Source organism: Escherichia sp. E4736 (assembly GCF_005781225.1).
Classification (GTDB): domain Bacteria; phylum Pseudomonadota; class Gammaproteobacteria; order Enterobacterales; family Enterobacteriaceae; genus Escherichia.
In genome coordinates this window covers 1-57,671 of sequence record NZ_VATT01000007.1, presented here as the reverse complement: position 1 = coordinate 57,671, position 57,671 = coordinate 1, and the positions used below count along the sequence as shown (strand labels likewise).

Genomic DNA, 57,671 nt, shown 5'->3' with positions numbered 1-57,671 from the left:
GACCCCAGGTGGTACCGGTGCATTACGTGTAGCTGCCGATTTCCTGGCAAAAAATACCAGCGTTAAGCGTGTGTGGGTGAGCAACCCAAGCTGGCCAAACCATAAGAGCGTATTTAACTCTGCGGGTCTGGAAGTTCGTGAATACGCTTATTACGATGCGGAAAATCACACTCTGGACTTCGACGCTTTAGTTAACAGTCTGAACGAAGCTCAGGCTGGTGACGTTGTCCTGTTCCACGGCTGCTGCCATAACCCTACCGGCATCGATCCTACACTGGAGCAATGGCAAACACTGGCGCAGCTTTCTGTTGAGAAAGGCTGGCTGCCGCTATTTGACTTCGCTTACCAGGGTTTCGCCCGTGGTCTGGAAGAGGATGCTGAAGGTCTGCGCGCTTTCGCGGCTCTGCATAAAGAGCTGATCGTCGCCAGTTCCTACTCTAAGAACTTTGGCCTGTACAACGAGCGTGTTGGCGCTTGTACTCTGGTTGCCGCAGACAGTGAAACTGTCGATCGTGCATTCAGCCAGATGAAAGCAGTAATTCGCGCAAACTATTCTAACCCACCGGCTCACGGGGCTTCGGTTGTTGCTACGATCCTGAGCAACGAGGCTTTGCGTGCGATCTGGGAACAAGAGCTGACCGATATGCGCCAGCGCATTCAGCGTATGCGTCAGTTATTTGTTAATACACTGCAGGAGAAAGGCGCAAACCGCGACTTTAGCTTTATCATCAAACAGAATGGTATGTTCTCTTTCAGTGGCCTGACAAAAGAACAGGTACTGCGTCTGCGTGAAGAGTTTGGCGTGTATGCTGTTGCTTCTGGTCGCGTAAACGTGGCCGGAATGACGCCAGATAATATGGCGCCGCTGTGCGAAGCGATTGTGGCTGTGCTGTAAGCGTTAAAACCAATGAAGCCCGCTGAAAGCGGGCTGAGACTGATGACAAACGCAACATTGCCTGATGCGCTACGCTTATCAGGCCTACGCGTCCCCTGCAATATTTTGAATTTGCACGATTTTGTAAGCTGGATAAGGTGCTCGCGCCGCATCCGGCATAAACAAAGCGCACTTTGTCAGAAATCCAGGCCCGCATTAAAAGCGGGCTTTTTTATGCGCTTTTACCAGACGGGCATTTCGTCTTGCAGGAAGGGGTTATGCAGGCGCTCATAACCAAGAGTGGATAATGGTCCGTGACCCGGAATAAATGTCACGTCATCCCCCAATGGCAGCAATTTATCTTTGATTGAAGAAATCAGTTGATTGTGATCGCCTCGTGGGAAGTCACTGCGCCCTACTCCGCCTTTGAAAAGGACGTCGCCAGAAATCAACAGTTTTGCCTGATGATCAAAGAAAACCACATGGCCTGGCGTATGCCCTGGGCAATGTAACACCTGTAAAGTCACATTCCCTATGCTGATAGTGTCGCCTTCATTCAGCCAGCGTTCTGGCGTTAATGGCTGACACTCTTCCAGGCCAAACATGCGACTCTGCGCAGGCAAGCCTTGCAGCCAGAACTCATCTTCTTTTTCCGGGCCAAGCACTGGCACGCCGTAGTGTTGTGCCAGTTCCGCCGCTGCGCCAACGTGGTCCAGATGACCATGCGTCAGCAGGATCTGCATTAGCGTCAGGCCGCTGGCGTCAACTTCCTGTTTGATTTTTTCCGCATCGCCACCCGGATCGACCAGTGCGGCCAGGCGAGTTTGCTCACACCAGATCAATGAACAGTTCTGGGAAAATGCGGTGACCGGAATAATACGATAATTCATACTGCCCCTGTTTCGTTAAGCGATTGTTACCAGTGCCGCGCTGGCCCGGTATCAATATGCACAAAGTTACTGCGTGGGTAATATCCTACACCACCTGCGCGCATAGATAACGCTGCTTTGCGTATATTGCTTAACGCAATACCTTCAATATGGAAGTCCATCGCCTGCCCTTTAGTGTGATAGCTTTTCTTTGCTACTCCACGGCTGTGGGCGCGTAATTCATTATTGGTGTCAATCGAACGGTAGCCAGAAATGAGCTGTACTGGCTTGCGAGTGCCTAACAACCCTTGCAGGCGATATAACTGGTCGAATAATCCTGGGTCGATGGACCTTATTTTGTTCGCGCGGAAATCGCGGAAAAAATGGTTTAGTTTTGCCAATTCTTCCTGAATATAGCCTCTGCCATCGAAAAACTCCGCCTTAATTGACTCTCCGGTATGGAGATTGTTAAGTGTCAAAATGCGCGGACGTGGGGTAGAGAGTGTCGCAAATGAAGGCGTCGGCAGGATGGCGGCACCAAGTGCAACACCACCAAGCGCCAGTAGTTTGCGGCGATTAGCGTCGAATTTGTCCATGATAATCAAGTCTACAGGTCAATGTTATCGTTTATATGCACTTCTGGCGCACAAGAGGCACCTTAACCGCCCATAAAGCTGACGTCAAGATGACTCACCCCCAGCAGCGACGGGGGCTACAGAGAATAGCCCCCGAAAATGCTAATTATTACGACAACAGATTTTCCCGAACTACTTCATTTACCTGATTAATTGTTCCGCTTTTGAGACAATTTGCGAGCTGGATCGTGCCGGCAGATCATAATTGTAAATATCTGTACGATATTGGGTCCGACCATCTGCACCAACAAAAGCGGTCAGATAGTAAAGATTAACCGGTATCGATTGACGAATATTAACGTAACGGGTATCACCCCGCTTTAGAGCATCGGAGATACGCTTGTCATTCCAGCCAGCATCCTGCAGCAGCATATTTGCCAGATCCGACGCCTTATTCACCCGCACACAGCCAGAACTCAACGCGCGCGTTTCACGTTTGAAAAGATTGTGATTCGGCGTGTCATGCAAATAGATAGCGTCTGAACTCGGCATATTAAATTTATACCGTCCTAGCGAATTTCGCGGGCCAGGAGCTTGCTGGAAGCGGAACGGCAAATTCGATGCGGTTATCGTCGACCAGTCAATCTGCCACGGGTCAAGCGCATCTTTGCTGTTCCAGCCGCGCATAACCGTATAGCCATGGCTTTCAAGATAACCGGGATCGTTACGCACCTTTGGCAGAATATCTTTGCGTGCCAGCGTCGGTGGTACGTTCCACGGCGGGTTTACCACCACATTGTTTAAGGCACTGCTCATCATCGGCGTTTTGCGATCGGGACGACCGACAATGACCCTTGAATCCAGCACTTGATTGCCGTTCTGATAATAGACCAGCGAATAGGCCGGAATGTTAACCATGATGCCAGTAGAAAGCTCGGATGGCAGCAAGCGCAATCGCTGGATATTGAGCGCCAGCACGCCCGCTCGCTGTGCAGGCGTGACGTTTAACCAGTCTCGCGTTGCCGGGCCAATAGAGCCCTCTGCCCCTAAGCCTTGCCATGCCTGAAAACGTTTCACGGCTTCCACCAGCTCATTATCATAGGCAGCTCGGACGGCTGGCGCAGGTTTACTGCGAGCTGTAGTTTGCTTACCCATCGGCTTAGTTTCGGCTGTTTCGATTGCAGCGGCAGACGGACTAACTACCGCGCCTGTCGATGTTTCATCGCCCGGCAGTGCTATTTTCGGCCCACCTTCGAGCATACCTGTACGCTGCAAAATCTCGCGCAGCGCCGGGACGTCGTTACTCCATTGACCAGGGCGTAGCGTTGCTTTACCGGTCAGTTGCGGCCACGGTTTGGAATCACTCAATAAGTTCAGCAAAGATTCATGCATTGCTGAATATTGCGGATGCTGTGGTGCCAACCCTGTGACAAACGTGGTCAGTTGACCGTTATCCAGCGCCACCTGCCAATGGTTAATGACCGAGAGCGGCGGTGTTGAGAGCGCATAAGGTTTACTGCTGTACAGCCAGCGGGTACCTTTGACCGGAATGTTTGCGACGAAATGGAGATACCCCATCATTGCATCCGATAGCACCACATCACGTGCCATACCGTTAACGCCAGGGTCAGTCAGTAACTCCACCCATTTGTTAAACTGCGGTTGAAAACCGGCAATCGCCACTTCCGCCAACTGCTGCTGGAAAGCTTTAACTGCATCACGATTTTCCCACATCGGCTGCATATCGCGTGCTGCATACAAGAGTTGAAGCTGGTTAAGATAAACCGGCTTATAACCTGCAGGTAATTGTGATTCAATTTGCGTGCGGGCCTTTTCTGCCGCACCTTCAGGTAGCGGTTGGATCCCCGCCATTATTGCCGTGGCTTGTGCCTGCGGCAGTACATCTCCCTGTTCACTTACAGCCACCGGGCTGTCACCAGGGATAATCTCAGGCTCATCAGCCTGCACACTGAACAGTGGAGCGAATGTTACGGCCAGGCACAAACTGATTGCCGAAAGCCGACGACCACACATCATGTTAAGCAACATCCCTTGCCCCCTGTTTTTATCATACTCTGAATAGCCAGGCTGTTTTATCTTAACTGCCTTTACAACGCCAATACTCATGAAAGTATGACGAGCAAGCCTGTTACTTATCAAGCTTACCTTCAGTATATAAACGTCGGTACGTTTTTACACAACCTAATGTAAAGAAGTTTAAAGAAAAGCGCGCCATAATGCGGCATTTTTTTAGTGCAGAAACGGAGTTTTTCGAAAAAAAAGGCGGCATCGCTGCCGCCTTGAACTTAACTTGCCTGAGAAGGCGCTTCATCCGTACCTGGAAGCGTTTCAGGGAGTTGCGGCGCAAATCCTCGCAGGCCGACGACGTGAACGTGTTCGGTATTCTGGAAGACTTTACGCACCAGTTTATAGGTGGTGCCTTTCTCCGGGCTGATATTTTCAGGTGCCGCGATGATGAGCTGCATTTGCAAACGCTCACACAATTCAAACAGCGTGGCGATGGAACGGGCATCCAGTCGCGCAGCTTCATCGAGGAATAGCAGACGGCAAGGAGAGATATCTTTACCGCGCAGGCGGCGAGATTCATCTTCCCAGCTCTGTACCACCATCACCAGAATCGACATACCCGTACCGATAGCCTCACCGGTCGACAGTGCGCCAGACTCCGCGCGCAACCAGCCATCGGAACCACGGTTAACCTCAACTTCCATCTCCAGGTAGTTACGGTAATCCAGAAGTTCTTCACCAATGGTTTGCGGCGTGCGCTGACCCATATCAATTTGTGGATTAAGTCGCTGATACAGTTTTGCCAGAGCCTCCGAGAAGGTTAGACGGTTGCTCTTGAATAGATCCTGATGTTGCTCATGCTGTTCTGAAAGCACGTCAAGCAGCATGGCGTGGGTTTCACGCACGTTCACGTTCAGACGCACACTGTTCACCTGACCGAACGATACGCTCTGCAAGCCCTGGTTGAGCATGCGGATACGGTTCTGTTCGCGCTGAATGGTTTTGCGAATGATGTTCGCCACACTGCGGGAGCTGATCGCCAGTTTCTGTTCGCGAGAAGTTAACTCTTCGGTCAGACGGCTAAGTTCGATTTCCATCTGCTCGATAGCTTCCACCGGATCATCGGTACGAATAATATCCTGGCGAATACGTTCGCGCAGATGCTGATAAACCGCCACGAAGAACTGGATTTTGCGCTCAGGTCGTTTTGGATCTTCCGACATGCGCAGCACGTCGCGCAGATGTTCGTTATCCGCCACCGCCAGACGCAGCGCACCTAACGCCTTATCCGACATGGAACGCAAATCATCAGCGGAGAGATAGGCTAGCTCACGACGGTGTAAGCGGCGCTCAACGCCATTATCTTTCACCATGCGCATTACCGCACACCAGCCCGCTTTCGCGGTCACTACCTGCTCGCGCATCTCAAAGTAATCCCGCTCCAGCTTGCGTAGTTTGCGGGTCAGGTTGTCCATCTCCGCTTCGCAGAAGGTCAGCGCTTTTTCCAGTTGATTGCGGCGTGAACGGTTATTGCTCAGTTGCGCATGCAATTCGTCACGGCGAATACGCGCCCGCTCTTCTGCCCCGCTATCGGCACGCACGCCGATATCCTGCAGTTCTCGTTGTAGATCGTTAAGCAGCTCTTTTTTGGTGTCGTAAGAACTTTTCAGCGAAGCCAGTACCTGGTTGTACTGACTCAACTGCGCAGCGTGGCCGCGCAACGCTTCACGAGCACGAGTACGTTCCGCTTCCGCCTGCTCCAGACGTTCGCGCAGTTTTTCGTTGAGATCGCTGTTCCCACTCAGCATTTCTGCCGAGTCAGAGTAGCTAAAGTGCGCACGACGCTGTACCACTTCAGTCAGGGCAAATGCCTGTTGACGGGCATCGCGCTGCATCTGCTGAGAATACGCGTAATCTTCTTTTAACTGTTCGAACTGTTCCGGGTCGCTCTGCAACACAGAAACGATCGGCTCCAGTTTCGCCAGTTGATTGCCAAACTGCTGAACAAAACGCGCGGCTTCCTGAGCTTCATCAAGACGTTCGCGGATTTCATCGACACGATCCGCCAGTGAGTCATCCGCTAACAGGTTGAGACGCGGCAGGATACGGTTCAGTGCCGCAACGCCCTCTTTCGCCTGCTCAAACTGAATTCGCTGCTGCTGGTTATCATTTTCATGATTACTCAACGCCCGCTCCAGTTCGACACGACGGCTGTTCAGTTGGCGAATTTCGGCTTCTGGATCGGACTCAAACGCCACTGCCAGATGGCTGCCAATAAAGCGGCTGAATGCCTGATGCAGTCGCTGGGTTTTCTGAACATCAAAGGAGAGCGTAGCAAAGCGTTCAGAGAGCAATTCGCGCTCGGCGTGCAAGCTTTCGATCCGGCTTTCACGCGCCGCGCGACCAAACAGCGGCACTTCCGGGAAGCGCGAGTAACGCCACTGACGCTCGGCGGTTTTCACCACCACCGCTTTTTCCAGCTCATCGACGTTGAACACGCTATCATCGAACGACTGCGGATCCCCTTCGATCAGGTAAAGATCTTCCGGACAATCGGTTAACCCTTCCAGCAGCTCGGTAACCTGTGACAGATCCGGCACCACAATGGCGTGGCGAGACGGGCCATACAGCGCCGAGAAGTACGGCGCATCTTCCAGGCTAACGTCGTCATAAATTTCTGACAGCAGCACGCCGCCAAAACGCTCGGCCAGCGCATTCAGACGCTGGTCTTCGGAGCCGCCTGGCTGGCTTAAACGTTCGATCTCTTCATCGACAGCGTTTTTGCGCGCGCCCACTTCATCACGTTCAACAATCGCTTCGCGCTCACGCTCCAGCAGTTGTTGCAGATATTCGGTGACATCCTGGCTGCAGGTGAACTCTTCACCGCACTGCTCGCTCAACTGGTTGAGGCTGTTTTGCGCTGCCAGCCAAACCGGCGCACGCTGCATCAGGCTCTGAATGCGAGACTGCAGCTGTTCCTGCTCCTGACGCAGCGCCATACGCTCTTCACGGGCGTTGGAAACGCTGTCAGAAAGAGAGGCAATGCGCGCTTCCAGTTCCTGATGCAGGGCTTCCAGTTCGTCGATATCAAAATTCTTGCCCTGACGTTTGCAGAAATCTGCCAGCAGACGCTCAGCTTCTTGCTGCTCGCGCAGACGCTGTTCCAGTTCGCTTAAGCGCATCCGCAGTGGCTGAACCTGCTCTGCCAGGTGACGCTGATCAACCCCTTCGCGCAGCAGTTCGCGGGCGACATCCCACGCCTCGTTACGCGCCAGCGGGCCGTTGATTGCAACCACCAGCTGATAAGCCTGCTCAAACTGGCTGTGCGCAGTTTGCGCCATGCTCATTTTCTGCTCAAGAGAGAGCATTTTTTCGGTCGCTTCCAGCTCTTTCGCCTGGAAGGTTTCCAGCCATTCGGCGGCGCTGTCGGCGGTTAAGTCCGGCAGATGGCACAGTTCTTTGGCGCGATTAAGCGCAGCAATCGCCTGGTTGTACTGGATCGCACGCGTTTGCTGGACGTCCAGCGCCTGCTGGTAGTCAGCAAGCTGACTTTTCAGCTCGTCCACTTCCAGTTCGGCGGCTTCCGCGCGCGCTTCGTTATCTTCCTGGCGCTCGATGGCTTCTGCCACCACTTCATTTTGCTCTTCGAGACGGATCTGCAGTTCATCGAGGTCCGCTTCGTAGCGTTCGATTTTCTCCTGCTGACGCAAAGCGGTTTGCACCAGGTTCAGGTGATCGCTGGCCGCCTGATAATCCGCTTCCAGATCGCCCTCGGCACCGTTGTGCTCTGCCAGTTCACGCGCCATATCGACATGTTTGTACTGCTCCGCCGCCAGCTGCTGACGCGAAGTATGTAGCTCGCGACGAAACTCCAGGGCCTTATCGAGATGGACACGGCGCTCGTTGGCGTGACGCATGTAGTCCGCCGCCACGTAGTTGGTGGCTTCGCTGATCAGATGTTTAAACAGGTCGCGGTCCGACTGGGTGACGCGAATCGCTTCCAGCGTCATACGGTTTTCACGCAGCGCCGCTTCCATGTCCTGGAACGCTTTACGCACGCCGCTGTTTTCCGGCAGCAGGTAGTCGCGCAGAGAACGTGTAATAGCACTGGAGATCCCGCCGTACAGCGAAGCTTCGATCAGACGATAGAATTTACTACGATCAGACGCTGAGCGCAGACGACGCGCGATGATGCCCAGATCGAACATCAGCGAGTGGTAATCGGTAATGGAGTTGAACTGTTTAAACTGCACGCCTTCCATCGCCTCGAGCTTGTCTTTCAGCTCGTTAAGCGGCAGCACGCGCGCCTGACGTTCGTTCAGGGATTCGGTCACCAGCTGTGTCGGCTGCACCGACATCGGCAGTCCCTGAATGGCAAACGGCTTGATATCCACTTTACGATCGCGTCCGGCAACCTGTTGCAGACGCACACCGACCACCACGCGCTGGTGGCGCGAGTTAATGGTGTCGAGCATCGAATAACAGACACCCGCTTTCAGCTTACCGTGCAGACCTTTATCGCGCGAACCGCTGGTAGCCCCGGCTTCCGTGGTGTTACGGAAATGCAGCAGGGTCAAGTCGGGAATGAGCGCCGTAACAAACGCCGCCATCGTGGTGGATTTACCCGCACCGTTACCGCCGGAAAGCGTCGTGACCAACTCATCCAGGTCAAAGGTGCGAGCAAAAAAGCCGTTCCAGTTAATCAGCGTCAGTGAGCGAAATTTACCGCGTTCAATCATTATTCTTCCTCTCCGCTATCTGGCTGATTCTCTTCAGTTTCGTCATTGAGTTGCAGGTGATTTTCCAGCGACATTGCTTCACCATCGCGAATCAGACGACGTTGTGCTTCACGCGGATCGTCGCCCGCACGCACATCGGCACCAAAGCGGAACACCGATTCGGTAATGCGGAACTTGCTGCTGTCGTGGCCCATAAACCACACCATGCCTAAGCGACGCAGACGGTTGAGCGAAGAGCGTACTTTTTCCTGCAACTTCTGGCGGTCAACGTCTGAACCGGTAGAACGATTGTTCACCAGTTTCAGCAATTTTGCTTCATCGGCCAGGGTGAGCAGTTCGTCATACAGTTCCTGCTGGGTAAAGATCCCCTCGTTCGCCAGCCGTTCCGGGCTGAGATAGAGATAACAGAGGATTTTCCCGACCATCATGTCCAGTTCCGACAACACGGAACGTGGGATGATGGTGGTGGAACGTGGACGTAAATAGAAGAAACCTTCCGGCGCGCGGATTAGCTCCACGTTATAACGCGCGTAAAATTCTTCCAGATATTCCTGAAAATCCATCAGGAAAGCATGATTATCCAGTTCGTCGAGGCCAATATGGCGGCCTGAACGTAAGGCGCTATCCAGCGCCGGAAATAACGGATTCGCCAGCGCCTGCGCCAGCTTAACCGGCATCACTTGTTCAATATTTGTCGATGACATGCGCCTGTACCTTGGCTCCGTAATCATTAATCGGCTGCCATTTCGCTGGCAGTCCGGTGAAGTCTGCTTGCGCTACGCCGAGGCGTACCGCCTGATCAATAACAATACGCGCGACGTCAAAGTGACGCGCACGCGGATACTGCGCCAGATATTCGCGTACCACCAGACCAAGATCCAGCGGTACTTGCCTGGTTTTATAGACGGCGAGCTGCTCTTCGATAATCGCTGCGAGTTGTTCGCGGATCTCGTTAAACTCTTCGTACTCTAAATCTGGCGGAAGTTCCCCGGTCACTTCTTCATCGCGCAGTGCCATCTCTTCGTCACGCATATCCAGCAGACGATCGGCATTGGCGTAAGTCAGCGCCCACGGCTCATCAAAATAGGTTTGTACCGACTGGCGTAAACGCTGGGCAAAGACGCGGTTTTTATCCATATCGATAGCGGTACGAATAAATTTGTGTACGTGGCGATCGTAGCCAATCCACAAGTCGATGGATTGCTGGCCCCAACTGATAATACGGTCGAGTTTGCTCTGCAGATCGAACACCAGACGATCGACAAAATGCAGATCGTCATGGGTCATAGTGGCATCCTGAATGCGCAACAGATTGGCCTGGAGTTTGTCGCCTGCCGCTTCCAGCGTATCCTGCAATTCACGCAGCGTTCCGGAAGTTTCCGAAAGCAACAATTCACAGCTGGAGATCGCCGCCCGCCAGTCTTTATTCAGCAACTGAGCGATATCGTCCTTCACCTGCTGCTGCTGTTCGTCCATCAGACGTTGCGTCAGGTCGATGCTGTCGAAAATTTCCGCTACCGAATATTTCAGCGGCGCATAGACGTTGCGGTGCCAGTGAAATTCATCACCGCCCTCTTCGGCGGCATCGGCTGCACGTTTTAACTCACCCGCCACAATCGACAACTGCATAGAAAGGCGCAACGTAGAAAACTCGCGCTGACGGATGTAGTAGTCAGTAATGCCGATGCCGAGCGGCGTCAGGCGATAAATAGCATTCCCTTCCGCCTGCTCGCTGGTAAAGCGGTTCAGCAGACGTTGACGCACCATATCGTTGATCGCGTTGTTGGCGCGCACGCCGATGGTTTCGCTGGTTTGCTCAAACGCATCACTCACATGGCGGAACGCATCCACCAGCTCGCCTTCACTCATCTCACCATCAAGACGCTCACCATTCAGCGTGGCAACAGCCAGCAGAAAAGAGAGTCGGTCTACCGGCAGCGAGATGGAGAAGTCATTTTTTCTGGCCCAGGCAACCAGTTCGGGGACTGTCTGGGATAATTCACTCATACTTTATCCTTGCTCTGCGGTTTGTGCGCGGTGACATGAATATAACGCCCCAGGTTAATATACGGTTCCTGACGGCAATAACGCGTTTCTAATTCAAGTAATGCTTCATAGCTGTCGCGCTGTTGGTGCTTTTCACGCAGATAATCATGAAACACGCGAACGCCTGTCTTACCCATAATTTGCCAACCAGCTTCTTCCAGCCACAGATAAACTTGCGCCGGGTCGCGTGGATAATCTGGCGAAAGCGTCCGTTTTTTCTTTTTCGGCATTCCCGCCTGCACGTAATCAAAATTCCCGGCGACCATGTTATGCATCAGCAAGCCGTGCGCATTGTAGAACATTAACGACAACACACCGCCTGGACGCAACACGGACCACAGGGTCTGTAATACGCTGCGGGGATCGGCCACCCACTCCAGCACCGCATGGAACAATATCAGATCAACGGGCGTTTCCAAATGTGAAGCAACATCCTGAGCGGCGCAATGTATAAATTGCATTTTGTCGCTCACACCTTTTGCTTCTGCCGCCTGTTTTGCGCGGTCGATCATCTGCGCAGAGAGATCGCATAAAATGACCTGATGCCCGCGCTCGGCCATTTTGATTGCGGTCTGCCCTTCACCGCCACCGGCATCCAGCACACGCAGTTTTTGCGCGCCCATTTCCGCCAGCACGCGATCGAGATCTTGCCACAGAATAGCCTGTCGAAGCTGCCCTTTGGTGGTGCCGTAAATGTTACGGGAAAACTTTTCCGCAATATCATCAAAATTGCGATCCTGCATTGCTTTCTCCACCGGTTGGCTAAGACGTTTTCTGATAAAGACGCTATTTTGTCACAGCCACGGCGAGAATGAACCCGTCTGGTGTAATATCGCTGGCGATCCCTTGCTATATGGTCAAAAAAGGAACCAGAAAGGATGCTTTTTACACTGAAAAAAGTGATTGGCAATATGTTGCTGCCACTTCCGCTGATGTTGTTGATTATTGGCGCTGGCCTGGCGCTGCTGTGGTTTAGCCGTTTTCAAAAAACCGGGAAGATTTTTATTAGCATTGGGTGGCTGGCGCTCTTGTTATTGAGTTTGCAACCGGTAGCCGACCGCCTGCTGCGTCCCATCGAAAGCACCTATCCGACATGGAATAATTCGCAAAAAGTGGACTATATCGTGGTGCTCGGAGGTGGTTATACCTGGAACCCGCAGTGGGCACCGAGCTCTAATTTAATCAATAACAGTTTGCCGCGCCTGAATGAAGGTATTCGTCTCTGGCGCAACAACCCTGGCGCAAAGTTAATCTTTACCGGTGGGGTAGCGCAAACCAATACGGTCAGCGCAGCCGAAGTAGGTGCCAGAGTGGCGCAATCGCTGGGTGTCCCACGCGAGCAAATTATCACACTGGATTTACCAAAAGATACCGAAGAAGAAGCTGCCGCAGTGAAAAAGGCGATTGGCAACGCCCCTTTCCTGCTGGTGACATCTGCGTACCATTTGCCACGCGCGATGATCTTTTTTCAGCAGGAAGGGCTGAATCCATTGCCTGCACCGGCCAATCAGCTAGCAATCGACTCGCCGCTTAATCCGTGGGAACGAGCAATCCCCTCGCCGCTCTGGTTGGTGCATAGCGACCGCGTTGGCTATGAAACGCTTGGCCGCATCTGGCAGTGGCTGAAAGGTTCGTCAGGCGAGCCACGGCAGGAGTGATTTAGTCGCCAGATCAAAGTTGCTACGGTTAAACCGCCCGGTATTGACCAGTTGCGCAACTTCATCCCATAACACATACAACCAACGCCGCCAGATGAAAGACTCCGCCACTGGCGCGCGTTGCAGGTAACTCCAGAGTAAATCTTCCGCCAGGGTGTTATCCATCAACCGGAATAATTCATACTCACGCGGTGCCCAGAGCATTAACCCCGGTCCGACCATCGCCAGGAGCTGATCGCTACGGGAATCTTTCAGCATGCTACGCAAACAGAAATTGCCGTGAATCAGCACACAATTATCGTTAAAACCTTCAAACAGCACCGGCAGACATTCACGAGTGCGAAAAAGAATCCGCTTATCCTGCATGGTTAAACCTGTGTTATTGAACTGATTGAGCGTCGCCCACAGCATTTCAACGTGCTGACGATACCAGGAAGGCCAGAAATTTTCCTGAGTATTGTCAACCGCGCCAACACATCCGCGGCTGTCCTGACGGTGCCAGGCCAACAATGCTTCAACAATTTGATCTTTCAGATGTTCCCAGCGCTCTGGCGTTCTTGCGGGGGCTTCCACAGAAACACCGCGCATCCGCTCCAGCAACAAGACATCGGGACCGGGATGTTCTTCATGCGTCATCACGCCATAGATAGTCGGCATGCGAACAGTCCCGCTCCGAGCCAGCATGGTGGTTTTCCATGCCAGCTGTCTGGCCTGCCCCGGGGTAGAAAAACTTCGCGCCATGAGCGGCATCGGGTTTCCCTGGCTGTCATACAACGCCCACAGAGTTGTGTCTGCTTTTTCATTCACACACTCTATACGACTCAATCTTTCGCCCAGTAAATGGCTTAGTTCGGCACGCAGCTGTTCCATTCAGATTACCCTCATAAAAGCTACTGCTTTCATAATGAGCGCCAATGTAAAAGATGTCACCTGAATGAGATCAATTGTTGAAGGGAAAAAATGAAGAGAATCGTAACGCTACGACACTCCTCCCAAAATTGAGATGGAGTGTCGTGGGGAAAAATTAAGCCATTTCAGCGCGAACACGCTCAAGATCTTCGGGAGTATCTACACCGGTGCCAGGAACCTCCTGGGCGACAGCAACATGGATTTTTTCTCCATACCACAGCACACGAAGCTGTTCTAACATTTCGATATGTTCTAACGGGCTTGGCTGCCAGTTAACATAGCGGCGGATAAAACCTGCACGATAGCCATAAATGCCGAGATGGCGCAGGAAGTTATCTCCTACGGTTTCCAGACCTTTCGCAAAACGGTCACGATCCCACGGAATGGTGGCGCGCGAGAAGTAGAGCGCATAACCTTCGGCGTCGAGAACAACTTTAACCGCATTCGGGTTAAAGGCTTCTTCCGCACTGTGGATAGGCACAGCCAAGGTCGCCATTCCAACCTGACGCTGGGCAAGGTTATCGGCAACCTGACGAATGATTGTCGCGGGGATCATCGGTTCATCACCCTGCACATTCACAATCACCGTGTCGTCGCTGAACGCGCATTTTTCGACAACTTCCGCCAGGCGTTCTGTACCTGACTGGTGATCTGCACGCGTCATGCATACTTCACCGCCAGCAGCTTCAACAGCGCGGGCGACATCCTCATGATCGGTTGCGACGATGATGCGCTCGGCACCTGATTCGCGCGCGCGTTCGAGTACATGAACAATCATAGGTTTGCCGTTAATATCGACCAGCGGCTTACCTGGCAGACGCGTGGAAGCGTAGCGCGCGGGAATAATGACCACAAAACTCATGATTTACTCTCATCAGCAGTCAGCACGCGGGCTTCCGTTTCCAGCAACACTGGAATGCCATCGCGCAGCGGAAAAGCCAGGTTGTCCAGTTTGCAAATAAGTTCTTGTTTTTCCTGGTTATACCAAAGTTTGCCGTTGCAAACCGGGCAGGCAATGATTTCAAGCAGACGATGATCCATAGTTCCTCCAGATGGATCGGGTTATGAATGCATAAATCTTATCATAATCATTTATGCGTCGGGGTCTATTTCCCAGCCAGTGCGGTAATCGGTAAAGAAACCGTGCGGGCAGCGCCCTATTGTTACTCGCGTTGCCTGCTGCCAGTGAGCAAAATCCGTAATCGCCTGACGCAGCCCTTTTTGAAGGGTCACTGTTGGTTTTACCCCATCCTGTAGCCAGAGAGAGAGCACTTCAAAGATGCCAGTCTGGCGATGCATCTTAGAATCCATTCGCCCAACTAATTGCCCACGATGCAATAACGGTAGAACGAAATAACCATACTGGCGTTTGGGCGCTGGCGTGTAGCACTCCAGCCGGTAGCTAAAATCAAAAAGTTGCTCTGCCCGTTTACGATCCCAGACAACAGGATCAAAAGGCGAAAGTACCGCGCTGTGCGTTGCAGTGAGCTTTCCGGCGAGCGCACGTTCGAGTAGCGGCAGCAAATCAGCATGCAGCCAAAGATTACCCAATTTTTCAACATGCACAGCAATGATTTGCTGCTGTTCAGCCCTCGCTTCGCGCCACGCCGCCAGCGCCGGACGTTTCAGCCGGTAGTAATCCGCCAGCCACTGTTCGCGAAATATTCCCAGGCTGCGCGCACTGTTATCCAGCATGATGATTTCTGCTTCTGTTTGCGAAACGAGATCGCGCTCATCATCCCAGTCAGGCATGACACGGTGGGTTAAATCATAAACTCGCTGGAAGTTGCGCCGTTCAATCACCATCACCTTTCCGGCGGTAAAGAGCCCTTCCAGATGCCGTTTATGCGGCTTCCACTCCCACCAGCCGCTCGCCCCTTTACGAGGATGCTCAAAATCGGCTGAACGTACCGGCCCCTTATCATGAATATGCTGAATTAACTGTGCAATTTCCGCCGCATGTTCCTGCATCCAGGCATCTTTGTATTTCCAGCCCATTTTTTCAGGTGCCAGCATGCGGTGGCGAATAAGACGAAAATCGCTACGCGGCATAAAGCAGGCTTCATGCGCCCAGTATTCCATTAATTCGCCACACGCCAGAGACTCATCCAGCCACTGCGCAGGATAATTTCCCAGACGACTGAAAAGCACCAGATATGGACTACGGGCAACAATATTGATGGTATCGATTTGCAACAAGGACATGCGAGAAATGGTAGCCAGAATATCTTCCGGCGACGCGCGACGACGGGGCTTGTTTAACAGCCCTTGCGCGGTGAGATGAAGATTTCGTGCATCGGTGAGGGAGAGATAAGGCAGCGTCATTCATTGCTCCGTCAATTAAACGCTGCCGCGGCTGAATTAGTTGCCAGAAGCCAGCGAGGAAAGTTGTGCGAGCAGTTTCTCTGGTTCATCGCCCGTAAGCTGTGCGTCAACGGGCAAATACCACCAGTTTTCTTCTGCAAAAGCCCGACATTTCACCGCATCTTTTTCAGTCATGACCAGTGTTTGCCCGGCGCTTAATAGTGCGCTGACATCCGCATGATTCAAAGATTGATGATCTGCCAGCGGCACACATTTTTCCGGTTGTATACCGCACATCTTTAGTGTGGCAAAAAATCGCGGCGGGTGACCAATACCTGCCATCGCCACCACATGTTTAAGTTGTGTAACGTCACAACGCGCGCCGGTAAGTAAATTCACTGCCTGACCCGGTATTAAGTTCATCGGGATTTCACCGTGACGCGGTACGCCGCCATTGACGATTACCGCATCAACCGATTTTAAGCGCCCCGCGCGCTCGCGCATTGGCCCCGCCGGCAACCACCAGCCATTGCCAAAGCGACGCACGCCATCGATGACGGCGATTTCCACATCACGCGCCAGACGATAGTGCTGTAAACCGTCATCAGTCACGATAATCTGCACATCGGGATATTGCGCCAGAATGGCTTTTACCGCATCTGAACGGACAGGAGAAACTGCAACAGGTGCACCCGTACGCTGATAAATCAGCACCGGTTCATCGCCCGCCTGTGCGGTGGTGGTATCTGCCGACAATAACAGCGGATACGACTCAGCTTTACCGCCATAGCCCCGTGACACTACGCCAACACGAATACCGCGCTTTTGTAGTTGTTCCACCAGCCAGACAACCACCGGAGTTTTTCCGTTGCCGCCTGCGGTGAGATTACCAACCACGACAACCGGTACGGGGGCTCGCCAGGCGCGCTTCAGTTTTAGTTTATAGCAAAGACGGATAGCGCCACTCACCAGGCCATACAACCAGGAGAGTAGCAGCAATAACCTCCACAAAGGGGATTCACCAGACCAGATTTTTTCGATCATTGGCCAAACTGCATTTTATGAAGTTGCGCGTAGACTCCACGGTGCTCAAGCAAATCGTTATGCGTACCGCGTTCCACAATGATCCCGTCCTCGACGACCACAATTTCGTCTGCCTTTTCAATGGTAGACAAGCGGTGGGCAATCACCAGTGAGGTACGGTTTTTCTGCAACTCGTCCAGCGCCGCCTGAATCGCGCGTTCGGATTCGGTGTCCAGCGCCGAAGTGGCTTCATCCAGAATCAGAATTGGGCTATCGCGCAGCAAGGCACGGGCAATGGCAATACGCTGGCGCTGGCCGCCAGAAAGCAACACGCCGTTTTCACCAATCACCGTATCAAGACCGTTATCCATCTTATTGATAAAGTCCATGGCATAGGCCATGCGTGCCGCTTCTTCAATCTGCTCACGGCTGTACTGTTCAGTACGGGCGTAAGCAATGTTGTTGGCAACCGTGTCATTAAACAGATGGACATTCTGCGACACCAGAGCAACCTGGTTACGTAAAGACGCCAGGGTATACTCGCGCAGATCGTGACCATCCATCAGGATCTCGCCTTCATCGATATCATAAAAACGGGTGATCAGGCTGGCAATGGTCGATTTACCCGACCCAGAACGCCCTACCAAAGCCACTGTTTTCCCTGCCGGGATCTTCAGGTTGATATTACGCAGCGCAGGGACTTCACGCCCCGGATAGGTAAAAGTGACATTGCGGAATTCAACGTCACCAGTAGCACGCTCAATCTCGCGTTTACCTTCGTCTTTCTCCTGTTCACTGTCCAGAATGGTAAACAGCGTCTGACATGCGGCCATCCCGCGTTGGAACTGGGCGTTAACGTTGGTCAGCGATTTCAACGGACGCATAAGTGCAATCATCGAAGAGAAGACGACAGTAATCGTACCGGCAGTCAGGCTATCCATCACGCTTGGGAAGCTCGCAGCGTAGAGAACAAATGCCAGCGCCAGAGAGGCGATCAGCTGAATAATCGGGTCAGAGATGGAAGAAGCAGAAACCATCTTCATCCCCTGCAAACGCATCTTGTTGCTGACCTTATCAAAACGCTTTGTTTCTACTTCCTGGCCGCCAAAAATCAATACTTCTTTGTGGCCTTTCAGCATCTGTTCAGCACTGGTGGTCACCTGCCCCATGGTGTTCTGCATGTTTTTACTGATGCTGCGAAAACGCTTCGATACGATACGAATCGCAATCGAGACAATCGGCGCCAACACAATCAAAATGATCGACAGCTGCCAGCTGTAATAGAACATCATGGCGAACAGACCGATAATGGAAGCACCTTCACGCACCACCGTAATCAGCGCGCCGGAAGATGACGAAGCAACCTGTTCAGAATCGTAAGTAATACGTGAAAGCAGTGTCCCGGTTGATTGTTTGTCAAAAAATGACACTGGCATTCCCATCATGTGGCCGAACAGACGTCGGCGCATGGTCATAACCACTTTTCCTGATACCCAGGAGATACAGTAGCTGGAGATATAACTGGTGATACCACGTAAAATCATCAGGCCGATAACCACCAGCGGCATCCACATCAGCACGGAGCGATCTGTTTTACCAAAGCCATCATCGAGAAGCGGCTTAAGGAGCGATAACATGAAGGTATCGCTGGCTGCGTTGAGAATTAACGCTATGCCCGCCACGATCAGACCCGCTTTAAAAGGCGCAATGGTTGGCCACAGTCGGCGGAATGTCTGCCACGTAGAGAGATCTTTGTCGTTATGCATTCAAAAAACCAGCATTTGTTGAAATAGCCGCATATTCTACCCGTTATCCACTGGCACGCCAAACCACTGATGATACCAACGAGGTAAAATTTGCTCCCTTAGGCTGCTCACCCGCCAACCTTGCGCTGAAAAATAGACCGTTATTTGCCCCTGATGTGGGGTATCAACCCATTGATATCCTTGTAGTTGATAGCGAAGTTTAACTTTACTGGAGGGCAATCGCCATGCGTTATAGCGCGATGCCGATGCCAGTGCCATTTTTCCATTTACCCGCTGAATCAATGGCACTGATGACGAGGTATTACTACCGTGATGGGGTACCTGAATCAAAGTTGCCTGAACCTGTTGCCAGTAATGACTTAGCATTTTTTGTTCAGCGGGGGCTTCAATATCGCCAGTCAAAAGAATGCTATGTGTTCCATCATCAACCTTAATCACACAGGAATGGTTATTTCCCTTTTCGTTACTCCCTTGCAAAGGCCAGTGCACACTAAACTGCAATCCTTGCCACTGCCACGCTTCGCCACGCACGCAGGGCTGATGATGCACCCAGTTTAAGGGGCTTCTTACCCATAACGTCGGCCAGGCATGTAATATCGAGTCCAGTCCACCCCGATGATCAAGATGTTCATGACTAAGAATAACGCCTTCCGGTTCAAGGTCATGCCAGCGGAGCCAGGGAATAATCAGTTGTTGCCCACTGTCCCCCTCCGGCCAGGCGAGCCCTGTATCATAGAGAACCGCTTTACCGTTTCGAGCGATCACCATTGCCAGCCCTTGCCCGACATCAAGCATATAAACCTGCCACTCATCAGACCGTGGTTTTTGCCACAGTGGCCAACACATTATAATTCCTCCAGCCATACACACCGCAGGCAACGTTTGCCATGCGTTTAGTCGCCATATCACCAGTAATAACCAGGGCGAAAATGATAGCCATTGCCAACGTTCAGCAATGCTTATCCACCCTTCAGGCAAACTCTTTAACCCCCAAAAAAGTAAAGCTAAGGACCGATCGGCAAGAAACCATATACCTTGTTCCAGGATTAATGGCCCGATTAAATGCACAACCATCGCGGCGAGGATCAACGGAACCGAAATAAATGTCACTAAGGGAATAGCGAACAAATTTGCCATAAATGAAGTCAGACTAACGCCATGAAACATGACTATTTGCACCGGCATTAGCAGGAGTGTTATACCAAGTTGCAGATGGATAAGTGAAACAATAGATTGCAATACAGGCGGCAATGGCCAGACTGGGCAGGGAAACCACTGATACCAAAATATCAGCGCTGCCACCGCTGCGGCAGAGAGCCACAAACTTTGCGAGAGGATAGCGACAGGATCCATCAGCAGAATTGCTGCCAGGCAGCATATCCACACATCCCAACCACTCCATTGTCGGCCGCTCAATTTGAGCGCTCCCCAGGTCACAAGCGCCACCACGGTACGCAATGCAGGCGGCTGCATACCGGTAAGCCAGGCATAAAAAGCAGCGCAGCAAACTCCACCGATTAATGGCATCTGCCAGTAAATCCAACGCCCGGGGAGGAAAATTTGCCCGCCACGAATTAGCCCCGCAACCAGTAATGCTGCAAAAGCGATGTGTAAACCCGATATCGCCATTAAATGTGCCGTACCGGTATCGCGCATTATATTTTTAATTTCTTTAGATACCGATAACCGTTCACCCATTCCTAAGCCGAGCATCACCGTCTGCCATGAATACGGCTGCAGCGTCGTTTGCAGGGATGCCAGATATTGCGCACGTAGGCTACAACCTGGTTCAATGACGCTTGCTTGCAGAAAACGTCCGGTAAGTGGCTGATGCTGGGCAATGGCATAACGCTGGCTATCAAAGCCGCCATCATTAAGTTGACCATGAACAGCACGCACTTTGAGTTTCATCGACCATCGTTGCCCGGCGCATACCGATTGTGGCAAATATTCGCCATATAGCGCGATGCCTGGCGCGGGAAATAACCGCCGCCCTTGTAGATGAGTAATTTTCCCGTAATGCGTGGTCATGCCGTCAGTGGCGGTAATCTCGACGACTGCATCCTGCGTCGCGCTAGTTAAGTTTTCTCCTGCCCACAGAATTTGCTTCGCCGCCAACACGCCCCAAAGAAAAAACAGCAATGTCAGCGTGAAATAACGGACGACTTTAACAGGAATAAATGCCAGTACGCAGACGAATACAGTCAGACTCGCAAGAGTTAATGTCCCAGGCAACTGCGGCAAAATCAGCAGCGGAAAAATCCCGCAAATTATGCACAGGCTAACTGTCGTTATTTTCATGCACTCCTCCCTGTTTTTGGAAAGTGTGCAACTTTGTTGAGTGGTTGTCTGGCGGGAGTTTTGCGTTGCCCGAGGCACGTTCAGAAGAATTTAGCAGGATGATGAAAACTGTACACAACTCTGCGAGACAGCTTCCAGAACCCTATTGCAGAAATGAAAAAAGCACCCGACAGGTGCTTTTTCCGCGTTCAAGTTTTACTAAAACTTAACCGTAAATATTGGCGCGATCGCGCAGTTCTTTACCTGGTTTAAAGTGAGGAACGTATTTTCCTTCCAGCTCTACTTTATCGCCAGTCTTCGGATTACGTCCGGTACGCGGTGCGCGGTAGTGCAAAGAGAAACTGCCGAAACCGCGGATTTCAATACGCTCGCCCTGCGCAAGAGTCGAGGCCATATGCTCCAGCATCTCTTTTACTGCATCTTCAACCGTCTTGGCGGGAATGTGCGATTGCTGGGTGGCAAGTCTTTCTATCAATTCTGACTTGGTCATGATTCCTCCGGTTCCTTAAAGGCAAATTTAACGGCTGCTGTTGCTGCATTGATTAAGGGCGGCCGTAGCCGCCCTTAGTGCTTGATTACAGGACGAAACCTGCAATCTGTCAAGTAAACTCAGCAAACTTCGGAATAAAAATCCCGAAGAGTCAGAGAATTACTCGCCTTTAGCTGCTTTGAAAGCTTCAGCCATTGCGTTGTTGGAGAAGTTTGCATCTTCCTGTTTGTTAACAGTTGCGATTGCATCTTTCTCGTCAGCTTCGTCTTTCGCACGAACAGACAGGCTGATTGCGCGGTTTTTACGATCAACGCCAGTGAATTTAGCTTCAACTTCGTCGCCAACGCTCAGAACCAGGGTAGCGTCTTCAACGCGGTCACGGGATGCTTCAGAAGCACGCAGGTAACCTTCAACGCCGTCAGCCAGTTCTACGGTTGCGCCTTTAGCGTCAACTGCAGTTACTTTACCGGTTACGATAGCGCCTTTCTTGTTCAGAGCAACCCAGTTGTTGAACGGATCTTCTGCGAGCTGTTTAACGCCCAGGGAGATACGTTCACGTTCTGCGTCAACCTGCAGAACAACTGCAGCGATTTCGTCGCCTTTTTTGTATTCACGAACTGCTTCTTCGCCTGCAACGTTCCAGGAGATGTCAGACAGGTGAACCAGGCCGTCGATGCCGCCGTCCAGGCCGATGAAGATACCAAAGTCAGTGATAGACTTGATTTTACCTTCAACACGGTCGCCCTTGTTGTGGGTTTCCGCGAACTGCTGCCACGGGTTAGCTTTGCACTGTTTCAGACCCAGGGAGATACGACGACGTTCTTCGTCGATATCCAGAACCATAACTTCCACTACATCGCCAACGTTAACAACTTTGGACGGGTGGATGTTTTTGTTGGTCCAATCCATTTCGGAAACGTGTACCAGGCCTTCAACGCCTTCTTCGATTTCAACGAAGCAGCCGTAGTCGGTCAGGTTGGTCACGCGACCAGTCAGTTTGGTACCTTCCGGATAACGTTTAGCGATAGCTACCCACGGATCTTCGCCCAGCTGTTTCAGGCCCAGGGATACACGGGTACGTTCGCGGTCGAACTTCAGCACTTTAACAGTGATTTCGTCGCCCACGTTGACGATTTCGCTCGGATGCTTAACGCGTTTCCAGGCCATGTCAGTGATGTGCAGCAGGCCGTCAACGCCGCCCAGATCAACGAATGCACCGTAGTCAGTGAGGTTCTTAACGATACCTTTAACTTCCATGCCTTCCTGCAGGTTTTCCAGCAGCTGATCGCGCTCTGCGCTGTTTTCGGATTCGATAACGGCACGACGAGAAACAACAACGTTGTTGCGCTTCTGATCCAGCTTGATTACTTTGAATTCAAGCTCTTTGCCTTCCAGGTGCAGAGTGTCACGCACCGGACGAACGTCTACCAGAGAACCTGGCAGGAACGCACGAATACCGTTCAGCTCAACAGTGAAGCCGCCCTTAACTTTGCCGTTGATAACACCGGTAACAGTTTCAGCATCTTCGTAAGCTTTTTCCAGCGTGATCCAGGCTTCGTGACGTTTAGCTTTCTCACGGGACAGCAGAGTTTCACCGAAGCCGTCTTCTACTGCGTCCAGAGCAACGTCAACTTCGTCACCTACCTGGATTTCCAGTTCGCCCTGGGCGTTTTTGAACTGCTCAGCCGGGATGGCAGACTCAGATTTCAGACCAGCGTCAACCAGTACTACATCTTTGTCGATAGCAACAACAACGCCACGAACGATAGAACCCGGGCGGGTTTCGATTTCTTTTAAGGACTCTTCAAAGAGTTGAGCAAAAGATTCAGTCATGTTTAATCTTCAGGTTTATATTTAACGTCCACCTGGCTCCGTGCCGGATGGGGTTGTTTAACATACCCGCTGTCATTCCATTGCAACGGGGGTACTGCAAATTCGGTCGCTTATGCGAGAGCCAATTTTTGGCGCGCGTAGTGTAACGCTTTTTCAATCACTTGCTCAATGCTTAAGGTGGTGGAATCCAAAACTAAAGCATCGGCTGCCGGAACCAAGGGCGCTACCGCGCGATTACGATCGCGGTCGTCGCGTTCTTTGATCTCGGCCAAAAGGCGCTCAAAGTTAACACTAAAGCCCTTCTCCTGCAACTGTAGCATGCGGCGATGCGCACGTTCTTCCGAGGAGGCGTCAAGGAAAATTTTTACTGGCGCATCAGGGAATACCACTGTCCCCATATCGCGACCATCGGCGATCAAACCGGGTAACTCCCGGAATGCGCGTTGGCGGCGCAATAATGCTTCACGAACGCGTGGGAATGCAGCGACTTGTGAAGCAGCATTCGCCACTTCCTGAGTACGAATTTCGCCGCTGACATCTTCCCCTTCGAGGATCACTTCCAGATTGCCATTGGTCGACACAAAACGTACATCCAGATGGGATGCCAGCGGCACCAGCGCATCTTCCGACGCAACATCAACATGGTGATGTAATGCCGCCAGTGCCAGTACGCGATAAATTGCACCCGAGTCCAGCAGATGCCATTGCAACGCTTCCGCCATAGCCTTACACAAGGTGCCTTTCCCTGCACCGCTTGGGCCATCAATGGTAATAACCGGGGCAATTGCCGTCATCTTTATCTCCTTAAAACAGGCGTACCGTTAACATAACCGCGCGCATTATACGCGTCGGCGCCACAAATCGTTAACGTTGTGTGCAAAAACCAGTTTTGTCTGTATTCAGATGGGGATTTATTGCGCAATTATAGCTGGCTGGCGAAAGACCAGCCCGAAAGATGACAATGATTTACTTACCGGAGGCAATACGATCGCGGATGTGCTGTGCACGCTCTGCTGATGGTGGATGAGAGTCAAACATAGACTGAGTACGACCGCCATCCAGGCTGGCCAGTTTTTCAAAGCTACCGACCAGTCCCTGGGTGTTAATGCCACGTTTCTTCAGCAGATCAAAGGAGAAATCATCTGCTTCAGACTCTTTATCGCGGGAGTACTTAGCATTGATAGCGCCTTCTGCGATATCGCCCAGTTGCGAGCGAGAAAGCTGGGAAGCAACACCGCTGGTGGCGGAAATTGCATCACGTGCGGCAACGATCGCATAAGAGGCTTTCATTTCAGCCAGTGAGTGACCCAATGCAACGTGTCCCAGTTCATGACCCAGAACGCCTTCAATTTCGTTGTCGTTCATCATGTCCATCAGGCCACTGTAGACACGGACACAGCCGTTTGCCATCGCCCATGCGTTAACGTCGCTGGTCATATAAACCTTATAGTTGACCGGCGTACCGTTAATGTTGTTACCCAATGCTTTGGCGATTTTTGCCAGACGTTTACCGTACTTGCTGGATTTGCTTGCAACTTGATTGCCGCTGTCCATTTCGGTACAGCCCTGATTGGCAATGGCTTTTGCATCGGCGTCGCTTAACGTTGCAGCTTTATAGGCATTTAAACCGGAGCTGATAGCCATATTGGTATCAATACCGTGCGTATTTTGACACCCTGTCAGTAGTGCTGCAGAAGTCGCAATCGCCAGCAGTAATTTAGTATTCTTCATGTGAATCATCCGTTGATTAATCATATATAAATATTATGTATCAATAACTTACATTGATAATCGACGTTACCACTGTTCAAAATGACTCACAAGGTCCGAAAAAAAACGCCGGCAGTGTGCCGACGCTTTTAGAAAGAAATATTTGTCTATTTATCGCCCGTTATTCAAGCTGGTTGGCTTATCCGCGCCAGTTGTTCGAAGTAATCCGGGAAGGTTTTAGCCGTACATTTGGGTTCAAGAATCGTCACTGGCGTATCTGACAATGCCACCAGCGAGAAACACATCGCCATCCGGTGATCATTGTATGTCGCGATCTCGGCAAAGTTCAGTTTTTCCGGTGGAGTGATGCGAATGAAATCGTGCCCCTCTTCAACTTCCGCACCGACTTTACGTAGCTCTGTTGCCATCGCGAACAGGCGATCCGTTTCTTTTACGCGCCAGTTATAAATATTGCGCAGCGTGGTTGTGCCTTTTGCAAATAACGCCGTCGTGGCAATGGTCATCGCCGCATCGGGAATATGGTTCATATCCATATCGATGGCGTTCAGTTCGCCACGCGTGCAGGCAATATAATCATCGCCCCAGCTAATGGCCGCCCCCATTTTTTCCAGTACATCAGCAAATCGAATATCGCCCTGCATACTGTTGCGTCCAATGCCGGTCACTTTTACCGTGCCGCCTTTGATTGCTGCTGCTGCCAGGAAGTAAGAAGCTGAAGATGCATCTCCTTCGACCAAATAAGTACCCGGAGACTGATAAGACTGCCCCCCTTTTACGACAAATTGTTGATAGTGCTGATTTTCAATCGCAACACCAAACGTTTTCATCAGGTTGAGCGTGATATCGATATAAGGTTTAGAAACCAGATCACCTTTAATACGAATAACTGTATCTTTCGGCGCAAGAGGCGCAGTCATTAACAGTGCGGTGAGGAACTGGCTGGAAACGGAGCCATCAACGTCAACGTTGCCGCCAGTAAAACCGCCCTGTAAACGCAACGGTGGATAATTATCTTGTTCCAGGTAAGTGATTTTCGCTCCGCCCTGGCGCAACGCATCCACCAGATGACCAATCGGGCGTTCTTTCATACGCGGCTCACCAGTCAGGACAATATCATTGTTTCCCAGACAAAGTGCCGCCGCCAGCGGACGCATAGCCGTTCCGGCGTTTCCAAGAAACAACTCCAGCGCGCTTTCTGCGTGTAATGGACCGCCGTTACCGATGATTTCGCAACGCGTACGATCGGCTGAAAGCGTGTAACTTACCCCTAACGCCGTTAATGCATTCAGCATATGGCGCACGTCATCGCTATCCAGCAGATTAGTTAATACTGTTTTGCCGTGTGCTAATGCCGCCAGCAATAAAGCGCGGTTAGAAACGCTCTTGGAACCGGGCAGATTAATAGTGCCATCGACACGGGCGATGGGGTGCAACGTCAGGGATTCCATGAACTCAACTCTCTACAACAGAAATAAAAACCCCACAGTCTGGCTGTGGGGATTACGCAAAATGTCGGCATTAGCCGTGACGACGTTCGAACTCAACCATGAAGTCTGTCAGTGCTTTAACGCCTTCCAGCGGCATGGCGTTATAAATAGAAGCACGCATTCCGCCGACCACACGGTGACCTTTCAGCGCATGTAAGCCCGCAGCGAAAGACTCTTCGAGGAACAATTTATCAAGCGCGCTATCCGCCAACTGGAACGGCACGTTCATCCGCGAACGGTTAGCTTTCGCCACATCATTGCGGTAGAAATCGCTGTTATCAATCACCCCATACAGCAGTTCTGCTTTTTGCTGATTGATCTTATCCATTGCAGCCACACCGCCGTTCGCTTTCAGCCATTTGAAGACCAGACCAGACAGATACCAGGCAAACGTTGGCGGCGTGTTAAACATGGAGTCGTTATCGTTGAGGATGGAATAATCCAGAATCGACGGACAAGCGATATTCGCTTTGCCCAGCAAATCTTCACGAACGATGACGATTGTCAGGCCAGCCGGGCCGATATTTTTCTGTGCGCCAGCGTAAATTACGCCATAACGGCTGACATCAATCGGACGGGAAAGAATGGTTGAAGAGAAGTCGGCAGCGACCACCACATCTTTGCCGAAGTCTGGCGTTTCGTCGATGGCGATACCATCAATGGTTTCATTCGGGCAGTAATGCATATAAGCAGCATTATCAGAGAGCTGCCATTCACGCATTGGCTTAACCGCGCGCAGACCATCAACAGTCACTTTGGCGTCAAAGACATTAGGCGTGCAGTATTTTTTCGCTTCTTTAATGGCACTTGCCGCCCAGTAACCGGCATCAACATAATCTGCGGTGGTTTTATCACCAAGAATATTCAGCGGTACAGCAGCAAACTGACCGCGACCGCCGCCGTGGCAGAACAATACTTTGTAGTTGGAGGGGATATTAAGAAGATCACGAAAATCCTTCTCGGCTTCCTCTGCAACCTGAATGAACTCTTTGCCACGGTGACTCACTTCCATCACCGACGTACCAAGACCGTTCCAGTCGCGCAGTTCCTGTTGAGCCTGTTTAAGCACCTCTGCAGGCAGCATTGCCGGACCAGAACTAAAATTGAAGATTTGAGCCATTTCCCCTCACCACGTTGCGTTGCTATTAACCCGCGGTCAATCGATTGCGACCACAGGTAATACATTATTCCTGTGGCTATCGGTTTTATCATTCAGTGACACACATCGCAATGAGTAAAACCGTTGAGGGCAAAAATGTGGCTTGCATCACACAAAAGAATCTCTCGGATTATTAGCAAAAAGCCGATGTTTTTACTGTCAGGTCACCCGTTTTGCCCGACTTGCCTTCGTCCATTCTGGATTTGCACAGCGCGGACATAATTGTTTTTCCCCCGCGTTCATATGAATGATTTCACTGCAACGGATGCATGCATAGTCCGCCGACTCCGGCACCACTTTGTAACGCTGAGTACTGTCACTGGGTAAAATAAGTAAGCCTGGTTTTACTTTGTCATTTTCAAAGAAATAGACGCTAATTTGGCCATTGGTTTCGAGAATAGCCAGACGCACCTGCCCCAGTTGTTCCACGCCACGCAACCGTAGTTCCATAAAGAACTCAAATTCCGTCATGTTGGAGTTATTGAGTTTCGACCAGGCCAGCTCGCCATCTTCAATAATGACAACCGGTTTACCTTCCAGCAAATCTTCCAGTTTTTCACTGTGCGCCATCAACCACATTACCAGGCGGTATAACAACGCCAGAGTAATAAAGACGATAAGCACCGGGACCATCGGCACATCATCATAAAACGCCACATCCCCTGCCGCCGACCCCAGAGTCAGAATGATTAATACTTCAAATAGCGACATTTGCCGCACGCCGCGTCTCCCTGTCATTTTGAGGAACAAAAAGACCAACACAAAGGTATAGAGACTACGTAGTGCAACTTCGCCAAGAAAATCAAAAGGCACTTTATCGAATGCCATACGGTGGAGATCGAACGCCTTCATTTTTATGCTCTTATCGTAGTTTATCCGCTAAAAGCATAGCTAACAGTTCATCAGCGTGGCGGCGGTGATAGCACCTTTGAGATAAAACCCGTATTATTGCGCGCTTTCCGTACGACTAAAGTGATTTTCATGACGCAAACATTTATCCCCGGCAAAGATGCCGCACTGGAAGATTCCATCGCTCGCTTCCAGCAAAAACTCTCCGACCTCGGTTTTCAGATTGAAGAGGCCTCCTGGCTGAATCCGGTACCTAACGTCTGGTCCGTGCACATTCGCGACAAAGAGTGCGCCCTGTGTTTTACCAACGGCAAAGGCGCAACCAAAAAAGCGGCGCTGGCTTCTGCCCTCGGTGAATATTTCGAGCGTCTGTCTACCAACTACTTTTTTGCGGACTTCTGGCTGGGCGAAACCATCGCCAACGGTCCGTTCGTGCATTATCCCAACGAAAAATGGTTCCCACTGGCCGAAAATGACGATGTGCCAGAAGGGCTGCTCGATGACCGTCTGCGCGCGTTTTACGATCCGGAAAATGAACTGACCGGTAGCATGCTGATTGACCTGCAATCCGGTAACGAAGATCGTGGTATTTGCGGCCTGCCTTTTACGCGTCAGTCCGACAATCAGACCGTTTATATTCCGATGAATATCATTGGTAACCTGTACGTCTCCAACGGTATGTCCGCAGGTAATACCCGCAACGAAGCACGCGTTCAGGGGTTGTCCGAAGTTTTCGAACGCTACGTGAAAAACCGCATTATTGCTGAAAGCATCAGCCTGCCAGAGATCCCAGCAGACGTGCTGGCGCGTTATCCAGCAGTAGTTGAAGCGATCGAAACGCTGGAAGCAGAAGGTTTCCCAATCTTTGCTTATGATGGTTCGCTTGGCGGTCAATATCCGGTGATCTGCGTGGTACTGTTTAATCCTGCTAACGGCACCTGCTTTGCCTCATTCGGTGCGCATCCTGATTTTGGTGTTGCACTGGAACGTACCGTGACCGAGCTGCTGCAAGGTCGCGGTCTGAAAGACCTGGATGTATTTACTCCGCCAACCTTCGATGATGAAGAAGTCGCTGAACATACTAACCTCGAAACGCACTTTATCGACTCCAGCGGATTAATCTCCTGGGACCTGTTCAAACAGGATGCCGATTATCCGTTTGTAGACTGGAATTTCTCCGGCACCACTGAAGAGGAGTTCGCCACGCTGATGGCTATCTTCAAGAAGGAAGATAAAGAAGTTTATATTGCCGATTACGAGCATCTTGGTGTCTACGCTTGCCGAATTATTGTGCCTGGCATGTCTGATATTTATCCGGCTGAAGATTTATGGCTGGCAAATAACGGTATGGGCAGCCATTTACGGGAAACAATTCTGTCACTGCCCGGTAGTGAGTGGGAAAAAGAAGATTATCTGAACCTCATTGAGCAACTGGATGAAGAAGGTTTTGATGACTTTACCCGCGTGCGTGAGCTGCTGGGTCTGGCGACCGGGCCAGATAATGGCTGGTATACCCTGCGTATCGGTGAGCTGAAAGCCATGCTGGCGCTGGCTGGCGGCGATATGGAACAGGCTCTGGTCTGGACCGAATGGACGATGGAATTTAATTCATCGGTGTTCAGCCCTGAACGCGCCAACTATTATCGCTGCCTGCAAACTTTATTGCTGCTTGCTCAGGAAGAAGATCGTCAACCGCTGCAATATCTGAATGCATTTATTCGTATGTACGGTGCAGATGCCGTAGAAGCCGCCAGTGCGGCAATGAGCGGCGAAGCCGCGTTTTATGGCCTACAGCCAGTGGATAGCGATCTGCACGCGTTTGCTGCACATCAATCGTTGTTGAAGGCCTACGAAAAGCTGCAGCGCGCCAAAGCAGCATTCTGGGCAAAATAAAATCAAATAGCCTACGCAATGTAGGCTTAATGATTCGTCTGAGTTATATTACGGGGCGTTTTTTTAATGCCCCGCTTTACATATATTTGCATTAATAAAATAATTGTAATTATAAGGTTAAATATCGGTAATTTGTATTTAATAAATACGATCGATATTGTTACTTTATTCGCCTGGTGCTCCCTTTTAATTAACTGTTTTAGCGGAGGATGCGGAAAAAATTCAACTCATTTGTTAATTTTTAAAATTTATTTTTATTTGGATAATCAAATATTTACTCCGTATTTGCATAAAAACCATGCGAGTTACGGGCCTATAAGCCAGGCGAGATATGATCTATATCAATTTCTCATCTATAATGCTTTGTTAGTATCTCGTCGCCGACTTAATAAAGAGAGAGTTAGTGTGAAAGCTGACAACCCTTTTGATCTTTTACTTCCTGCTGCAATGGCCAAAGTGGCCGAAGAGGCAGGTGTCTATAAAGCAACGAAACATCCGCTTAAGACTTTCTATCTGGCGATTACCGCCGGTGTTTTCATCTCAATCGCATTCGTCTTCTATATCACAGCAACCACTGGCACAGCCACAATGCCCTTCGGCATGGCAAAACTGGTTGGCGGCATTTGCTTCTCTCTGGGGCTGATTCTTTGTGTTGTCTGCGGAGCCGATCTCTTTACTTCCACAGTGTTGATTGTTGTTGCCAAGGCGAGTGGGCGCATCACCTGGGGCCAGTTGGCGAAAAACTGGCTAAATGTCTATTTTGGCAACTTGGTCGGCGCACTGCTGTTTGTACTTTTAATGTGGCTTTCTGGCGAATATATGACCGCGAATGGTCAATGGGGACTAAACGTCCTACAAACCGCCGACCACAAAGTGCACCATACTTTTATTGAGGCCGTCTGTCTTGGTATCCTGGCAAACCTGATGGTATGTCTGGCAGTATGGATGAGTTATTCTGGCCGCAGCCTGATGGACAAAGCGTTTATCATGGTGCTGCCGGTCGCGATGTTTGTTGCCAGCGGTTTTGAGCACAGTATCGCAAACATGTTTATGATCCCGATGGGTATTGTAATCCGCGACTTCGCATCTCCGGAATTCTGGACCGCTGTCGGTTCTGCACCGGAAAATTTTTCTCACCTGACCGTGATGAACTTCATCACTGATAACCTGATTCCGGTTACGATCGGTAATATTATCGGCGGTGGTTTGTTGGTTGGGTTGACATACTGGGTCATTTACCTGCGTGAAAACGATCACCATTAATGGTTGTCGAAGTACGTAGTAAATAAAAAATCCACTTAAGAAGGTAGGTGTTACATGTCCGAGCTTAATGAAAAGTTAGCCACAGCCTGGGAAGGTTTTACCAAAGGTGACTGGCAGAATGAAGTAAACGTCCGTGACTTCATTCAGAAAAACTACACTCCGTACGAGGGTGACGAGTCCTTCCTGGCTGGCGCTACTGAAGCGACCACCACCCTGTGGGACAAAGTAATGGAAGGCGTTAAACTGGAAAACCGCACTCACGCGCCAGTTGACTTTGACACCGCTGTTGCTTCCACCATCACCTCTCACGACGCTGGCTACATCAACAAGCAGCTTGAGAAAATCGTTGGTCTGCAGACTGAAGCTCCGCTGAAACGTGCTCTTATCCCGTTCGGTGGTATCAAAATGATCGAAGGTTCCTGCAAAGCGTACAACCGCGAACTGGATCCGATGATCAAAAAAATCTTCACTGAATACCGTAAAACTCACAACCAGGGCGTGTTCGACGTTTACACTCCGGACATCCTGCGTTGCCGTAAATCTGGTGTTCTGACCGGTCTGCCAGATGCATATGGCCGTGGTCGTATCATCGGTGACTACCGTCGCGTTGCGCTGTACGGTATCGACTACCTGATGAAAGACAAACTGGCACAGTTCACCTCTCTGCAGGCTGATCTGGAAAACGGCGTAAACCTGGAACAGACTATCCGTCTGCGCGAAGAAATCGCTGAACAGCACCGCGCTCTGGGTCAGATGAAAGAAATGGCTGCGAAATACGGCTACGACATTTCTGGTCCGGCTACCAACGCTCAGGAAGCTATCCAGTGGACTTACTTCGGCTACCTGGCTGCTGTTAAGTCTCAGAACGGTGCTGCAATGTCCTTCGGTCGTACCTCCACCTTCCTGGATGTGTACATCGAACGTGACCTGAAAGCTGGCAAGATCACCGAACAAGAAGCGCAGGAAATGGTTGACCACCTGGTCATGAAACTGCGTATGGTTCGCTTCCTGCGTACTCCGGAGTACGATGAACTGTTCTCTGGCGACCCGATCTGGGCAACCGAATCTATCGGTGGTATGGGCCTCGACGGTCGTACCCTGGTTACCAAAAACAGCTTCCGTTTCCTGAACACCCTGTACACCATGGGTCCGTCTCCGGAACCGAACATGACCATTCTGTGGTCTGAAAAACTGCCGCTGAACTTCAAGAAATTCGCCGCTAAAGTGTCCATCGACACCTCTTCTCTGCAGTACGAGAACGATGACCTGATGCGTCCGGACTTCAACAACGATGACTACGCTATCGCTTGCTGCGTAAGCCCGATGATCGTTGGTAAACAAATGCAGTTCTTCGGTGCGCGTGCAAACCTGGCGAAAACCATGCTGTACGCAATCAACGGCGGCGTTGACGAAAAACTGAAAATGCAGGTTGGTCCGAAGTCTGAACCGATCAAAGGCGACCTCCTGAACTACGATGAAGTGATGGAGCGCATGGATCACTTCATGGACTGGCTGGCTAAACAGTACATCACTGCACTGAACATCATCCACTACATGCACGACAAGTACAGCTACGAAGCCTCTCTGATGGCGCTGCACGACCGTGACGTTATCCGCACCATGGCGTGTGGTATCGCTGGTCTGTCCGTTGCTGCTGACTCCCTGTCTGCAATCAAATATGCGAAAGTTAAACCGATTCGTGACGAAGACGGTCTGGCTATCGACTTCGAAATCGAAGGCGAATACCCGCAGTTTGGTAACAACGATCCGCGTGTAGATGACCTGGCTGTTGACCTGGTAGAACGTTTCATGAAGAAAATTCAGAAACTGCACACCTACCGTGACGCTATCCCGACTCAGTCTGTTCTGACCATCACTTCTAACGTTGTGTATGGTAAGAAAACCGGTAACACCCCAGACGGTCGTCGTGCTGGCGCGCCGTTCGGACCGGGTGCTAACCCGATGCACGGCCGTGACCAGAAAGGTGCTGTAGCTTCCCTGACTTCCGTTGCTAAACTGCCGTTCGCTTACGCTAAAGATGGTATCTCTTACACCTTCTCTATCGTTCCGAACGCACTGGGTAAAGACGACGAAGTTCGTAAGACCAACCTGGCTGGTCTGATGGATGGTTACTTCCACCACGAAGCGTCCATCGAAGGTGGTCAGCACCTGAACGTTAACGTGATGAACCGTGAAATGCTGCTCGACGCGATGGAAAACCCGGAAAAATATCCGCAGCTGACCATCCGTGTATCTGGCTACGCAGTACGTTTCAACTCGCTGACTAAAGAGCAGCAGCAGGACGTTATTACTCGTACCTTCACTCAATCTATGTAATTAGATTTGACTGAAATCGTACAGTAAAAAGCGTACAATAAAGGCTCCACGAAAGTGGGGCCTTTTTTAGCAAGAGAGCCTTTTTTGTCAGCTATCTATACTTTAAGGTAACTGCCAAAACAGACTCGACGTAGCCTTCGAGCTGCGCACCAACACGGCCTCAGATGGGCCACATCTGGAGAAACACCGCAATGTCAGTTATTGGTCGCATTCACTCCTTTGAATCCTGTGGAACCGTAGACGGCCCGGGTATTCGCTTTATCACCTTTTTCCAGGGCTGCCTGATGCGCTGCCTGTATTGCCATAACCGCGACACCTGGGACACGCATGGCGGCAAAGAAGTTACCGTTGAAGATTTAATGAAAGAGGTGGTGACCTATCGCCACTTTATGAATGCTTCAGGCGGTGGCGTTACCGCATCCGGCGGTGAAGCAATCCTGCAAGCTGAATTTGTTCGTGACTGGTTCCGCGCCTGCAAAAAAGAAGGCATTCATACCTGCCTGGACACCAACGGTTTTGTTCGTCGTTACGATCCAGTGATTGATGAACTGCTGGAAGTGACCGATCTGGTAATGCTCGATCTCAAACAGATGAACGACGAGATCCACCAGAATCTGGTCGGCGTTTCCAATCATCGTACGCTGGAGTTCGCCAAATATCTGGCGAACAAAAATGTGAAAGTCTGGATCCGCTACGTTGTTGTCCCAGGCTGGTCTGACGATGACGATTCAGCGCATCGCCTCGGTGAATTTACCCGTGATATGGGCAACGTTGAGAAAATCGAGCTTCTCCCCTATCACGAGCTGGGCAAACACAAATGGGTGGCGATGGGTGAAGAGTACAAACTCGATGGTGTGAAACCACCGAAGAAAGAGACCATGGAACGCGTGAAAGGTATTCTTGAGCAATATGGTCATAAAGTAATGTTCTAATTTCCCCGTAAAGCGGCAACTTTATTGAGTTGCCGCTTTGTTATTCCGCGCTTCATTCTGCAGAACTAACCACAATGATTAGTTCGTATTCGCTTTACGAGCCAATAGCGGGAATATCAACCCCAACCCCACCAGCACAAATGGTGTAGCGATATTCAGCGCTAGTTGGAAGGTCCACTCTGCAGTGAAGGCTTCCATTTTCGGGAAGATTCCCGTCAAACAGGCAAAAGCAGTAAAGGCAAAACACCAAATCCCGACAGTCATCGCCAGAGACTTATTACGAATAAAGACATATTCCGGCTTATATTTCTGCGCCAGGCGAACTACTGCAATAAACGCCACGAACACCCACAAATAACGCAGTGGCATCACTACTGAGTTCAAATTGAGCAGCCATTTGTAGAGATTATTCATGTCACCAATACCCAGTGTTGGCAGCATAATCAGAATCGCCACCAGCACCAGGGTCAGTAGATAACCATTAACCGGTGTACCTGAATCATTGGTCCGGCACAATCTGGCAGGAATATATTTACTATCCGCGTCACCTAATAACACTTTCAGAGGAGCATCGATGGAGAACACCAGAGCAGCGACCTGTCCCAGGGTATTTGCAATGGCGTAAATCACCATTAGGGTATTCCCCATGTTGTAATACTCGCCCAGCTTCTGAAAAGCGTAATACTGACCGTTAGTCATTAAGTCATCAGGAATATTACGCGAGTCAAACATCATCCCCATTGCGAGAGAGCCCAGAATGGCACAAACCGCAACCATCACCGCCAGGCATAGCATCCCTTTTGGAAATTCTTTTCCTGGGTTGCGCGTCTGATTAACGTAGGGAGAAATCTTCTCTGCACCACCAACCGCGAAAACCAGCATTGAAATAGTGGTAATGTAGGTAAAATCGATATGGGGAATGAACGTTTCCCAGGTAATGTTCGTGGTCGCAATATACACTTCAGTAATCGCAGGCGCGGTTACTGCCATCGCCACATACAGGAGCGACATGATAAACATCGCAATCCCTGCCACAGAACCGACGATTTTCAGCGATTTCATACCACGTGAAGCGATCCACATAAAGAAGACAAACAGCACCAGCGTTAACCCCTGTAACGCTACGACTGAATATTCTTTGATTAACGAACCGTCACCTTTCATCGCCCAGCCGAGCGCAATCAGAATGGCCTGTGGTTTTTGTGCCAAATAGGGTATATGCACCACCCAATAGGTCCACGCGGCAAGATAAGCCAATCCGGGGCCCATTGTGTGCTTAATCCAGGTACTGACTCCGCCTTTCCCATCTTTAAAAGTCGACCCCAACTGACCGACAATCAATGCATATGGTGTAAAATAGAGCGCAAATATAAACAGCCATGAAAAAACAACGACCAACCCCTGGTTGGCATAATTATTAACAACATTGCCAAATCCCCAAACCGTAATAAAAGACATCAGTGCAATGTTGTACCAGCGCAACTGTTTTTCCTGAACGTTCCCAGCCATAGTTCGATCCTTCGCTATTTTTTTAATAGATATCTGTAAAACGAGGGATTATGCGCGGCTAATAAGAAGTACGAAAATAGCGGAATGAAAAATTATAACCTGCTGCACAATTTATTTTTCCATAAATGAAATTTGGTAAAAGCAAGTTGTATAGAGGAAACAAAAAAAACAGAGTGCGATACAGCATGTTCACACTCTGCACTAATTCATTTACACATGAGCGACAGGTTTGGGTGTATGACCGGCGTTACGCAGCAGCATCAACAAGTAGATAAATGACACACTGGCAATCATAATAAATAACAGTTTATCGGAAAAATTCTGCATCAGTATGGCGGTAAAAGACGGACCAAGCAGACTACCGACTGTATAACTCAACAGTAAAGCCTGATTCATCGCCACCAGTTGATGATGTTCAACCTTCTCACAAGCCCAGGCCATCGCTACTGGATACAGCGTAAACCCCGCAGCACCGAGAATAAACAATGAAGGCGCCATCGCAGCCTGGCTTAACATTGCAATACTACCAAGAATGACAACAAAAACCTGAACGCGCAGTACCAGTAGACGACCAAATTTATCCGCCAGACGCCCAATAGGCCACTGCCCAAGGATTCCTGCGCTGACCAGTACAGCCATCCAGAAACCGATGCTAGCGTTATTGATCCCCTGATGGTTAAGATACAATGGCATCAGACCATACAGAGAGCCCAGGACAATCCCGGAGATAATGCAGCCATTGACCCCAAGCCGTGCCTGGCGGAGTTTAAGCATTGATGTAATCGGCGTAGCCGGATGTTTTTCCGTTTGCTGATTCAGAATACGAGTAAACAACAACGGTAAGATGCCTGCCAGTATCAAACCCGTTGCCCACGGTAACACGGCCATCAGCTCAGTCGACACTTTGCTGACCAGCAACTGGCCCAGAAACGTCCCCACGTAATAGACCATCATATAAGCGGCAAGTAGTCGTCCACGATTACGTGAGGTCCCGCTGCACATCAGCGCACTTTCGACCACAACCCAAATCATAGCGCAACCAACGCCTGCAACGAAACGCCAGGCAAGCCAGCTCCAGAAACCAATCATCAGGCCAAGCCCGGCACAGCCCGCCGCAAAAATAAACGAGGCCATGTAATAGCTACGATTAAATCCAAAACGTTTAATGACATACCCTGTCAGTAAAGTCCCCACCAGATTGCCGGTAAAATAGGACGAACTGACGACGCCGACCTGCCATGTGGGCAAGTGCTCCTGGGCGAGCCATAGCGGCACGAGTGTATTTAACACTGCGATCGCTAAGGTCAACAAAAGCAGGCCAGACAGCAAAAGCATGACAGGCCGGGTATACGTGGACATGGATAAAAACCGTGAGGAAGTTCAAATTTTATGCGCATCATGCCACCGCTAAAAACATTGTCAATGGGGTAAAATACCCCCATAACGCAGCGGCTGTATTATCGATTGATATTACTCATTCATAACACTAATAATAAAAAGACAATTAATCTCATCTACTTGTTTTTATTGATCTAACACAAACATCATGCGCTTCGTTCAGTCGAAAAATTTCATGGTCACAGCAAACTAAGATTTCCCGTCTATGCTTTCAAGGCAACGCATCGCGCCTGAACGCTTTCAGGCGTATCACTGACTCTCGAAAGGAGAAGAGAATGACCAAACCGTATGTTCGTCTCGATAAAAATGATGCTGCTGTTTTGTTAGTTGATCACCAGGCTGGTTTGCTTTCCCTTGTGCGGGATATTGACCCCGACAAATTCAAAAATAACGTGCTGGCGCTGGGTGACTTAGCAAAATATTTCAATCTCCCCACCATTCTCACCACCAGTTTTGAAACCGGCCCTAACGGCCCATTAGTCCCCGAGCTGAAAGCACAGTTTCCGGATGCGCCTTATATTGCGCGTCCTGGAAATATTAACGCCTGGGATAACGAAGATTTTGTCAAAGCAGTTAAAGCGACAGGTAAAAAACAACTGATTATTGCAGGGGTGGTAACCGAGGTTTGCGTAGCATTCCCGGCGCTTTCGGCTATTGAAGAAGGGTTTGATGTCTTTGTGGTAACCGACGCTTCTGGAACCTTTAACGAGATTACCCGGCATTCAGCGTGGGATCGTATGTCACAAGCTGGCGCTCAATTGATGACATGGTTCGGCGTGGCTTGTGAGTTGCACCGCGACTGGCGTAACGATATTGAGGGGCTGGCGACGTTGTTCTCTAACCACATTCCTGATTATCGTAATTTGATGACCAGTTATGACACGTTAACGAAACAGAAATAAGAGATAACCGGGGCCGAACCCCCGGTTATTACACCTTAACTGGCAACGGCCATGCCAACGGTCATATGCAAACCGTAGAATACCCCGCGGCCGATTAATTCCCCTGCAAGAAGCAGGATGAATGATACGGAAAGCAGAGGCACCGCAGGCTGAAAGCCTTTCACCTGCGGTGCAATCCACAAGCACAGTGCCACGGCCAAAAGCACAATCCGCCAGGACATCAGCGCACCGTAGTCAGGCACCAGTGCGGCAGCCTGTTGCACTGAACTATGAATGGTCGCCAGTTCTGCGCCCTGCATTACTGACATCACGCCACTCACCACCAGTGCCAACACGGAAATTGCAGGCAACAGACGCATCGCCCATCCATCGACACCAGCCAGGCTCAGCAACAGGTAACCCAGCAACGGTCCGCCCATAAACATGGTCAGGAAGAAGCCCATCGGCGTCCAGATGCTGTACCAGGTCGGTACGGTATCGATGCTGTTATAGACACGCACCATCATCCAGACAAAGACCACGCCGAGAACCATCGTCACCACCAGCCAAAGCGTGCGTAATGCCGGTGACAATTTTTTCAGCATCGCCAACAACCAGCCGATTCCGCCTACGGCAAAAAAGATCGAACCGCTGGCGATTTCGTTACTCAGAGCTGAAGCCCCTACCCGGTTAAGCGAGTTAAAGGCGCGCATTGGTGAGCCAAGATGGAGCATAGAGGCGATAAACCCAATGCCCATCAGAACCCATAAGCCAAACATACAGGCGATAACACGCTGCTGGGCTTCTGCTCGCAGGTCACCTTTGAGCAGTGCCAAAGCCAGAACGATAAAACCGCCCACCACACATTGCCCGAAGACCGTGAAGATCATCAGCGGCCATTCATGCCATCCACTTCCCATCTCACACCTCCTTCGGGTTTGCCAGATAGCCAGTGGTATCCCCGGTTGGGCGGCTATTGGCGTTAGGTTTAATCACAATATTCGGTTTGGTGAAGTGCGCACGCGGCAACGGCGCAACAGCCGCCAGATCGCCGTGTTTTTTACGCAGCTCGTCGATAGGTCCGAAATCCAGCGCCCGTAGCGGGCAAGATTCGACGCAGATCGGTTTTTTACCTTCTGCGACGCGGTCATAGCAACCATCACATTTGGTCATATGACCTTTGGTTGCGTTGTACTGCGGTGCGCCATACGGGCAGGCCATATGGCAGTAACGACAGCCAATACACACATCTTCATCGACAACGACAAAACCATCTTCACGTTTATGCATTGCACCGCTTGGGCAGACTTTGGTACAAGCCGGATCTTCGCAGTGGTTGCATGAAATCGACAAATAGTAGGCAAATACGTTTTGATGCCAGACGCCGTTATCTTCCTGCCAGTCTCCACCAGCATATTCATAAATGCGGCGGAAACTAACTTCCGGCGTCAGATCTTTGTAGTCTTTACAGGCCAGCTCGCAGGTTTTGCAACCGGTGCAACGGCTGGAATCAATAAAAAATCCATACTGGGTTGTCATCGGTTACTCCTTACACCTTTTCAACCTGAACAAGGTTCGTATGTGATGGATTCCCCTTGGCAAGAGGAGAAGGACGTTGAGTGGTCAGTACGTTAATACAACCGCCCTTATCGACACGTTTCGCATCCGGGTCATACCAGGCACCTTCGCCCAATGCGACCACGCCCGGCATCATTCGTGGCGTCACTTTCGCCTCAATATGGACTTCACCACGATCGTTAAAGATCCGCACCTTATCGCCGTTGCTGATACCACGTTTTTGCGCATCAAGTGGGTTGATCCACATTTCCTGACGGCAAGCTGCTTTCAGCACGTCTACGTTACCGTAAGTCGAGTGAACACGAGATTTGTAATGGAACCCCGTAAGCTGCAGCGGATACTGTTTGTTGAGCGGATCCTGATAACTTTCAAAGCCCGGTGTATAGATCGGCAGCGGATCGATCACATCGCCTTCCGGCAATTCCCAGGTGGCGGCAATGTCAGCCAGCGCCTGTGAATAGATCTCAATTTTGCCCGATGGCGTGGTCAGTGGATTTGCCTGCGGATCTTCACGGAAGGCTTTGTAAGCGACGTGATGCCCTTGCGGATCGCGCTTTTTAAAGATCCCTTGTTTGCGGAACTCTTCAAAGGTTGGCAGTTCCGGAATCGCTTCGCGCGACTGGGCATACAGGTGACGCATCCACTCTTCCTGGGTACGACCTTCAGTAAACTGCTGCTCGACGCCAAGACGTTTTGCCAGTTCGCTGGTCATCTCGTAGATAGTCTTACATTCAAAGCGCGGTTTAATCACCTGATCGTTAAAAATCACGTAAGACATATTCCCGCAGGATGCATCCAGCGCAAAGTCCATCTGTTCGGAGGCAGTGCAGTCCGGCAGCAGGATGTCAGCATATTTCGCCGATGAGGTCATGTGGCAGTCGATAACCACAATCAGCTCACACTTCTTATCATCCTGGAGGATTTCATGGGTACGGTTGATTTCCGAATGCTGGTTAATCAGGCAGTTACCGGCATAGTTCCAGATCATCTTGATCGGAACATCCAGCTTATCTTTCCCGCGCACACCGTCACGCAGTGCCGTCATTTCCGGGCCACGTTCAATGGCATCGGTCCACATAAACATGGAAATGCTGGTCTGAATCGGGTTTTCCAGGGTAGGCATCCGCACAAACGGTAAGCTGTATGAACCTTCTCGCGCACCGCTGTTACCACCGTTAATACCGACGTTCCCGGTGAGGATTGCCAGCATCGAAATGGCACGCGTGGCAATTTCACCGTTGGCATGGCGCTGCGGCCCCCACCCCTGGCTGATAAATGCCGGTTTGGTGCTGCCGATTTCACGAGCAAGTTTGATGATTTTATCTGCCGGGATACCGGTAATTTGCGAGGCCCATTCCGGTGTTTTGGCAACACCGTCTGGCCCATCACCCAGAATATACGCTTTGTAGTGACCATTTTTCGGCGCGCTGGCAGGCAACGTTTTTTCGTCGTAGCCGACACAATATTTGTCGAGGAATTCCTGATCAACCAGGTTTTCGGTGATCATGACATACGCCAGACCGTTAACCAATGCCGCATCTGTTCCCGGACGAATCGGGATCCATTCATCTTCGCGTCCGGCGCCCGTATCGGTATAGCGCGGATCGATAATGATCATACGTGCATTTGATTTTTGCCGCGCCTGCTCCAGGTAATAGGTCACCCCGCCGCCGCTCATACGCGTCTCGCCAGGGTTGTTACCAAATAGCACCACCAGTTTACTATTTTCGATATCTGACGGACTGTTGCCATCGGCCCAGCCGCCATAGGTATAGTTCAAACCTTCGGCTATTTGCGCCGAGGAGTAGTCACCATAATGGTTCAGATAACCGCCGCAGCAGTTCATCAAACGCGCTACCAGAGTATTTCCCGGCGGCCAGGAACGGGTCATGGTGCCGCCCAGCGTACCGGTACCATAGTTCAGATAGATGGATTCGTTACCGTACTCTTTTATCAGGCGCTGCATATTCGTGGCGATGATATCGTAGGCTTCTTCCCAACTAATACGCTCAAACTTACCTTCGCCACGAGCACCTACTCGTTTCATCGGATATTTCAGGCGGTCGGGATTGTAAACGCGGCGACGCATAGAACGCCCACGCAGGCACGCGCGCACCTGGTGCAGTCCTTCGTAATTGTCATCCCCGGTATTATCCGTTTCGACATATTTGATTTCGCCGTCTACTACATGCATACGCAGTGGACAGCGGCTGCCACAGTTAACAGTACAGGCGCTCCATATCACCTTTTCGTCTGAATTTGCCGGAGCGACACTATTAGCAGCGTGCGCAATCCGGCTAAAGGGTAATGTTAACGCGCTGCTGGCCATCGCCAGGCCGCCGATCGCTGTCGTTTTTACCAAACCACGGCGACTCACCTCAGCAGCCAATACCGCATCAGGAATTTTCGTTTTCATAATGGCTCACTCAAGCTTGCTTACGATTGATTCCAGTAACAAACCGTCTTGTGTAATTATTTTCATAGCGGCGCGCTATATAGGTTTGTATACATCGAATAATTTGAAAATCAACGGGATAGGTAGATTTTCACTCGAAAGTAGTATTGCGCTTAAGTCAGCTGTAATTATTGTTTGGTATCAAAGGGAGATAAAAAAAAGCGCCCGCAGGCGCTTTTTAGATTCAGAATAGTTGGATATTAGCCGATATATTCCAGTCCGTTCATATACGGGCGCAGAACTTCTGGTACTTCAATACGACCATCAGCCTGCTGATAGTTTTCCATTACCGCAACCAGCGTACGACCAACAGCCAGACCAGAACCGTTCAGGGTATGAACCAGACGGGTTTTCTTGTCAGACTTACTGCGGCAACGTGCCTGCATACGACGCGCCTGGAAATCCCAGACGTTGGAGCAGGAAGAGATCTCGCGGTAGGTGTTCTGTGCCGGGATCCATACTTCCAGGTCGTAAGTTTTGCAAGCGCCAAAGCCCATGTCGCCAGTGCAAAGGATGATTTTGCGGTACGGCAGGCCCAGCAGTTGCAGGACTTTTTCCGCATGACCAGTCATCTCTTCAAGTGCCGCCATTGAATCTTCCGGACGCACGATCTGAACCATTTCAACTTTGTCGAACTGGTGCATACGAATCAGACCACGGGTATCACGACCATAAGAACCGGCTTCAGAACGGAAGCATGGGGTATGAGCGGTCATTTTGATCGGCAGATCATCTTCATCGATGATTTCACCGCGAACCAGGTTGGTCAGCGGAACTTCTGCAGTTGGGATCAGCGCGTAGTTACTGGTATCAGCTTCTTCTTCCAGCGGACGAGTATGGAACAGATCGCCAGCAAACTTCGGCAACTGACCCGTACCGTACAGCGTATCCTGGTTAACCAGGTACGGGACATAGTTTTCGCTATAGCCATGCTGCTCGGTGTGCAGGTCCAGCATAAACTGCGACAGTGCGCGGTGCATGCGAGCGATCTGCCCTTTCATCACCACAAAGCGCGAACCTGTCAGCTTAACCGCTGCCGCAAAGTCGAGGCCGGAGTGCATTTCACCCAGCGTCACGTGGTCACGAACTTCGAAGTCAAATTCACGCGGGGTACCCCAGCGGCTGACTTCAACGTTGTCATTTTCATCTTTACCAACCGGCACTTCATCTGCAGGCAGGTTAGGGATTGTCAGCGCGATATCGCGAATTTCAGCCTGTAAAGCATCCAGCTCGGCTTTTGCTGCATCCAGCTCTTCGCCCAGTTTGTTCACTTCCAGACGTAAAGGCTCGATATCTTCCCCGCGCGCTTTCGCCTGGCCGATGGATTTTGATCGAGAGTTACGCTCTGCTTGCAGGTTTTCCGTTTTGACCTGCAATACTTTACGACGCTCTTCAAGAGCGCCCAGCTTATCTACATCCAGCTTAAAGCCCCGGCGTGCCAGTTTTTCAGCGACTGCGTCTGGCTCATTACGCAGCAGATTGGGATCGAGCATGCTTATCCTGTGCTTATCGAATTAAATGGGAGATGTGGCCACAGCCTGCGACCACAGGGATACAGTAACAACATTACCGCAACGATAACATTAACGGTAGCGTTTTATGGGGCTATTTTGATCCTGTTCAGCCAGCCAGGCGAGCTTTTCGCCAATCTTGCCTTCAAGGCCTCTGTTTGTCGGGAAATAATAGCGCGTTTGTGCTATTTCCGGCGGGAAGTAAACCTCACCGGCAGCATAAGCGTTTGCTTCATCGTGGGCGTAACGATATTCCTGCCCGTAGCCCATTTCCTTCATCAGTTTGGTTGGCGCATTACGCAGGTGTACCGGCACGTCATAATCCGGACGTTCACGGGCATCAGCTAACGCGGCTTTAAACGCGGTGTAGACAGCGTTACTTTTTGGCGCACACGCGAGATAAACAATCGCCTGGGCAATGGCGCGTTCACCTTCTGCCGGACCTACGCGGGTAAAGCAATCCCAGGCAGCAATCGCCACCTGCATCGCCCGCGGATCGGCGTTACCGATATCTTCTGAAGCAATCGCCAGGCAGCGACGTGCGACATATAACGGATCACCGCCCGCAGTAATAATCCGCGCATACCAGTACAGCGCCGCATCAGGTGCGCTACCGCGTACCGATTTATGCAGCGCGGAAATCAGATCGTAAAAGCGATCACCTTTGTTATCAAAACGAGCGCTACGCTCACCAGCAATTTCGGTGAGTAACTCAGGCTTCAGGACACGTTTGCCGCTGTCATCGACTTCGGCCATATCCGCCATCATTTCCAGCGTATTTAACGCCCGGCGCGCGTCGCCATTCACCAGTTCAGCAATCGCGCGGCGTGTTTCATCTGGCAGAACAATATCCTGCCCACCGTAGCCGCGGGTTTTGTCTTCCATCGCCTGAGTCAGTACTTGCTCTATATCCTCGGTGGTCAGGGATTTGAGCAAATAGACACGAGCACGGGAAAGCAGCGCCGAATTAAGCTCAAACGACGGGTTTTCAGTGGTTGCACCAATAAACGTGATGGTGCCATCTTCAATGTGTGGCAGAAACGCATCCTGTTGGCTTTTATTAAAGCGATGCACTTCATCGACAAACAAAATGGTACGGCGACCGGCATTGCGGTTTTGCCGCGCGCGCTCTATCGCTTCGCGAATTTCTTTCACGCCAGAAGTGACAGCAGAAATACGTTCCACATCAGCATTTGCATAGCGGGCGATCACTTCGGCAAGGGTAGTTTTACCGGTACCTGGCGGCCCCCAGAGGATCATGGAATGCAGATGTCCGGCTTCGATAGCGCGCGGCAACGGCTTCCCCGCAGCCAGCAAATGTTGCTGGCCAATATACTGTGCTAAATTTTCTGGCCGCATACGTGCGGCCAGAGGTTGAAAAGTATTATCCGAAAAATCGAGCGACAGATTGCTCACTCAGGTGCCTCTACTTACGTTGATCATCTACCGTTACGCCTTGCGGCGGGGTGAAGGTAAATTTCGCTGCATCCACAGCACCGTTTTGCTGGGATTTCAGCTGATAACTGCTGCGTTGATCGTCCTGTTCCACCGCGCTGAATTGATGGATGGTGCCATCACGGCCCACGTTAATAGTGAACTGCTTCAGATTGCCATTGCTGGCTTTCGGCGTCAGAACAAAGTCATCGCCGTTCTGTTTGATGTTGTACTGCTGCCAGTCGCTGGACTGGTTACGTGCGATCAGCATAAATGGCGTATTCCCGGTGGCATCTTTCAGCCAGGTCGCCGTAGCCTGTTCAACAAACGGGTTATAGAACCACAGTGTTTTACCATCAGAAACCAGAATGCTTTCATCAGGTTGAGTCATATGCCAGTTGAACAAGTTTGGACGTTTCACCCACAGATCGCCCTGACCTTCCTGCACCGCCGCGCCGCTACCGTCAGTTACTTTTTGCGTAAAGCTGGCGTGGAAGCTGCTGACTTTATCCAGACGGCTTTTCAGATCGCTTGCGGCATCAGCCCAAACACTGGACGCCACTAAACTTGAGAGTAATGCACAGGTGATGGCAATTTTTTTCATCATTGTTCCTCAAATTACGTCACTCCCGATCGGGAGTTCCCTCTACTCTCTATTCCAGGCTAATAATCAGCTTGAGGAAAGAAGAAAATACTGAATTTTCAGTTGATAGAGTGCCGGATGCGACGCTATCGCGTCTTATCCGGCCTACGATGCACTAATTAGTCAAACGGTGGCGGGGCCAGCACTTCACGATTACCGTTGTGACCCTGTTCGCTGACGATCCCTTGCGCTTCCATCTGTTCAACAATGCGTGCAGCACGGTTGTAACCGATGCGGAACTGACGCTGAACACCAGAAATAGACGCTTTGCGTTTTTCAGTGACAAACGCCACCGCCTGATCGAATAGCGGATCCAGTTCTTCAGCACCGTCGAAACCACCAGCTCCGCCTTCGCTTTCGCTGTCGGAGGTGATGCCATCTACATACTGCGGACGACCACGCGCTTTCCAGTCCTGCACCACGGCATGAACTTCCTGATCGCGAACAAAAGCACCATGGACACGTACCGGCATGGTTGAGTTCGGCCCGGAGTAAAGCATATCCCCCATACCAAGCAGTGATTCCGCGCCAGCCTGATCAAGAATGGTACGTGAGTCGATCTTGCTGGATACGGTAAAGGCGATACGGGTTGGAATGTTCGCTTTAATCAGCCCCGTAATAACATCCACCGAAGGGCGCTGCGTTGCCAGCACGAGGTGAATACCTGCGGCACGGGCTTTTTGCGCCAGACGCGCAATCAACTCTTCCACTTTTTTACCTACCGTCATCATCAGGTCGGCAAATTCATCCACCAGCACTACAATGTACGGCTCTTTTTTCAGCACTGGATGCTGGGCATCCATACTGTCACCTGGCTTCCAGTACGGGTCTGGAATCGGACGCATCATTCGGTCCGCTTCAGCAATTTTTTCGTTATACCCCGCAAGATTACGCACTCCCAGTGCCGACATCAGCTTATAACGGCGTTCCATTTCATTTACGCACCAGCGCAGAGCGTTGGCAGCATCTTTCATGTCTGTTACGACTTCCGTTAACAGATGCGGGATGCCTTCATAAACCGAAAGCTCCAGCATTTTCGGGTCGATCATAATGAAACGAACATCTTCCGGCTGCGCTTTATAGAGCATGCTCAGGATCATGGCGTTTACACCCACCGACTTACCGGAACCAGTGGTCCCCGCAACCAGCAAGTGAGGCATTTTAGCCAGATCGGCTACGACCGGATCGCCTGCGATATCTTTACCCAAAACAATCGTCAGCGGCGATGGGTTATCACGGAACTTCGCGTTATCCAGCACTTCGCGCAGATAAACGGTTTGTCGTTTTTTGTTCGGCAACTCCAGACCTACGTAAGGTTTACCAGGAATGACTTCAACCACACGCACCGCCACGGTCGACAATGAACGGGCAAGGTCGCGTGACAGGTTAGAAATACGTGCGGCTTTTACGCCCGGCGCCAGGTTCAACTCAAAACGGGTGATTACAGGTCCTGGTGAATAATTGACCACATCAGCTTTAATGCGGAAATCGGCCAGCCGTGCTTCTACCAGACGCGCCATTTGCTCAAGCGCAAAGGTATCTACTGGCTCAACTTCGCTTGGCGGTGGTGTCAGCAAATCCAGCGAGGGTAGTGGCGTCGTTGGTTTATGCAACGGACGGCTATCACCGTTGCGCATTAACAACGGATGAAGCAGGGTATCCTGCGGCTGTGGTGCTACCGGTTGCTGCGGCTGCTGATATTGCGGCTGCGGCGCTACCGGTTGCTGCGGCTGTTGATACTGCGGCTGCGGTGCCACCGGTTGTTGCGGCTGCTGATACTGCTGCTGCGGCGCTACCGGTTGCTGTGGCTGCTGATACTGCTGCTGCGGCGCTACCGGTTGCTGTGGTTCAACAATGGGCGTAAACAGTGGCTCGTGTGGGCCATCATCCACCAACGCTTTCATCGGTGAAAATTCAAAATCATTCAGCGAGAATGGATTTGCTCCCGCAGGTTGTTCACCGGAATAACGTTGCTGCTGAGTCTGGGCAAACTGACGAGCCAGTTCAGCCTCCGCCGCTGCATCTTCATCTTCAGGGTTAACTGGCGCATCATGCTGATACTGTTCACCATAGCGTTGCTGCTGTGCCTGGGCAAACTGACGTGCCAACTCATCTTGCTGCATCGCATCGATTTCATCATCGTTATACTGATCGCCAGAATCGTATTGATTGCGCTGCGCTTCGCGAGCTTTCTCTTCGGCGGCTCGTTGTGAAGGTAGTTTAATGCCATACGATGCCAGTTCACGACGAGTCGGAACACGAATACGCTTTGGTCGTGGCAACTGCGGGCCTATCCCCTCTTTCACTTGTGGTCGAGGTCCACCGCTATTTGCCAGGCTAAAAACAGGTGCAGCAACCGTTGCTGCGGCCCCCGTCGCCAGAGTCGCTTTCTTCACGCCCGATGCCAGCGGCGAAACAGCAGCCACGGCTTCTACCGGAGGGACTGCGGCAGCAGTCGGCGATGACTGAACAGATTTAGCTGACTGAACAGGTCTAACAGGCTCAGGTTCTTTAACTGGTTCAGGAATAGGCTGATACCAAGCGGCGAGCTGCTCACGTTCGCGCGCACGCTTCTCTTCAACTTCTTCAAAGTAGTAAAGCGGCGGACGCGCAGGTTTTGTTTCTTCAACAACCGGTTCAGGTTCTACAACAGGCGGCTGTTCAACCGGTTGCGGCTGTTGACGCAACGTCTCCTGAACGGCTGGCTGCTGGTAGGTTTGCTCAGGCTGGTATGTAGACTGCGCCGCAAAAGTGGATTGTGTCCCCTCGGCTTGCCACGCGTTATCAGCCACTGGTTGTTCAGGCACTGGTGCATAATATGGTTGTTGAACAGGTTGATCCGCAACAGGCGCATAATACGGCTGCTGAACCGGCTGTTCAGGCACTGGTGCGTAATATGGTTGTTGAACAGGTTGTTCCGCAGCAGGCGCATAATATGGCTGCTGTGACTGCACAGGTTGTTGCGGATAACCTTCCGGCGCTGGGGCAATGACCGAATCGCCCGTTTGCGGCCTTGGCGCAGGCTGCCAGGCAACAGCAGGTTGAGCAGGTGGAACATCAACCGACGCAACAGGCGGCGTCTGAGTAACAGGTTCAACCGGAGCTGTCCAGCTTTGCGTCGCCGTGGTAGCAGCAGCTGCCGCAGCAACAGGTTCGGTAATTGGTGCACCGTTTAATAATGGATCGTATTCGTCATATTCTGGCTGCATTGCACGGTTGCCCGAAAAGAGGACATCATCAGGATCAGCGGCTACGCCGCGCGCAGTGTAGGTAATGTCGTCTTCATCATCCATCCGCTTACCGGAGAACAAGGCAGCGTCTGTTTGCCGCCCCATCGGATTGATGAATTTTTCAGCCAGACGTTTACGACGCGCTAACGCGCCACGAAGAATACGAGCACGGCGCGATTCATGCTGTTTGCCGTTTTTTTCGTCTTCATACTCTTCGTCGTCTTCATACTCTTCTTCATCAACCCAGGTATCATCACGACGAGTGCGGTTACTGGCGAAAGTGAGGATGTTTAAAATCCAGCCCCCCAGTTTTTCGGCAATGGTCACCCAGGACCAGCCGGTAAACAGCGTCAGGCCAGCCGCCCAAACACAGAGCAGCGCAATGGTCCCACCACTGCTGTGCAACAGCGGCTGCAGCGTAGTGCTTAATAAACTACCGATTACACCACCGGAGGCAAAATACCAGATGTCGTCCGCGTTGATTGCCGCAAGGCCACAGGACGTAAGGATAAGCGCCAGCACGCCAATAATTCTTAGCGAAACGGCGAAATAGTCAACGTACTCATCGCTGGACTGATGACGCCAGGCAAACCAACAGCCGCCAACAATAATGACCGGGATGGTGTAAGCCATCACGCCAAAAATGAAGAACAGCGTATCTGCCAGCCACGCGCCAGGCGTCCCGCCTAAATTATGGATAGGCTCATGCCAGGCCGTTTGCGACCAGCTGGGGTCCGAAGGGTTAAAGCTTAATAAGGCTGCCATCAACCAGACGGCAAACAGGACAATAAGAATCAGCAACGCCTCCAGAAGTCGGCGCCCGCTGCTTAACTTTGTCAATGTGACTTCTTTGTCTTCAGTGTATTCCTGGCTCAAGAAAGGCTCTCCAGGTTACAGGCTTTTCCTGCCCGATGCTAAAACGGACAACAGCACCAGGTTACCCCAGTACTGTTGCTGTATGGATTAACAGGAGTGTAATCAAAATACGCCTATTTTGCACCTGTTCCGTGTTAGCGCGTCTTAATAACCAGACGATTACTCTGCTTGACTTCTTCCATAACAACGTATGTCCGTGTGTCATTGACGCCAGGCAGACGCAGCAGGGTTTCCCCTAGCAGCTTACGATAAGCTGACATATCCGGCACGCGTGTTTTCAACAGGTAGTCGAAATCACCGGATACTAAATGACACTCCTGAATTTCTTCAAGTTTTTGCACAGCAGTATTGAATTGTTCAAACACATCCGGAGCGCCACGATTCAGAGTAATCTCAACGAATACCAGAAGTGATGCATCCAGATAATGCGGGTTCAACAGCGCCGTATAGCCCTGAATAAACCCTTGTCTTTCCAGCCGACGCACACGCTCAAGGCACGGCGTTGGGGAAAGTCCCACACGTTTAGAAAGCTCGACGTTAGAAATACGCCCATCCTTTTGCAACTCATTAAGAATGTTACGATCGATACGGTCGAGATCTTTGCCAGGGCGCTTCTTGCTATCTACCATTATTATTGTCTCTCTGTATTCCTTCCCTACTCCTGTCTGACCCTGAAGACATCACTGTTCAGAGTCGCTACCTGTCACGATAGACCGAAATCATTAAGATTCACGGCTCGCAATGCCTGGGTCTACGGTGAGAAGACCGTTGCCTTGAGGCAGCTATCGACATCACGAATGGCGTCTGTCCACGCCATGCGTAGATTTCACTAGCACGGTAAACATGGTATTTACATGCATGATTATGCGCACATAACAATACTGTTTTTTTCTTCCTCGAATGTTTTCGCAAAACACCAGGTGATTGTCAAAGCAAAACATCGTTTTTTAGTACAACATGCCAGTTATTCATTAACAGTGACGTTTAATCATCATTTAATCGGCTTATAAACCGGAAAAATTAAGTAGCAGACGTGATAATGACGGGAGAATGACAGGAGAATTTGACACGATTATCGCTTTTGACGATTGCACAAATCGTTAACAAAATCGTCATACTCTTTTTTTACGTCTGTAAATTCCCTACAATCCTGCCCATTGTCTGCCAACAACTATGGGGATCTCATGGGCACGACCAAACACAGTAAACTGCTTATCCTGGGCTCAGGCCCGGCGGGATATACCGCTGCTGTCTACGCGGCACGCGCCAACCTGCAACCGGTGCTGATTACCGGCATGGAAAAAGGCGGCCAGCTGACGACGACCACTGAAGTAGAAAACTGGCCAGGAGATCCAAATGATCTGACCGGCCCGTTGCTCATGGAACGCATGCATGAACATGCTACCAAGTTTGAAACTGAAATTATTTTTGACCACATCAATAAAGTGGATTTGCAGAATCGTCCGTTCCGCCTGACTGGCGATAACGGCGAATATACCTGCGATGCGCTGATTATTGCCACCGGGGCTTCTGCACGCTATCTCGGCCTGCCCTCTGAAGAGGCTTTTAAAGGTCGTGGGGTTTCTGCCTGTGCAACCTGCGATGGATTTTTCTATCGCAATCAGAAAGTGGCGGTCATCGGCGGTGGCAATACCGCAGTTGAAGAGGCGCTGTATCTGTCTAACATCGCTTCCGAAGTACATTTGATCCACCGCCGCGATGGTTTCCGTGCGGAAAAAATCCTCATTAAGCGTCTCATGGACAAAGTGGAGAACGGCAACATCATTCTGCACACCAACCGTACGCTGGAAGAAGTGATCGGCGATCAGATGGGCGTCACTGGCGTTCGTCTGCGCGATACGCAAAACAGCGATAATATCGAGTCTCTCGACGTTGCTGGTCTGTTTGTTGCTATCGGTCACAGTCCGAACACGGCTATTTTTGAAGGACAACTGGAACTGGAAAACGGCTACATCAAAGTGCAGTCGGGTATTCATGGTAATGCCACCCAGACCAGCATTCCGGGCGTCTTTGCCGCAGGTGACGTGATGGATCATATTTATCGCCAGGCCATTACTTCTGCCGGTACAGGCTGCATGGCAGCACTTGATGCGGAACGCTACCTCGACGGTTTAGCTGACGCAAAATAATTTTACAAATCAGTAACAAAAGTAAAGAAGGCGACACCATGCGACTATGGGTCGCCTTTATTTTTTCCCCGTTGTAACATTGCTCTGCAAATAATTCTGATAACTCACCTGCTAAGCGTGCAATGAATAAATCCCGTCAAAAAGAGTTAACCCGCTGGTTAAAACAGCAAAGCGTCATCTCCCAACGTTGGCTGAATATTTCTCGTCTGCTGGGCTTTGTGAGCGGCATATTAATAATTGCCCAAGCCTGGTTTATGGCGCGAATTCTGCAACATATGATTATGGAGAACATCCCCCGAGAAGCCTTGCTACTTCCCTTTACCTTGCTGGTGATGACCTTTGTGCTGCGTGCATGGGTGGTCTGGTTACGCGAACGGGTGGGCTATCACGCCGGGCAACATATTCGTTTTGCCATCCGCCGCCAGGTTCTTGACCGTTTGCAGCAGGCGGGGCCGGCCTGGATTCAGGGCAAACCTGCGGGGAGCTGGGCGACGCTGGTGCTTGAGCAAATTGACGATATGCATGATTACTATGCTCGCTACCTACCGCAAATGGCGCTGGCAGTCTCAGTGCCACTACTGATTGTCGTCGCAATTTTCCCTTCTAACTGGGCCGCGGCACTTATTTTACTCGGCACTGCACCGTTAATTCCGTTGTTTATGGCTTTAGTTGGGATGGGTGCTGCCGATGCTAACCGACGCAACTTTCTCGCGCTTGCTCGCTTAAGTGGGCATTTTCTCGATCGTCTGCGCGGCATGGAAACCCTGCGTATTTTTGGTCGTGGCGAGGCTGAAATTGAAAGTATCCGTTCGGCTTCGGAAGATTTTCGCCAACGGACCATGGAAGTATTACGCCTGGCGTTTTTATCCTCCGGTATTCTTGAATTCTTTACCTCGCTCTCGATTGCCTTGGTCGCGGTGTACTTTGGTTTCTCTTATCTTGGTGAGCTGGATTTCGGCCACTACAGCACTGGCGTGACGTTGGCTGCGGGCTTCCTTGCGTTGATCCTCGCCCCCGAGTTTTTCCAGCCGTTACGTGATCTCGGCACGTTTTATCATGCCAAAGCCCAGGCTGTTGGCGCGGCTGACAGCCTGAAAACATTTATGGAAACACCGCTCGCCCATCCACAGCGTGGTGACGTTGAGTTAACGTCTACCGAACCAGTGACCATTGAAGCCAAAGATCTGTTCATCACATCGCCTGAAGGTAAAACACTGGCTGGCCCGCTGAACTTTACACTACCTGCAGGCAAACGTGCGGTACTGGTGGGACGAAGCGGATCCGGGAAAAGTTCACTATTAAATGCGCTTTCCGGTTTTCTCTCTTATCAAGGCTCGCTGCAAATCAACGGCATTGAATTGCGGGATTTATCTCCGGAATCATGGCGAAAACATCTCTCATGGGTTGGCCAGAATCCGCAATTACCCGCGGCAACAGTACGAGACAATGTGCTGCTGGCACGACCGGATGCCAGCGAGCAAGAGTTACAAACGGCCCTGGATAACGCCTGGGTCAGTGAGTTTCTGCCGCTCCTGCCGCAAGGTATCGATACTCCCGTGGGCGATCAGGCAGCTCGCCTTTCCGTAGGTCAGGCACAACGTGTGGCCGTAGCGCGTGCATTACTTCATCCCTGCTCACTGTTATTACTGGATGAACCTGCAGCCAGCCTCGATGCACACAGCGAGCAGCGTGTGATGCAGGCGCTAAACGCAGCCTCGCAGCGCCAGACAACGCTGATGGTCACCCACCAATTAGAAGATCTCGCTGACTGGGACGTCATTTGGGTGATGCAGGATGGCCAAATTATCGAGCAAGGTTGTTACGCTGATTTAAGCGTGGCTAACGGTCCATTCGCCACGTTGCTGGCCCACCGTCAGGAGGAGATTTAAATGCACGCGTTACTTCCTTATCTGGCTCTATATAAGCGTCATAAGTGGATGTTAAGTCTCGGTATTGTGCTGGCAATTGTCACACTGCTCGCCAGTATCGGCTTGTTGACGCTTTCTGGTTGGTTCCTCTCCGCTTCGGCAGTGGCGGGAGTTGCAGGACTGTACAGCTTTAACTACATGCTACCTGCCGCAGGTGTACGTGGCGCGGCAATCACCCGCACCGCCGGGCGCTATTTTGAACGTCTGGTGAGTCACGATGCGACTTTCCGCGTGTTGCAGCATTTGCGCATTTACACCTTCAGCAAGCTGTTGCCTCTCTCCCCTGCCGGGCTGGCCCGCTATCGCCAGGGCGAATTGCTCAACCGCGTCGTCGCCGATGTTGATACGCTCGATCATCTTTACTTGCGCGTTATCTCACCGCTGGTAGGGGCTTTTGTGGTAATTATGGTGGTGACTGTCGGGTTAAGTTTTCTTGATTTCACCCTCGCCTTCACGCTGGGCGGCATTATGTTGCTGACGCTTTTCCTCATGCCGCCGCTGTTTTATCGAGCGGGGAAAAGCACCGGGCAAAACCTTACCCATCTTCGCGGTCAGTATCGCCAACAGTTAACCGCCTGGCTGCAAGGGCAAGCTGAACTGACCATTTTTGGTGCCAGCGATCGTTATCGTACGCAGTTAGAGAACACCGAAATTCAGTGGCTGGAAGCGCAGCGTCGTCAGTCCGAACTGACCGCGCTCTCGCAGGCAATTATGCTGTTGATTGGCGCGCTGGCGGTGATTCTGATGCTATGGATGGCCTCCGGCGGCGTTGGCGGTAATAGCCAGCCAGGCGCGTTAATAGCGCTGTTTGTCTTCTGTGCATTGGCTGCATTCGAAGCCCTGGCTCCGGTGACAGGTGCATTTCAGCATCTGGGGCAAGTTATTGCTTCTGCCGTGCGTATCACTGACTTAACGGACCAAAAACCAGAAGTGACCTTCCCGGATACTCAGTCCGCCGTTCCTGAGCAGGTTTCCCTGACGTTACGGGATGTTGTGTTCACTTATCCGGAACAATCCCAACAAGCACTTAAAGGGATTTCTCTTCAGGCAAACGCCGGAGAACATATTGCGATTCTCGGGCGAACCGGATGCGGAAAATCAACGTTGTTACAACTTCTAACCCGTGCATGGGACCCGCAACAGGGTGAGATTTTGCTCAACGGCAGCCCGATCTCTGACCTGAATGAATCGACATTGCGCCAGACCATCAGCGTTGTACCGCAGCGAGTGCATCTGTTTAGCGCCACACTGCGCGATAATCTGTTACTCGCCGCACCTGGCGCTACTGATGAGACTCTTGCTGAAATTCTCCGTCGCGTCGGTCTGGAGAAACTACTCGAAGACACAGGGCTCAACAGTTGGTTGGGAGAAGGCGGACGTCAGCTTTCCGGCGGCGAACTGCGTCGTCTGGCTATCGCCCGTGCGCTATTGCACGATGCGCCGTTAGTATTACTGGATGAACCAACCGAAGGCTTAGATGCCACGACTGAAAGTCAGATCCTCGAATTACTGACTGAAATGATGCGTGAGAAAACGCTATTGATGGTTACACATCGGCTGCGTGGACTTTCACATTTTCAGCAAATAATAGTGATGGACAACGGGCAAATTATTGAACAAGGTACCCATGCAGAACTGCTTGCCAGACAGGGGCGTTATTACCAGTTTAAGCAGGGTTTGTAAGCTATTATTGAACGATCCGACTTGCGTAGTGGAGTTTTGCAGTCATGCGCCTGGTTCAGCTTTCTCGCCATTCAATAGCCTTCCCTTCCCCGGAAGGCGCATTACGTGAGCCTAACGGTCTGCTGGCACTGGGAGGCGATCTTAGCCCTGCGCGGCTGCTCATGGCTTATCAGCGCGGTATTTTCCCGTGGTTTTCTCCGGGCGATCCTATTCTCTGGTGGTCGCCTGATCCACGTGCGGTTTTATGGCCAGAATCACTGCATATCAGCCGCAGCATGAAACGTTTTCATAAGCGCTCTCCCTATCGCGTCACGCTGAATTACGCGTTTGGTCAGGTCATTGAAGGCTGCGCCAGCGATCGCGAAGAAGGGACCTGGATAACGCGTGACGTCGTCGAAGCCTACCATCGTCTTCACGAGTTGGGCCATGCCCATTCCATAGAAGTGTGGCGTGAAGGCGAAATTGTCGGCGGCATGTACGGCGTAGCGCAGGGAACACTGTTTTGTGGCGAGTCGATGTTCAGCCGCATGGAGAATGCCTCGAAAACGGCGCTCCTGGTTTTTTGTGACGAATTTATCCGCCACGGCGGCAAGCTTATCGACTGCCAGGTATTAAATGACCATACGGCCTCGCTTGGTGCCTGCGAAATTCCTCGCCGGGATTACCTCAATTATCTCAATCAACTGCGCCCCGAACGGTTACCAAATAATTTCTGGGTACCACGGCGATTGTTTTCACCACAAGAATGAATGTTTTCGGCACATTTCTCCCCAGAGTGTTATAATTGCGGTCGCAGAGTTGGTTATGCTCATTACTCCGCTGCCGATAAGGAATTTTTCGCGTCAGGTAACGCCCACCGTTTATCTCACCGCTCCCTTATACGTTGCGCTTATAGTGCGGCTTAGCCGTGTGTTTTCGGAGTTATGTGCCAAACCTGTTTGTTGCGAATTAGCGCACAAATCTTTACTTATTTACAGAACTTCGGCATTATCTTGCCGGTTCAAATTACGGTAGTGATACCCCAGAGGATTAGATGGCCAAAGAAGACAATATTGAAATGCAAGGTACCGTTCTTGAAACGTTGCCTAATACCATGTTCCGCGTAGAGTTAGAAAACGGTCACGTGGTTACTGCACACATCTCCGGTAAAATGCGCAAAAACTACATCCGCATCCTGACGGGCGACAAAGTGACTGTTGAACTGACCCCGTACGACCTGAGCAAAGGCCGCATTGTCTTCCGTAGTCGCTGATTGCTTTACCGCCTGATGGGCGAAGAGAAAGAACGAGTAAAAGGTCGGTTTAACCGCAATGCCGATCAGTTAAGGAT

Annotated in this window: 43 protein-coding genes (1 of these 43 running past the window's edge); 12 read left to right on the top strand and 31 right to left on the bottom strand. The window is 51.1% G+C overall.

Going from position 1 to position 57,671, the window contains the following annotated elements:
• Window positions 1-895 carry the 3' portion of an aspartate transaminase gene (aspC, locus tag FEK46_RS04865; protein WP_130205351.1) on the top strand. It extends 296 nt beyond the left edge of the window, so the window shows 895 of its 1,191 coding nt (coding positions 297-1,191); its start codon lies beyond the left edge, outside the window; its stop codon occupies window positions 893-895.
• A 221-nt stretch (window positions 896-1,116) separates the two neighbouring features.
• Here aspC and gloC read toward each other — a convergent pair whose 3' ends face one another.
• The 7 genes from gloC to cmoM form a co-directional block, all read right to left on the bottom strand.
• Window positions 1,117-1,764 carry a hydroxyacylglutathione hydrolase GloC gene (gloC, locus tag FEK46_RS04860; protein WP_135559684.1) on the bottom strand — a complete coding sequence of 216 codons (648 nt, stop codon included), beginning with the start codon at window positions 1,762-1,764 and terminating at the stop codon, window positions 1,117-1,119.
• Window positions 1,765-1,790: 26 nt separating this feature from the next.
• The gene (locus tag FEK46_RS04855; RefSeq protein ID WP_130205347.1) at window positions 1,791-2,339 is read right to left on the bottom strand and encodes a YcbK family protein; all 549 of its coding nucleotides are present in this window, start codon (window positions 2,337-2,339) and stop codon (window positions 1,791-1,793) included.
• A 180-nt stretch (window positions 2,340-2,519) separates the two neighbouring features.
• Window positions 2,520-4,367, bottom strand: a complete 1,848-nt coding sequence (gene ldtD, locus FEK46_RS04850; RefSeq protein WP_135559685.1) for a L,D-transpeptidase — start codon at window positions 4,365-4,367, stop codon at window positions 2,520-2,522.
• 257 nt (window positions 4,368-4,624) lie between these two features.
• Window positions 4,625-9,085 carry a chromosome partition protein MukB gene (gene mukB / locus FEK46_RS04845; protein ID WP_135559686.1) on the bottom strand — a complete coding sequence of 1,487 codons (4,461 nt, stop codon included), beginning with the start codon at window positions 9,083-9,085 and terminating at the stop codon, window positions 4,625-4,627.
• Window positions 9,085-9,789, bottom strand: a complete 705-nt coding sequence (gene mukE, locus FEK46_RS04840; RefSeq protein WP_010344468.1) for a chromosome partition protein MukE — start codon at window positions 9,787-9,789, stop codon at window positions 9,085-9,087. Before mukE ends, mukB begins: the two co-directional genes overlap by 1 nt.
• Window positions 9,770-11,092 (bottom strand): chromosome partition protein MukF, encoded by a 1,323-nt coding sequence (gene mukF / locus FEK46_RS04835; protein WP_130205341.1) that lies wholly within the window; start codon window positions 11,090-11,092, stop codon window positions 9,770-9,772. The genes mukE and mukF overlap by 20 nt, the downstream gene beginning before the upstream one ends.
• Window positions 11,089-11,874 carry a tRNA uridine 5-oxyacetic acid(34) methyltransferase CmoM gene (cmoM, locus tag FEK46_RS04830; protein WP_130205339.1) on the bottom strand — a complete coding sequence of 262 codons (786 nt, stop codon included), beginning with the start codon at window positions 11,872-11,874 and terminating at the stop codon, window positions 11,089-11,091. Before cmoM ends, mukF begins: the two co-directional genes overlap by 4 nt.
• A gap of 135 nt (window positions 11,875-12,009) precedes the next feature.
• On the opposite strand from cmoM, the gene elyC reads away from it, so the two are divergent.
• Entirely contained in the window at window positions 12,010-12,789 is a 780-nt protein-coding gene (gene elyC / locus FEK46_RS04825; protein ID WP_130205337.1) for an envelope biogenesis factor ElyC, read from the top strand.
• Here the strand turns inward: elyC and FEK46_RS04820 are convergent.
• The 14 genes from FEK46_RS04820 to FEK46_RS04750 all read right to left on the bottom strand — a co-directional run bounded on the left by FEK46_RS04820 (window position 12,766) and on the right by FEK46_RS04750 (window position 28,644).
• Window positions 12,766-13,659, bottom strand: a complete 894-nt coding sequence (locus FEK46_RS04820; protein WP_130205335.1) for a YcbJ family phosphotransferase — start codon at window positions 13,657-13,659, stop codon at window positions 12,766-12,768. The two genes, elyC and FEK46_RS04820, sit on opposite strands and share 24 nt — an antisense overlap.
• A gap of 154 nt (window positions 13,660-13,813) precedes the next feature.
• Entirely contained in the window at window positions 13,814-14,560 is a 747-nt protein-coding gene (kdsB, locus tag FEK46_RS04815) for a 3-deoxy-manno-octulosonate cytidylyltransferase (protein ID WP_064528339.1), read from the bottom strand.
• Window positions 14,557-14,739 (bottom strand): protein YcaR, encoded by a 183-nt coding sequence (ycaR, locus tag FEK46_RS04810; RefSeq protein WP_000350058.1) that lies wholly within the window; start codon window positions 14,737-14,739, stop codon window positions 14,557-14,559. The genes kdsB and ycaR overlap by 4 nt, the downstream gene beginning before the upstream one ends.
• Window positions 14,740-14,790: 51 nt before the next feature.
• Complete coding sequence (gene ycaQ, locus FEK46_RS04805; RefSeq protein WP_130260777.1) at window positions 14,791-16,023, bottom strand: crosslink repair DNA glycosylase YcaQ; 1,233 nt, start codon at window positions 16,021-16,023, stop codon at window positions 14,791-14,793.
• A 36-nt stretch (window positions 16,024-16,059) separates the two neighbouring features.
• A complete protein-coding gene (lpxK, locus tag FEK46_RS04800; protein ID WP_135559687.1) occupies window positions 16,060-17,046 on the bottom strand; it encodes a tetraacyldisaccharide 4'-kinase in 987 nt (328 codons plus the stop codon).
• Complete coding sequence (gene msbA, locus FEK46_RS04795; RefSeq protein ID WP_130205329.1) at window positions 17,043-18,791, bottom strand: lipid A ABC transporter ATP-binding protein/permease MsbA; 1,749 nt, start codon at window positions 18,789-18,791, stop codon at window positions 17,043-17,045. The genes lpxK and msbA overlap by 4 nt, the downstream gene beginning before the upstream one ends.
• A gap of 36 nt (window positions 18,792-18,827) precedes the next feature.
• Window positions 18,828-21,092 (bottom strand): ComEC family protein, encoded by a 2,265-nt coding sequence (locus tag FEK46_RS04790; protein ID WP_138194654.1) that lies wholly within the window; start codon window positions 21,090-21,092, stop codon window positions 18,828-18,830.
• A gap of 205 nt (window positions 21,093-21,297) precedes the next feature.
• The gene (gene ihfB / locus FEK46_RS04785) at window positions 21,298-21,582 is read right to left on the bottom strand and encodes an integration host factor subunit beta (protein WP_000167336.1); all 285 of its coding nucleotides are present in this window, start codon (window positions 21,580-21,582) and stop codon (window positions 21,298-21,300) included.
• A gap of 159 nt (window positions 21,583-21,741) precedes the next feature.
• Complete coding sequence (gene rpsA, locus FEK46_RS04780) at window positions 21,742-23,415, bottom strand: 30S ribosomal protein S1 (RefSeq protein WP_000140327.1); 1,674 nt, start codon at window positions 23,413-23,415, stop codon at window positions 21,742-21,744.
• 110 nt (window positions 23,416-23,525) lie between these two features.
• Window positions 23,526-24,209, bottom strand: coding sequence for a (d)CMP kinase (gene cmk, locus FEK46_RS04775; RefSeq protein WP_000125014.1), 684 nt, complete (start codon window positions 24,207-24,209; stop codon window positions 23,526-23,528).
• Window positions 24,210-24,381: 172 nt separating this feature from the next.
• Window positions 24,382-25,146 carry a metallopeptidase YcaL gene (ycaL, locus tag FEK46_RS04770; RefSeq protein WP_130205325.1) on the bottom strand — a complete coding sequence of 255 codons (765 nt, stop codon included), beginning with the start codon at window positions 25,144-25,146 and terminating at the stop codon, window positions 24,382-24,384.
• Between the two features lie 164 nt (window positions 25,147-25,310).
• Window positions 25,311-26,594: a 3-phosphoshikimate 1-carboxyvinyltransferase gene (gene aroA / locus FEK46_RS04760; RefSeq protein WP_135559688.1), complete on the bottom strand. Its 1,284-nt coding sequence runs from the start codon at window positions 26,592-26,594 to the stop codon at window positions 25,311-25,313.
• Window positions 26,595-26,664: 70 nt separating this feature from the next.
• Window positions 26,665-27,753 (bottom strand): 3-phosphoserine/phosphohydroxythreonine transaminase, encoded by a 1,089-nt coding sequence (gene serC / locus FEK46_RS04755; protein ID WP_000057132.1) that lies wholly within the window; start codon window positions 27,751-27,753, stop codon window positions 26,665-26,667.
• 198 nt (window positions 27,754-27,951) lie between these two features.
• On the bottom strand, window positions 27,952-28,644 hold the full coding sequence (locus FEK46_RS04750) for a DUF421 domain-containing protein (RefSeq protein WP_135559689.1): 693 nt from the start codon (window positions 28,642-28,644) through the stop codon (window positions 27,952-27,954).
• Window positions 28,645-28,773: 129 nt separating this feature from the next.
• On the opposite strand from FEK46_RS04750, the gene ycaO reads away from it, so the two are divergent.
• The 4 genes from ycaO (at window position 28,774) to pflA (ending at window position 35,066) form a co-directional block, all read left to right on the top strand.
• On the top strand, window positions 28,774-30,534 hold the full coding sequence (gene ycaO, locus FEK46_RS04745) for a 30S ribosomal protein S12 methylthiotransferase accessory factor YcaO (RefSeq protein ID WP_135559690.1): 1,761 nt from the start codon (window positions 28,774-28,776) through the stop codon (window positions 30,532-30,534).
• Window positions 30,535-30,939: 405 nt separating this feature from the next.
• Complete coding sequence (focA, locus tag FEK46_RS23565) at window positions 30,940-31,797, top strand: formate transporter FocA (RefSeq protein ID WP_135406318.1); 858 nt, start codon at window positions 30,940-30,942, stop codon at window positions 31,795-31,797.
• 54 nt (window positions 31,798-31,851) lie between these two features.
• Window positions 31,852-34,134, top strand: coding sequence for a formate C-acetyltransferase (gene pflB / locus FEK46_RS04735; RefSeq protein ID WP_001292820.1), 2,283 nt, complete (start codon window positions 31,852-31,854; stop codon window positions 34,132-34,134).
• 191 nt (window positions 34,135-34,325) lie between these two features.
• Entirely contained in the window at window positions 34,326-35,066 is a 741-nt protein-coding gene (gene pflA, locus FEK46_RS04730) for a pyruvate formate lyase 1-activating protein (protein ID WP_000111043.1), read from the top strand.
• 78 nt (window positions 35,067-35,144) lie between these two features.
• On the opposite strand, the gene FEK46_RS04725 is transcribed toward pflA, so the two are convergent.
• Together FEK46_RS04725 and FEK46_RS04720 are read right to left on the bottom strand one after the other, a co-directional pair.
• A complete protein-coding gene (locus tag FEK46_RS04725; protein WP_131162336.1) occupies window positions 35,145-36,575 on the bottom strand; it encodes an amino acid permease in 1,431 nt (476 codons plus the stop codon).
• A gap of 210 nt (window positions 36,576-36,785) precedes the next feature.
• Window positions 36,786-37,934: an MFS transporter gene (locus FEK46_RS04720; RefSeq protein ID WP_131162337.1), complete on the bottom strand. Its 1,149-nt coding sequence runs from the start codon at window positions 37,932-37,934 to the stop codon at window positions 36,786-36,788.
• A 314-nt stretch (window positions 37,935-38,248) separates the two neighbouring features.
• Between FEK46_RS04720 and ycaC the strand changes: the two genes are divergently transcribed.
• Window positions 38,249-38,875 (top strand): isochorismate family cysteine hydrolase YcaC, encoded by a 627-nt coding sequence (gene ycaC, locus FEK46_RS04715; protein ID WP_012133028.1) that lies wholly within the window; start codon window positions 38,249-38,251, stop codon window positions 38,873-38,875.
• A 35-nt stretch (window positions 38,876-38,910) separates the two neighbouring features.
• Here the strand turns inward: ycaC and dmsC are convergent, their stop codons facing one another.
• The 8 genes from dmsC to lrp form a co-directional block, all read right to left on the bottom strand.
• The gene (dmsC, locus tag FEK46_RS04710) at window positions 38,911-39,774 is read right to left on the bottom strand and encodes a dimethyl sulfoxide reductase anchor subunit DmsC (protein ID WP_130260771.1); all 864 of its coding nucleotides are present in this window, start codon (window positions 39,772-39,774) and stop codon (window positions 38,911-38,913) included.
• 1 nt (window position 39,775) lies between these two features.
• Window positions 39,776-40,393 carry a dimethylsulfoxide reductase iron-sulfur subunit DmsB gene (gene dmsB, locus FEK46_RS04705; protein WP_000213094.1) on the bottom strand — a complete coding sequence of 206 codons (618 nt, stop codon included), beginning with the start codon at window positions 40,391-40,393 and terminating at the stop codon, window positions 39,776-39,778.
• 10 nt (window positions 40,394-40,403) lie between these two features.
• On the bottom strand, window positions 40,404-42,848 hold the full coding sequence (dmsA, locus tag FEK46_RS04700; RefSeq protein ID WP_130215687.1) for a dimethylsulfoxide reductase subunit A: 2,445 nt from the start codon (window positions 42,846-42,848) through the stop codon (window positions 40,404-40,406).
• 239 nt (window positions 42,849-43,087) lie between these two features.
• Entirely contained in the window at window positions 43,088-44,380 is a 1,293-nt protein-coding gene (gene serS / locus FEK46_RS04695; protein ID WP_000886683.1) for a serine--tRNA ligase, read from the bottom strand.
• Window positions 44,381-44,470: 90 nt separating this feature from the next.
• A complete protein-coding gene (gene rarA, locus FEK46_RS04690) occupies window positions 44,471-45,814 on the bottom strand; it encodes a replication-associated recombination protein RarA (protein ID WP_130205287.1) in 1,344 nt (447 codons plus the stop codon).
• Window positions 45,815-45,824: 10 nt separating this feature from the next.
• Window positions 45,825-46,436 carry an outer membrane lipoprotein chaperone LolA gene (gene lolA, locus FEK46_RS04685; RefSeq protein WP_001295343.1) on the bottom strand — a complete coding sequence of 204 codons (612 nt, stop codon included), beginning with the start codon at window positions 46,434-46,436 and terminating at the stop codon, window positions 45,825-45,827.
• A gap of 158 nt (window positions 46,437-46,594) precedes the next feature.
• A complete protein-coding gene (locus FEK46_RS04680) occupies window positions 46,595-50,581 on the bottom strand; it encodes a DNA translocase FtsK (RefSeq protein WP_138194652.1) in 3,987 nt (1,328 codons plus the stop codon).
• A 134-nt stretch (window positions 50,582-50,715) separates the two neighbouring features.
• Window positions 50,716-51,210: a leucine-responsive transcriptional regulator Lrp gene (gene lrp / locus FEK46_RS04675; RefSeq protein WP_000228473.1), complete on the bottom strand. Its 495-nt coding sequence runs from the start codon at window positions 51,208-51,210 to the stop codon at window positions 50,716-50,718.
• A 555-nt stretch (window positions 51,211-51,765) separates the two neighbouring features.
• On the opposite strand from lrp, the gene trxB reads away from it, so the two are divergent.
• From trxB to infA, 5 genes are all read left to right on the top strand, one after another.
• Window positions 51,766-52,731, top strand: coding sequence for a thioredoxin-disulfide reductase (gene trxB / locus FEK46_RS04670; protein WP_130205283.1), 966 nt, complete (start codon window positions 51,766-51,768; stop codon window positions 52,729-52,731).
• 122 nt (window positions 52,732-52,853) lie between these two features.
• Complete coding sequence (cydD, locus tag FEK46_RS04665) at window positions 52,854-54,620, top strand: cysteine/glutathione ABC transporter permease/ATP-binding protein CydD (protein ID WP_130205281.1); 1,767 nt, start codon at window positions 52,854-52,856, stop codon at window positions 54,618-54,620.
• A complete protein-coding gene (gene cydC, locus FEK46_RS04660; RefSeq protein ID WP_135406302.1) occupies window positions 54,621-56,342 on the top strand; it encodes a cysteine/glutathione ABC transporter ATP-binding protein/permease CydC in 1,722 nt (573 codons plus the stop codon).
• Between the two features lie 44 nt (window positions 56,343-56,386).
• The gene (gene aat / locus FEK46_RS04655; RefSeq protein WP_130205277.1) at window positions 56,387-57,091 is read left to right on the top strand and encodes a leucyl/phenylalanyl-tRNA--protein transferase; all 705 of its coding nucleotides are present in this window, start codon (window positions 56,387-56,389) and stop codon (window positions 57,089-57,091) included.
• A gap of 284 nt (window positions 57,092-57,375) precedes the next feature.
• A complete protein-coding gene (gene infA, locus FEK46_RS04650; RefSeq protein WP_001040187.1) occupies window positions 57,376-57,594 on the top strand; it encodes a translation initiation factor IF-1 in 219 nt (72 codons plus the stop codon).
• Window positions 57,595-57,671: the final 77 nt, after the last annotated feature.

Coding starts and splice junctions, on each gene's coding strand:
- gloC (WP_135559684.1), bottom strand. CDS start 1,764: ATGAATTATCGTATTATTCCGGTCACCGCATTTTCCCAGAACTGTTCA.
- FEK46_RS04855 (WP_130205347.1), bottom strand. CDS start 2,339: ATGGACAAATTCGACGCTAATCGCCGCAAACTACTGGCGCTTGGTGGT.
- ldtD (WP_135559685.1), bottom strand. CDS start 4,367: ATGTTGCTTAACATGATGTGTGGTCGTCGGCTTTCGGCAATCAGTTTG.
- mukB (WP_135559686.1), bottom strand. CDS start 9,085: ATGATTGAACGCGGTAAATTTCGCTCACTGACGCTGATTAACTGGAAC.
- mukE (WP_010344468.1), bottom strand. CDS start 9,789: ATGTCATCGACAAATATTGAACAAGTGATGCCGGTTAAGCTGGCGCAG.
- mukF (WP_130205341.1), bottom strand. CDS start 11,092: ATGAGTGAATTATCCCAGACAGTCCCCGAACTGGTTGCCTGGGCCAGA.
- cmoM (WP_130205339.1), bottom strand. CDS start 11,874: ATGCAGGATCGCAATTTTGATGATATTGCGGAAAAGTTTTCCCGTAAC.
- elyC (WP_130205337.1), top strand. CDS start 12,010: ATGCTTTTTACACTGAAAAAAGTGATTGGCAATATGTTGCTGCCACTT.
- FEK46_RS04820 (WP_130205335.1), bottom strand. CDS start 13,659: ATGGAACAGCTGCGTGCCGAACTAAGCCATTTACTGGGCGAAAGATTG.
- kdsB (WP_064528339.1), bottom strand. CDS start 14,560: ATGAGTTTTGTGGTCATTATTCCCGCGCGCTACGCTTCCACGCGTCTG.
- ycaR (WP_000350058.1), bottom strand. CDS start 14,739: ATGGATCATCGTCTGCTTGAAATCATTGCCTGCCCGGTTTGCAACGGC.
- ycaQ (WP_130260777.1), bottom strand. CDS start 16,023: ATGACGCTGCCTTATCTCTCCCTCACCGATGCACGAAATCTTCATCTC.
- lpxK (WP_135559687.1), bottom strand. CDS start 17,046: ATGATCGAAAAAATCTGGTCTGGTGAATCCCCTTTGTGGAGGTTATTG.
- msbA (WP_130205329.1), bottom strand. CDS start 18,791: ATGCATAACGACAAAGATCTCTCTACGTGGCAGACATTCCGCCGACTG.
- FEK46_RS04790 (WP_138194654.1), bottom strand. CDS start 21,092: ATGAAAATAACGACAGTTAGCCTGTGCATAATTTGCGGGATTTTTCCG.
- ihfB (WP_000167336.1), bottom strand. CDS start 21,582: ATGACCAAGTCAGAATTGATAGAAAGACTTGCCACCCAGCAATCGCAC.
- rpsA (WP_000140327.1), bottom strand. CDS start 23,415: ATGACTGAATCTTTTGCTCAACTCTTTGAAGAGTCCTTAAAAGAAATC.
- cmk (WP_000125014.1), bottom strand. CDS start 24,209: ATGACGGCAATTGCCCCGGTTATTACCATTGATGGCCCAAGCGGTGCA.
- ycaL (WP_130205325.1), bottom strand. CDS start 25,146: ATGAAGAATACTAAATTACTGCTGGCGATTGCGACTTCTGCAGCACTA.
- aroA (WP_135559688.1), bottom strand. CDS start 26,594: ATGGAATCCCTGACGTTGCACCCCATCGCCCGTGTCGATGGCACTATT.
- serC (WP_000057132.1), bottom strand. CDS start 27,753: ATGGCTCAAATCTTCAATTTTAGTTCTGGTCCGGCAATGCTGCCTGCA.
- FEK46_RS04750 (WP_135559689.1), bottom strand. CDS start 28,644: ATGAAGGCGTTCGATCTCCACCGTATGGCATTCGATAAAGTGCCTTTT.
- ycaO (WP_135559690.1), top strand. CDS start 28,774: ATGACGCAAACATTTATCCCCGGCAAAGATGCCGCACTGGAAGATTCC.
- pflB (WP_001292820.1), top strand. CDS start 31,852: ATGTCCGAGCTTAATGAAAAGTTAGCCACAGCCTGGGAAGGTTTTACC.
- pflA (WP_000111043.1), top strand. CDS start 34,326: ATGTCAGTTATTGGTCGCATTCACTCCTTTGAATCCTGTGGAACCGTA.
- FEK46_RS04725 (WP_131162336.1), bottom strand. CDS start 36,575: ATGGCTGGGAACGTTCAGGAAAAACAGTTGCGCTGGTACAACATTGCA.
- FEK46_RS04720 (WP_131162337.1), bottom strand. CDS start 37,934: ATGTCCACGTATACCCGGCCTGTCATGCTTTTGCTGTCTGGCCTGCTT.
- ycaC (WP_012133028.1), top strand. CDS start 38,249: ATGACCAAACCGTATGTTCGTCTCGATAAAAATGATGCTGCTGTTTTG.
- dmsC (WP_130260771.1), bottom strand. CDS start 39,774: ATGGGAAGTGGATGGCATGAATGGCCGCTGATGATCTTCACGGTCTTC.
- dmsB (WP_000213094.1), bottom strand. CDS start 40,393: ATGACAACCCAGTATGGATTTTTTATTGATTCCAGCCGTTGCACCGGT.
- dmsA (WP_130215687.1), bottom strand. CDS start 42,848: ATGAAAACGAAAATTCCTGATGCGGTATTGGCTGCTGAGGTGAGTCGC.
- serS (WP_000886683.1), bottom strand. CDS start 44,380: ATGCTCGATCCCAATCTGCTGCGTAATGAGCCAGACGCAGTCGCTGAA.
- lolA (WP_001295343.1), bottom strand. CDS start 46,436: ATGAAAAAAATTGCCATCACCTGTGCATTACTCTCAAGTTTAGTGGCG.
- lrp (WP_000228473.1), bottom strand. CDS start 51,210: ATGGTAGATAGCAAGAAGCGCCCTGGCAAAGATCTCGACCGTATCGAT.
- trxB (WP_130205283.1), top strand. CDS start 51,766: ATGGGCACGACCAAACACAGTAAACTGCTTATCCTGGGCTCAGGCCCG.
- cydD (WP_130205281.1), top strand. CDS start 52,854: ATGAATAAATCCCGTCAAAAAGAGTTAACCCGCTGGTTAAAACAGCAA.
- cydC (WP_135406302.1), top strand. CDS start 54,621: ATGCACGCGTTACTTCCTTATCTGGCTCTATATAAGCGTCATAAGTGG.
- aat (WP_130205277.1), top strand. CDS start 56,387: ATGCGCCTGGTTCAGCTTTCTCGCCATTCAATAGCCTTCCCTTCCCCG.
- infA (WP_001040187.1), top strand. CDS start 57,376: ATGGCCAAAGAAGACAATATTGAAATGCAAGGTACCGTTCTTGAAACG.